The following is a 57671-nucleotide window of genomic DNA, read 5'->3' on the forward strand; positions in this document are numbered from 1 at the left end:
TATCTGGCAAAGCAATGCATCCGAAACAATTCCCGGGCGAATGACATTCTTCCAACTCCAGATACAAGGGACCCGTGTACCTGCTTCATAAGCACTATACTTTCCACCACGATAAACACCTCCCGGCTTATGATCTCCCAACAGCTCCACAGCTTGATCTTTGTATCCATCGTCTACCACCGGACCATTATCACTCGAAAGTATCACCAAAGTATTATTGTCCAATCCCAAACGTTCCAACGTATTCAGTATTTCACCTACCGACCAGTCAAATTCGAGTAAACAATCACCACGAGGTCCCATTCCACTCTTACCTGCAAATTGTGCACCCGGCACACGGGGAACATGTGCATCCTGTGTGGCAAAATACAAGAAGAAAGGTGCATCTTTATGCCCTTCAATAAAGGAAACTGCTTTACCAGTCAATGTTTCTGCTATCTTATCATCCTGCCAGAGAGCCGACTTTCCACCTTTCATATATCCAATACGGGAAATTCCATTCACAATACTCTGATTGTGTCCATGAGAAGGGTGCATTTTCAACAAATCCGGATCATCTTTTCCAGTAGGTTCACCGGGAAAATTCTTTTGATAACTCACTTGAACAGGATCATTCGGATCCAGATTAATCACCTGATCATTTTCCACAAACACACAAGGTACACGATCGCCGGTGGCTGCCATAATAAATGAATACTCAAAACCGATATCATTAGTTCCGGGTTTCAACGGTTTGTTCCAATCCTGTTCACCTCCTTTGTCTCCCAGACCCAGATGCCATTTACCCACTACTCCTGTATGATAGTCGGCATCCTTAAACATATCTGCCATAGTATAACGTTCCGGACGGATAATAGAAGCTGCATCACCATCCGCAATTCCTGTCCCTGCCCTTCTCCAAGCATATTCACCTGTCAGCATTGCATAACGGGAGGGTGTACTCGTAGCGGCGGCGCTATGTGCATTCGTAAAACGTATCCCCATAGCAGCAAGACGTTCTACATTTGGAGTATGAATTGTTTTCGCTCCGTTACAACTCAAATCTCCATAGCCAATATCATCCGCATAAATAAAAACCACATTCGGACGATTCATTTGATTCTCCTGTGCTGTTGCCTGAGAAACCAGACAAGAAGTCAATGCCAATGGCAATACCCCATACATTTCCTTTTTCATATCGTCATTTGATAATTGTCACTCCTATTTCATTCATCTCAACTTTAGCGGCAGTAGAAGTCGGCGTAGTAGATTCCAACCTGATAAAACGTGCGGGAATCTTCTTTCCGAAAGAAACAGTTTGCGGCAATGGATTATTCATTATATTACTAAATTCACCGTTAGCTGACACTTCCTGCCATTTCTTTCCGTCGATGCTCACATAAAACTTATAGCGGAAAGCCATTGACGGTTTTGCTTCTGCTTTCAGAGGAGCATATGTAAAAGCAGAAAGGGTAACCTCCTGACCTAAATCAATCGTCAATGGAGAAACTGACAACATTTTCCATTCCGAACGAGGCAGTGTATTCCAGTCTTCCCCCTGAACTCCTTCCTGAAGCGGTTCTGCATTATAAGCAGCAACCTGACTGATATTTGCCTTTAGCCGGCACTTGTCTATTCTGACCCGTAATTGGCCGGCTTTTATAGTTGGGAAACGCAACAAACGTTTATAGCCAACTGTTGTCCCCTTCCCTATTTCTTTCCAGCCATTATCCGTCAGCGCCTCCACCGTAAAAGCTTCCACCCGCTGACCTTTTGTTATATCTTCCCGAATCATTACTATATTAATCTCCGATCCCGGTTTCAAAGCATATATCTTTTCACTTCCCGAAGCCGCATCCCAATATTTTCGTCCTTTCTTCACCCTGTTATCGGAAAATACATTTTTACGGTAAGCTGCAAATTCCATTAAACGTTTCACATCTGCTTCATGAATCAACCCTCTGCGATCAGGAGGGATATTCAGTAAAAGCACTGAATTATAGCCAACCGATTGAAAATAAATATCTGTCAATTGTTTCAGTGATTTCACTTTACTGTCTTCCTCAGTATGATAAAACCATCCCGGACGAATAGAAACGTCTACTTCCGAAGGATACCAGAATAATTCAGTCGCTTTCTCAATCATATCACGGCTTCCCAAGTCTTTTGAAAGGCTAGATATACCCAAACGGTTATTACTTTCATCCGAACGTCCGTAAATTCCCGGAGCTAATACGGTGGCACTCCATTCAGTCTCACGCCCCAGACCTTTTTCATTACCTACCCAACGGACATCATCTCCCATAATGGCCATCACTGCTTTCGGCTGTAATCGCTGTATCGTCTTGTAGAATATATCCCAATCATAAACCTGTTTCTTTCCATTTGGCCCTTCTCCATTTGCACCGTCAAACCAGACTTCATGTACTTCCCCATAATTGGTCAGCAACTCCGTCAGTTGCTGGACGAAGAATTCATTATAACGAGGAGAATCTCCATAACACTCGGCATTCCTATCCCACGGAGACAGGTAGACTCCGAACTTCATGCCATATTTATCGCATGCCTCCCGAAGCTCTTTCACTACATCTCCCCGACCATTTTTCCAAGAAGATGAAGCTACGGAATGTTTTGTGGTAGCTGTAGGCCAAAGGCAAAATCCATCATGATGTTTTGCCGTCAGAATCACCATTTTAAATCCGGCGTCTTTAAGACTACGTACCCACTGCCCCGCATCTAATCCGGAAGGATTAAAAAGTGCCGGATTTTCCTTTCCGTCCCCCCATTCACGTCCGGTAAAGGTATTGATACCGAAGTGAAGAAATGCAGTCAGTTCCATTTGTTGCCAGGCATATTGTTGGGGAGTGGGGGCTAGCCTGGCAGCCAAATCTACTTTCTGCTCAAGGGTAGCATACGGGGGAAATTCGATATGCTTCACATAATAGTTTTCTTTCTTCTGTGCCTGACCGCTTAACACTATGGCAGAGGACAGGAAAAGGGAAATCAGCAGTTTATTCATCATCTCAAAATATATATTTGATACTTTTATTTATTCAAAATTTGTTTCACCGGACAAAGTGTAAATTCGAAACTCTGTTTTTTCAACGGCACCAGATACTGTGGCAAAACGCCCGGCCCGCAAGTGGCAGTACCCACTCCTGCTTGTTCGGCATCTAAGTGCACGGTAACCATTCCATCCCGCTCCAGTTCATTAATATGACGTGCCTTTTGTAATAATACATCTGAAAACGGTATTATACTCATTTGAAAAGGCAAATTTGATTCAAAAAATAGTCCTTCGCCTGATTGATCTGTCAATTTAGCCCAACGAACATCTGTCCGGTTGCCCGTTGATTGGGGAGTAACGTAATAATGGAACATCCGTTCGGGAGTCGTTTGATACAAGCCAATTATCCCTGATTGGTTACGGTCTATATAAGTCTCATTATCGCCACGCCCCAGATAAGAAAGATCATTGAACGTTTCGTTCATCCGGAAGGTAAGTCCCAAACGTGCCATAGACTTCACAATGGTGGTATCCGGTTGGAAAGTGGTACGGACTTTTACTGCTCCGTTCTTATCCAGCGCATAGATAAATTCTGCTTGTCCAAGTAGTTGTCCTTTAGCATTGAGTATTTCTACTTGTGCCGTAGTCGAATTCTTTCCTTCTTTTAATGAAACAACCTTCTGAGTCAGATGATCCAACCCGGCATTACGCCACAGACGGGCTCCGTTTTTATCCCGATTATCATTATCTGTAGCCGGACGGAATAGACTTAATGTAACTGGAGTAGCTAACAATTCTTTCCCCTCTAAAGTAAGAGAAGACAAGGCTCCTGTTGTTTTATCTATTGCAAATGCCGTTTCTCCGGATTTCTCCGGACAGTAAGTTGCAGTATTCCTATTACCGGGAAGTACAAACTGATCATAAGCTACTTCCCAAGCCTCATCAATCATTGGAGAAGCATTCTTCCTCGTCCAACTCACATTGAGATAGGCCTCACGAGCTATATCCGGAAGTTTCACATTGCCAAGCGTTACGTCTATCGTCGCATGAGGTTCACAATTAAGGGGATTCATGCCTTCTGCCACTCGCTCACCACGATCGGTTGTCACATTCCAATGGAATATATATTCATTCAGGTTAGAGAAATCATACCAATTCTTAATACGAAGTTTCAAATTCTTCGAATTCAACAAAGTTGCTTTTATATTCTGATATACCTTCTTCACTTCAAGTAAGTGCGGATGTGGTTCACGGTCGGCATTCACCAATCCGTTGCAACAAAAATTACCAAAACTAGGAATACCTTCCGGCCCGTAATCACCTCCGTATGTCCAATACCATTTACCATTCTCGTCTATCTCACGGAAAGACTGATCCACCCAATCCCACACATTACCGCCTTGCGCCATCGGTTCATTTTCGAATACATCCCAATACTCTTTTAATCCCCCACAGCTATTTCCCATAGCGTGCAGATATTCACAAAGAATAAAAGGACGATCAATGTCTTTCTTCGCTACATAGGCTTTAATTTCATCTACACTACGATACATACGGCAATAGATATCCGTATTATAATTTAATTCGGCACGCTCATATTGTACAGGACGAGTCTTATCTACAGACTTCAACCAATCATAAGTACGTTCAAAGTTGATACCGTTTCCCGCTTCATTTCCCAATGACCATATGACAATGGCAGGATGGTTTTTGGAACGCTCATACATCCGTTGTGTACGGTCCATATGAGCTGTCAGCCAAGTGCTATCCTTAGCCAGGGAAGCAGGTCCGTAACCCATTCCATGAGATTCAATATTCGCTTCGTCAATCATATACAATCCATAACGGTTGCAAAGCTGATACCAATACGGATGGGTAGGATAATGCGAATTACGAACCAGGTTTATATTATGCTGCTTCATCAACTTAATATCCTGCACCATCAGTTCCTTGCTTACCGTACGTCCCAACTGGGAATGTTCATGACGGTTCGTGCCTTTCACCAACACCGGAACGCCATTGACACAGAAACGCCCGTCATTGATCTCCGAAGTACGGAATCCGACTTCACATCCTGTCAGTTCGGTAACTTTTCCTTGAGCATCTTTCAGTTCCAGAACTAAAGTATAGAGATTGGGATACTCTGCACTCCAGACATTTACCTCCGGTATCCTCTTTTCATCAAAAACAATAAAATTGCTCAATCCACGGGATTTTATGTCGATAGCATCTTGCAAGATTGGTTTTCCAGAAACATCTTTCAATGTATAAGCCACAGAAGTGATGGCAGTAGCAGTACCTTCTACAGTTACTTCCAGCCCAAAGATACCATCCTTATATTTGTCTTTATCCAATGAAGCATCTACTTTATAATCGGCAATATACTGTTTGGGAGTGCTGTAAAGATATACATCCCGCTCTATTCCACTCAGCCGCCACATATCCTGACATTCCAGATAAGAACCGGAACTCCAGCGATAGACTTCTAAGGCTATTACATTCTCGCCTTCGTTCAACACGTCGGTAATGTCCCATTCGGCTGCCGTCTTAGATCCTTGATTATACCCTAGTAATTTACCATTCACCCACACATAATAGAAGGAAACCACTCCTTCACAACAAAGTACTACCCGACGTCCTTTCCAATCTGCAGGAGTTGTAAACGTACGACGATACGAACCGACTTCGTTCTCCACAGAAGGTACTAAAGGAGGAGTTTTTTTGAAGTTAAACATTTTATCGTCAAACTCATATGTCTCATTAACATAGATAGCCGTACCATATCCCTGACGTTCCCAATTACCGGGCACATTAATATCTGCCCATCCTCCGGTATAGTAGGAAGGTTGATAAAATTCTTTCGGACGATTATCCGGATTCTTTACCCAATGGAATTTCCATTTTCCATTCAGACTCATATAATACGGAGACTGTTCATATCCTCCGGGCTTTTCTATATCAGAAACATTGGTATAAGGCCATACATACGTATGAGGAGCGACTTTATTTAGTCCTACCGCATATTGACTTTGCCATTCAGGAAGTAACAGTTTCTGCGCTGTAGCCGGAATGATTGCTGCTCCTGCCAATAAGATTAGAAAAAATCGTTTCTTTAAATTCATTATTAAATTCTTTATTTAAAGTAGTTGAGTTGCCAAAGCAGACTACACTACCATTCAACTATAATTAATGATTGGATTATCACTTCATCAAAATATTTTTTTGATTCCTGACCAGGACGAACATGGCCTTTAGAACATACTCCTACTCCTAGAGTAGCTACCTTAACATAGCGGATTGTTACTCCTTTCATATCCATTGAAAGTTTCTACATAAACATTCCTTCACAAAATATATCTTCCGGAGTAAACCTTACAGCGCAAGTGAATAATCCTGCCCAGACCTACACTAATTCCGTTTGTTTCCTGTTTTCCACAGTAAGTATAGTCTTTTCCGAAAAAGGTAGTTCCAACTACCCGGCACTAATTATGCCGGGCGCGGAACTAAAGCTACTGAGTGTGTTAAGTTAGCTTCAGCACATCCTATCAGTAGGGGCGACAGGATGGCTATCAATAATAACAATAAATATTTTAATATGTAATTAGTTTAAAAAGCTCATTCCTTGTCACGTTCCGGTAAAAAACGAACAGGATCGTTATATTGCTCCTGAAGCTTCAGCAATTCATCTTTGAGTTCCTTCACTATCGGTTCATATTCAGCCTGTCCGTAGAGATTATGCATTTCTGTCGGATCAGTTTGCATATCGTAAAGTTCCCAAAAGTCGATATCGTTGTAGAAATGTATCAGTTTATAGCGTTCTGTACGTACACCGTAATGGCGTTTTACCATATGTTCAGCAGGATATTCATAGAAATGGTAATAGAGGGACTTTCGCCAGTTTTGCGGATGTTCACCTTTCAGTAAGGGTATCAATGATACGCCCTGTATATCTGCAGGAACTTCTACTCCAGCCAATTCGAGGAAGGTAGGTGCATAGTCAATATTTTGTACCATTTCAGTAATATCCCCTCTGCGTTCAAACCCCTTCGGCAGACGCATAATAAGAGGAGTTCGCATTGATTCTTCATACATGAAGCGTTTGTCAAACCAGCCATGTTCGCCCATATAAAAACCCTGATCGGAAGTATAGACTACCAATGTATTTTCAAGCAAACCTTTTTCTTTAAGATAATCAAGTACGCGCCCTACATTATCGTCCAATGACTTTACTGTTTTCATATAATCGCGCATATAACGTTGGAATTTCCAGTTGGCAAGTTCTTTTCCCTGTGGATTCTTTTGATAAAAATCGTCGATAATCGGTGTGTAAAACTTATCCCAAGCTGCCCGTTGCGCTTCATCCATACGCCCTATATATCTCTCATACAGAGATTTTAAACGACTTTTTTTATCAGGACGCAGCATCTTAAGATCATAAATCATATCCATATCTTTCACAATGCCCATTTCTTGAGCAGCAGCGGCAGGACGTCCTTCATAATCATCGAAGAAGTTATCCGGTAGCGGAAACGTTTTGTCTTCATAAAGAGCTAGATTACAGGTGTCTGCCAGCCAATTCCGATGAATCGCTTTATGATGAATGAGCAGACAGAACGGTTTATCCGGGTCCCGCTGATTTTCCATCCAGTCGATAGCATCCTCTGTAATAAGGTTCGTAATGTAACCATGCTTCCGAACAGTATCATTGTTCTGTGTGATGAAATCCGGATTATAATAATCCCCTTGTCCGGGAACAATTTTCCAATAATTAAATCCGGATGGTAAACTTTCCAGATGCCATTTCCCCACCAATGCAGTCTGATAACCAGCTTTTTGTAAAAGTTTTGGGAAAGTTAGCTGCGAACTATCAAATACACAGGTAGTATTATCATAAAATTTATTGGCGCAACTATGTTTACCCGTAATCATACATGCACGACTGGGACCACTCAATGAATTGGCTACAAAACTTTGTGTAAACCGTACTCCGTCCGCAGCAATGCGATCGAGATTGGGAGTTTCCATATATCGCGTATCATAACAACTCATCATTTGAGCCGTATGGTCATCTGTCATAATATAGACAATGTTCAAGGGTATCTGTTTCTCTATTTGTTTATTATTACATGAAACGAGAGAAGCAATAGTGGCAACTCCTGCCAAAGAATAGGATAAATTGAGGCTCTTTTTTTGCATAATATCACAGTGTTAGATAACGGTAGCAAAGATAGAGGTTTAAAGTTAATCCGATGTCTACAAATAGCTAATGAAGTTACAATATTCTCCATTTTTGACGGTTTCATCGAAGAATATCAGATATATAAAAGAGAAATTAAAAAAGAATGCCGAAAGATAAACTTAATTCTTCAGCATATGCCAGCGTCTCAGGTTTACCAATATCAATCAATTGTAAATTGTCCGTAAGATAACCAGTAAAATCTGCTTGTCGGCAGGTGGCAAGATAAAAATCCATAATGGAAAATTTTCCCTCCCAACAAGGAGCATCCATCAATCGAAAAATAGTAGGAGAAAGAACATGAATACCACTGAACGCATATTCCCGATAAAGAGTCTCGTCATAATAAAAACCCTCAGGTTTTACTTGCTCTGTATCTTTATTAATCCATCCACAAAGTTTTTTCTCTTCATCAAAAAGCAAGTAACGGGAAGTTTTACGCCGACTGGCGAGAAGAGTTGCAACAGAATCTTTTTGAATATGATAGTCATACAATTCTTTCAGATTGATATCAGAAAGTATATCTACATTATGAATCAGAAAAGGTTCGTCCGAATTCTCAAAAAAAGGACGGGCTTTCTTAATACCTCCACCTGTATCGAGCAGAAAGTCTCTTTCGTCGGAAATATGAATAATAAGTCCGAAGTTTTGATTAGCTTTCAAAAAATCTAGGATTTGATCGCCAAAATGATGAATATTAATCACGATTTCAGTAAAGCCAGATGCTTTCAACTTCAGGATTACATATTCTAACATTGGACGCCCGGCTATGGGAACTAAAGCTTTGGGCATCGTATCAGTCAAAGGTTTCAGCCGAGTACCCAACCCAGCTGCAAATATCATAGCTTTCATACAGTAGCCTCAAATGTCTTTTCTATATTCTGTTCACAATGCACCAATTCTACTTTTACTCCGAATTTCCGGTTCAGATGTTCTGCCATATGCTGAGCAGAGTACACAGAACGATGTTGTCCACCCGTACATCCAAAACAAACAGAAAGATTGCTGAATCCACGCTCCATGTATCGTTTTACAGAAGCATCTACCAAAGCATAGGCAGAGTCCAGAAAACGAAGGATCTCTCCATCCTCCTCGAGGAAATTGATGACAGGTTCATCTAGTCCCGTAAAAGGTTTGTAACGTTCATATTTACCCGGATTATTCACAGCACGACAGTCAAAAACATAACCGCCACCATTTCCGGTAGAATCGGCAGGAATTCCTTTTTTATACGCAAAACTCATCACTTTAACTATAAGTTGGCGCTTTTTCAAATCGTCAGTAAATTGTTTCAGTTCTGTAAGTTCTCTAAGCACCTTGCAAAGATATGGATACTCGGGATATTCTTCTTTCAGCAATTCTCGCAAATTCTCTATGGCATAAGGCACGCTCTGAATAAAATGAGGTTTCTTTTCAAAATATCCTCGAAAACCATACGCACCCAATACCTGCAAAGTACGAAAGAGTACAAAATGACGAAGCTGACTATAAAAATAAGGCTCATCAATCGGCTTATATTTACGCAAAGCATCAATATATTCCTCTAAAAGTTCCTTTCGGAGACTATCAGGATATTTAGCTTTTGCTTGCCAAAGGAAAGAAGCAACATCATAATAAAAAGGTCCTTTACGTCCTCCCTGAAAGTCAATAAACCAAGGTTCTCCGTCTTTAATCATCACATTACGACTTTGAAAATCACGATACATAAAGGTAGGAGAAGAACTACAAAACAGAACATCACTCATTTTCTGAAAATCATCTTCCAGCTTGTCTTCCTGAAATTCCATTCCGGTGGCTTTCAAGAAACAATATTTAAAGTAATTCAAGTCCCAAAGTATGGAACGTTGATTAAATTCTGGTTGAGGATAGCAACGAGTAAAATCAAAGCTGTTGGCTCCGGCAAATTGTACTGAAGGAAGTAAACGTATCGTTTTGCGCAACAATGTTTTTTCTTCCTCAGAGAAGACACTTGTAGCACGCCCTTTTTCAATAGTATTAAACAGAAGAGTATCACCTAAGTCTTCTTGCAAATAGCAACTTTTATCATCCGAAGTACAAAAGACTTCAGGAACAGGAATCCCTGCTTTCCGGAAATGATCCGCCATATAAAGAAAAGCTTCATTTTCTTCAATAGAAGTACCGTAGACACCAATTAATGTCTGCGCACCGGTAAGTCGGAAATAACGGCGGTTGGAACCTGAAGACGGCAATTCATTAATTGCTTCTGCCGCAACTCCCGTATATGTCCGATAGATTTTATGTAATTCTTCGGTTATCATAACTGTATATTTTCCAGCAAAGATAGAAATTAAGATTGTAGTTTTAACACATATTCATCCGAAAGTCGTATCTTTGTTCTAAATACCTCCAAAATATGAATATTATGAATTACCATTCACTTTCAGTGGTTAGTGGTGCATTATTACTATCCACATTATCTACCCATGCACAAGAAAACCATGCTAAGCCCAATATTATTTTTATTCTTTGTGACGACATGGGTTATGGAGATTTAGGATGTTACGGTCAGCCATCTATCCAGACTCCTCATTTGGATACTATGGCTAGTGAAGGAATGCGGTTTACACAAGCATATGCAGGTAGCCCGGTCAGTGCTCCTTCCAGAGCTTCGTTTATGACCGGACAGCATACAGGACATTGTGAGGTCAGGGGAAATAAAGAATATTGGAAGAACGTATCCACCGTGATGTATGGCAACAACAAAGAATACTCTGTAGTAGGCCAACATCCTTATGACCCCAATCACGTTATTCTACCTGAGATTATGAAAGATAACGGATATACCACCGGTATGTTCGGCAAATGGGCAGGAGGATATGAAGGCTCCTGTTCTACTCCCGACAAACGGGGGATTGATGAATATTTCGGATATATCTGTCAGTTTCAAGCGCATTTGTATTATCCTAATTTTCTCAACCGATATAGTAAAACATTAGGCGACACAGGCGTTGTACGCGTCGTGATGAATGAAAATATAAAATATCCGATGTATGGTCCCGAATATCATAAAAGACCCCAATATTCTGCTGATATAATTCATCAGAAAGCAATGGAATGGCTGGATCAACAAGAGAGCCAACAACCATTCTTCGGAGTATTCACCTATACTTTGCCTCATGCAGAACTGGTTCAGCCAGAGGACTCTATCTTGAACGGGTATAAAACAAAGTTCAGTCCGGATAAAAGTTTCGAAGGAAGTGAGGGATCAAGATACAATGCAATTACCCATGTACATGCTCAATTTGCAGGTATGATCACAAGATTAGATTATTACGTCGGAGAAGTATTGAAAAAATTAAAAGAGAAAGGTTTGGACCAAAATACATTAGTTATCTTTTCCAGTGATAACGGCCCCCATGAAGAAGGCGGAGCAGATCCGACTTTTTTTGGTAGAGACGGAAAACTAAGAGGATTAAAACGACAATGTTATGAAGGGGGAATCCGCATACCTTTTATCGCTCGTTGGCCCGGACATATTCCTGCCGGTACAGTAAATGATCACATTTGCGCTTTCTACGATTTAATGCCCACTTTCTGCGAATTAATCGGTGTAAAAAACTATGAAAAGAAATATGCCGATCCGCAAAAAGCCATTAACTATTTTGACGGAATATCCTTTGCTCCCACTTTATTAGGAAAGACGGGACAGAAAGAACATGGCTTTTTATATTGGGAGTTTAACGAAACAGATCAGATCGGTCTGAGAATGGGTAACTGGAAGTTAGTCGTAAAAAAGGGAGAGCCTTATTTATATAATCTCGCAACTGATATGCACGAGGACAATAATGTAGCAGCAGAACATCCGGACATTTTAAATCAAATGATTTTCATTATCCATACACAACATACACCTAATCCCCACTTCTACGTAACATTACCATAACCAACCACTGTTACATTTATTATATATATCAAAAGCTATACAATATTAACTTTTAGACGCAGATAACACAGATAAAGACGTTTTATTAAGAACTTAGAAAACTAATTTAATCTCAAAAATCCGTGTTATCTGGGTCATCCGCGTCTAAAAATCTTTTTATAATATCCTATATTACTTTCAACACAGGTCCATACGTATATCTAACCTTTAACTACCCGTTTACCTTCTTATAATCTTCCAGAAATTTCTTTAATCCTGCATCCGTCAGCGGATGATTTAATAATCCTACAATTGCATTCAATGGACATGTAGCCACATCTGCACCCGCTTCCATACACTCTATAATATGTTTGGTATTGCGAATTGAAGCAGCTAATACCTGCGTTTTATAATTATAAAAATGATACATACGCACAATCTCCGCAATCAGTCCTACTCCATTTTCACAAATATCATCCAAACGACCGACAAAAGGCGATACATAGGTAGCACCGGCCTTAGCAGCCAATAAAGCCTGTCCAATTGAAAAAACAAGTGTGCAGTTAGTCCGAATCCCCTTTTCGGTAAAATACTTGATAGCTTTGATTCCATCAGCAATACAAGGTACTTTTACTACAATATGTGGATTGAGAGCCGCAAGTTCTTCACCTTCACGAATCATTCCCTCATAATCCGTAGCTATTACCTCTGCACTCACATCACCATTGACAATGTCACATATCTCAATGTAATGTTCATGCTGATTGCGGACTCCTTTGATACCTTCCTTTGCCATCAGCGAAGGATTAGTTGTCACTCCATCGAGTACTCCAAGATCATACGCCTCCCGGATTTGCTCTAAATTAGCTGTGTCAATAAAAAATTTCATACTTCTAAGTTATTTATGGATTAACTATCTGACTTCAAAGATAATAAATAGTTTTTTATAAATCAAGCAATTGTAATTTCTGGATCAAGATATACATCCTGAATGGCGTTTAATAATTCCACTCCTTTATTCATCTGTTTCTGGAAAGCTTTACGTCCACTAATTAACCCCATGCCACCAGCACGCTTATTCACTACAGCTGTTATAACAGCATCGCGTAAATCAGAGGCTCCATGAGATTCTCCACCAGAGTTAATCAAGCCAACACGTCCCAAATATCCATTCGCAACCTGATAACGGCAAAGGTCAATAGGATGTTCTGAAGCTAATTCCGTATACATACGTTCATCTACCTTACCAAAATTAATAGCTTTAAATCCACCGTTATTAGTAGGAAGTTTCTGCTTTACAATATCAGCCTTAATAGTAACGCCCAAACGGTCGGCTTGTCCGGTAAGGTCAGCTGCTGAATGATAATCAATCCCGTCTTTTTTAAAGTCGTTATTACGCAAATAACACCACAAAACAGTTGCCATACCCAATTCATGAGCCTGTTCAAAAGCCTCAGCTATTTCCACCAACTGCCGCCGGCTTTGTTCTGAACCGAAATAAATGGTAGCTCCCACTGCCACAGCTCCCATATTCCAAGCCTCTTTAACCGTTCCGAAAAGAACTTGATCATAACTATTGGGGTAGGATAACAGCTCATTGTGATTCAATTTCACTACGAAAGGTATTTTGTGAGCATATTTACGAGCTACAGAACCTAAAACACCAAAGGTAGAAGCCACTGCATTACAACCTCCTTCAATAGCCAATTTTACAATATTCTCCGGATCAAAATAAATCGGATTCGGGGCAAAAGAAGCTCCGGCAGTATGTTCGATATCCTGATCAACAGGTAAAATGGACACATAACCGGTATTCGCTAACCGTCCATGTCCTAAAAGAGTTTGCAGGCTGTTCAATACTCGTGTATTCCTGTCGGAATCAATCCAGATTTTATCTACTGTATCCGGAGAAGGAATATGGATCAATGACTTATCAATAGTCTTGCAGGCATGGTCCAGATAATAACTGGCCTTATTACCTAGTAAATCAATAATTTTACTCATAATAAAATAATTTAGTTCAGACAAATGTCTTATATGTTATTTTTTCTTTCCCTGATTAGCTACAGCTTCCATCAGTTTTTTTATTTCTTCCGGATTTCCAAGGAAGTAGTCATTTGCAACATTCAAATTGTCATCAAATTCAAATACATATGGAACGGCTGTCGGCAAATTCAGTTTTACAATATCTTCATCAGAAATATGCTTCAGATGTTTGATAATTCCTCTCAAGCTATTACCATGAGCAACTACCAACAAAGTATGTACTTTTTTCAAGTTTGGAAATATATCCGATTCCCAGTAAGGCATAATACGATTTATCGTATCTTTCAAGGATTCCGTACGAGGCAATTCGACATCCGGCACTTCATGGTAACGATAATCAAAACGAGGATTTCTCAGATCACTCTCTGATAATGGATTAGGAGCAATATCATAACTACGTCGCCAGATCAAAACTTGTTCTTCACCATATTTCTCAGCCGTTTCAGCTTTATTCAATCCTTGAAGATCACCATAATGCTTTTCATTCAGCCGCCAACTCTTTTCTACCGGAATCCAATCCAGATCCATCTTGTCCAGTACACAGTTCAGCGTTTTAACGGCACGTTTCAAATAAGAGGTATAAGCTTTATCAAAATTGAAGCCATATTCTTTGAGAGTAATTCCCGCTTTATTGGCTTCTTCAATTCCTTTTTCCGTAAGGTCTACATCAGTCCAACCCGTAAAACGGTTTTCTTTGTTCCATGCACTTTCTCCATGACGAAGTAATACAATTTTTTTCATCTATTTTCCTTTCTTTTTTCTATTAGAACACTTTTATTGTCTCATTGATTTAGAACACTTCATGCTTTCACAAAGTTCATAATAGAAATAGAAGTAGTCAATACCTAAAAACTATGATAAACATAAGCACAATTCAACCAAAATGCTTAATTTTATCCACCCAATAAGATATTACATAAACTTAAACGAAACAAGATATTGGAAACAAATAAACAAAACGAATGTGAGTTCTTATATAAATTAATGAATAATGCTCACATTGGCTGGTGGATAGCAGATTTGAAATCAGAGACATACTTTTGTTCTGATTTCGTCACCCGGTTACTAGGGCTGGATGAAACTCGTACAATAAGTTTCCAAGACTTCAACAGCCGTATCCTGAAGGAGGATCATAATCATACCAACTCATTATCTTTCCATGAATTACAAAAAACAATCGAAGAAGTTTATTTGCTCGGAACGATTCAAGGTAATATATGGGTTCGAAGTAAAATTAGCTATCAAGAAACAGATGAAGAAGGCTACATAAAAATATACGGCATCTTAGAGACACAAGATGGACCTCGAATCGCTTCTGCTGATCAAGCATTACAAAATAGCGAACGCATCCTTCACAATATTTATAAAAATCTGCCTGTAAGCATTGAATTATATGACAAGAACGGAAACTTGATTGATTTAAATAAAAAAGAACTCGAAATGCTCCGTTTAGTCAGCAAAGAAAATATCTTAGGAATCAATATATTCAAGAACCCTGTACTTCCGGAAGAGATAAAACAAAAGCTCAAAGATCATGAAGATGCAGATTTCTCATACCGATACGACTTCTCCAAAATCAACGGATATTATAAATCGGAGACAGTAACCGGAGGTATTGACTTGATGACAAGAGTTACAACATTATATGATCATAGCCATCAACTTACAAACTATTTGTTAATCAATGTAGACCAGACCGAAAACACGATTGCTTATAATAAAATTCAAGAATTTAAAAGTTTCTTTGATCTAATAGGAAATTATGCCAAAGTAGGATATGCACTTTTCAATATACAAAGTCGAAAAGGATATGCTCTTGACAGTTGGTATAAAAACATGGGAGAGAAGAAAGGTACTCCTTTAGCAGAAATTATTGGTATTTACTCACATTTCCACCCTGAAGATCAAGCGCGTTTACTTAGTTATTTTCCGGAAATATTAAATGGAAATAAAAATCAGGTTTTTACTGATGTTCGAATATGCAGAGAAGATGGAAATTATAGCTGGACACGAATCAATGCAATAGTCAGAGACTATCGCCCACAGGATAATATTATTGAAATGATTTGTATCAACTTTGATATCACCGAGTTGAAAGAAACAGAACACAAACTCATAAAAGCTAAAGAAAAAGCAGAAGAAGCTGACCGGTTAAAGTCATCATTTCTTGCAAACATGAGTCATGAGATACGAACTCCTCTCAATGCCATCGTCGGATTTTCCAGTATGTTACTTGAGACAACTAACAAAGAAGAAAAATTAGAATACGCCAATATCATTGAAAAAAATAATCAGCTCCTATTACAGTTGATTTCAGATATTCTCGATTTATCGAAGATTGAAGCCGGTACTTTCGATATAATTATGGAAAAGATAGATGCACGACAACTTTGCCATGAATTAGTCCAAACAATGCAACTAAAAGCCAAGCCTAATGTAGAACTTCGGTTAGCTCCCAATTTGCCTGAACTTAGCTTCATCAGTGACAAAAATAGAGTACGTCAGGTTTTACTGAACTTTATAACCAATGCTCTAAAATTTACCATGGAGGGCAACATTACCATTAGCTACCAGACAGATGGAAAAACTGCAAAATTTTCCGTTCAAGATACAGGAATTGGTATTGCTCCCGAGAAACAACAAAGTGTATTCAACCGATTTGTAAAACTCAATAGCTTTATTTCGGGTACAGGTCTTGGACTTTCTATCTGCCAGAGTATCATTACACAATTGGGAGGAGAAATAGGTGTAAAATCAGAGTTGGGAAAAGGATCCTGTTTTTGGTTTACACATCCATTGAATTAACACAATATACTTTTTATGCAACAGCCTCAATATATTCACATTGAAGGTGCCCAAAGTATAGTTATCTTCATTCACGGCATTGTAGAAGGACCGAACCAATTTCTCCATTTAATGGGTATTGGAAGCTCCGCAGGATACTCCGTTGCCTCTTTATTACTACCCGGACATGGTGGTAGTAGCAAAGAATAAGATCTCTTCTTTATTTATTCATGCAGAAAAGAGTGTAGAGACTTTATATGCTTTTTTCTTTCGTTTCCTAAAAAACAGAAAATAATTCACGATGACTATAATTATATTTTCCCTTATTTTTCTATTCCACATTAGCACTAAGGTACGTGATATGACCAATCAATCCACCTTTCAACATGTCTACCTGTATCACAATTGGATTAGAATATTGCTCATTATAACAATTGATGATAGCTTTTCCATCCTCATTAGTCTCTACAGAGGGATCCCAATACAATGTCCGCCGATTATATTGTGACGGAGTGTCTGGTATCAGATCATCATAAGCGGATGCATAAAACTCCAATGGTCGGGTATAACCCTGTATAAACGTACGCCGAGTTCCTCTTGCGGCTCTCATACTTTTATTCATCAAATCCTTATAAGGAAGAGGAATAATGTAGATCGCAATATAAGTATCAAGATCACTAACATTAGTCGAGCCATCATCTTCCTTCGCAAAAAGAAATGGTGAGCCGGACGACTCGTTTGATAAAGATTTGGAATTACCAATAATATAATCATTAAAAGCTTTTCCTCCTTCACAAATCACAATCTTTTCAATACCGTCTATCTCTGTTTCCATCATTTTTCTTTCTATAGGAGAAAGAATATGATTATTCATTATATAACGAATACGTCGATTTTTATATTCACTGCCATCCGTAGTACGATTCCAAGTAAAGTCAGGATTGACCATATCCATAAACTCATTAATCGTAAATACATCCTTACCCTTATCACGCAACTCATCTACCATCTGGGCAACATAATAATAAGCATCTACACTTTTTTCAAATACATCCGTCGTCAAATTATCTTCTTTACGTTTTCGTGTTATTTCCACCTCATCAAGTAAATATTGATGTTCACCATCTTTACTAATAGAATCCAGATACAGAGAATCCGCACGATCTGCCATACTAGTCCATATATCTTTATTCATCCGTTGTGGATACCACTCCTGAGAAGCATATCTTCGCGGTATAGGTGAGAAGTTACGATCAATAAAAACAGATCTATCGGTCCTTATCTTAGCAGTGGGACTACTCGTTTGGAATATAGCTTCTCTGATACCTTCAAAATCAGCAATAGGGATACTAAAGCGCCCATGCTCACCTGTTTTCGTTTTTCCAATAACGAAGTCCTCATCTTCTTTCACAGTAATAATCATATCTAAATTCTCCTTTTCCTTCTTTAGTACAGAAGACTTAATTTGTCCATCCAGCCAAAGATCAGTTTCCACCTTTTGTAAAAGATGTGGAGGTTCATTCGCAATAATAGATGACATATCATACTTTCGCCAACCATGTATCATCATTACCAAATCCAACTCTCGAAGCTTTTGAGTAGTTATATCAGTAAAATAATATCCAGGTTGATGAATATATCCTTTCAGATCAGATGTCAGTAGCATATCAGTAAAAAGATTATTATCATACTCAGCATAATCCGAACGTACAGCATCACGAATAGCAACAGAGAAAGTTCCCCTTACGGGTTTACCCTGTTTATCTGTCACCTGCACTTCACATTGAATCGGCTTATAAGGTAAATATACACCTTGAGTTCCCGAAACAGACATTAAAAGTTTATCTTTAGGTTGAACAAAACAAAAACGTTCACACAACGTTTCTCCACTTTTATTCAATAAAGTAATCTGGTATACTCCACCAGGAAAATCCCGAGTTCTTATCAAAAAGCCTAATGGATCATTTTTGGGGCTCCGAAATGCCTTATATACATATGGACGTCCATCTTTACTTATAAACACAGCTATATCGTCTTCTGGCGTAATGGAATTACAACTTACTGAAACAAATAGACCACCGGCAGCATCATATACACTCATCACATATCCAGCAGACAAAGCAGTCGGCAGAGGAAAAGAATATTCTTTCCCCTTATAATTCACTTTAGTTAAAGCAACATCTTTACCAGCTGTAGGTGTGTATGAAAAGATTCCCATACCGTCCCGTTGTGTTTCCAGCTTCGCTAATTCGTTACCCAACTTATCCACAACCGTCCCAAATAGTTGAACTTCCTTATCCTCCTTACTCTCGACTTTAAAAGCCACACGAGAAGTAATCCCTTCTACCAAAGAACCTCCTTCGGGAAAAAACTGAATAGCAAGTTTACCTTTCGCTCCCTCCAGACGCTTATTCATTGATTTATTCAAATCATAATTTGTCACTATTTGCTTAGGATGTTCTCCTTGTTCTGATTGATAGATAGGTAAAACACGGGAAAAATAATTTGGTTGATCAAAAGCAAGCATCCATCTTGTATATGCTCTGATTTCATAAAAGCCAGACATAAAAGATTTATCCAAGATAAGCTGTCCACATCCTTCTCCATTGTTTAATTTCACAATGTGCTTTTGTGCAACATACCCAGATTGGTCAAGCAATTCCACATACAGAGGTTTGCTAATAGGACTTGGTGTTGTATGTTCGGCTAATGTCACATACGCTTTAAACCAAATAGTATCTCCCACATAATAACTAGTATTATCCAAATGCAGATATGCTTTTTCCCTCGGATAACTATTTGCAAAAGCGATTGCCCTATCGAAATAGGAATGAAAAATAGAATCAGCATCAGAGACAGGTGACATAGCCCAAGTACTTCCGAATCTTCCCAAAAACGCCAAAACAAACAATAATAAACAGCGTATATTCATAATTTTAGAACTTTATTATCCAATCCCAAACTTAACTAAAAAATGTTTGAACTATGGCAATTTAAAATCCACTATTACTGAAGTCCAAATATTCTGTATTGTGTCTCCTTTTTTTCCCGGAGTCCACTTTGGCATATTGTTTACTATACGAAGAGCTTCGGCATCGAGTCGGGAGGATACTCCCCGCTTCACTTCTACCATTTTTCGGCTACCATCCTTTAGAACTACAAATTTAATCTCCACACTTCCCTGTTCTTTCTTTTTTATCGAAGCTTTTGGATATTTCACATTTTCTTTCAAATAAGTATCTAATGCTTCTTTTCCTCCAGGAAATTCTGGTTTAACGATTGTATCATTCTCACCTCCTGTGGTTAAATTAGAAACTTTATTGAGAAATTGCCCCATCGTAATTACATTCGGATCACGATACTCATCTTTGGGAGGGCGAAAGGTCACAGGAATCGTATAACGGACACTAACTGGTTCACCCTTATTTTTTCCAGGAATCCATTTCGGCATAGTTTCAACAGCAATTATTGCCTCTTTATCCAAATATGGTTCAAGACCACGTGCAATTTTCACATCAGAAACCTTACCATCCTTTCTCACTATAAGTTGTACAATCACCCGTCCTTCTATTTTCTGAAGCTCTACTGGATACTGAATTTTATTAGCTAAATATTCCAACATAGCTTTTTGTCCTCCTGGAAAAATTGGCATTTCTTCTGCAACTTCATAAATAGAATCAATATTTACTTTGGGTAGAGAAATTGAATCAGACATCTGCGCCAACTCAATCTGTACATAATTTCTATCGGGACAGAAACTAATAACTCTTGATGATGCCTCAGCATCCCCTAATGTAATCATAAAAGCAGCTACCAGAATTATCCTGTTAGTTCTTTTAGTCTGTTTTTTTTGTAGGTTTCTCATTATTCTAAACAGAATTTAAGTTTTAATCTTTCAAATATCCGGAAAAACAAATACAAACATGAATAATATCTATTCAAAAAATAGTAAAATTGTGTATTTCGCATAAAAAATTACCTTTTTAATTCCAGTAAAGCTGCTAAATGTAATGCACGTTCAATAACCTGATCCATATTATAATACTTATATTCAGCAAGTCTCCCTCCGAAATACACATTTAGCTGTTGTCGGGATAACTCACTATATTTTTCGTAAAGAACATTATTCTTATCATTATTAATAGGATAATAAGGTTCATCACCTAATTGAAAAGTCAAAGGATACTCTTTAGTAATCACAGTATCCGGCTGACAACCGAATTCAAAATGTTTATGTTCAATTATGCGTGTAAAAGGAGTTTCCGAATCCGTATAATTGACTACTGCATTACCTTGGAAATTAGCTTGATTCTCTAATTCAGTTGTTTCAAATCGCAAACTGCGATATTCCAAAGCACCGTAGCAATAGTCAAAGTATCGGTCAATCTCTCCTGTATAAACTACCGCATCAGCTAAACTATTCAGATATCCTTTATCTGAAAAATAATCAGTACCCAATACAACCTCACTTCCTGATAACATCTCTTCTATGATGGGAGTATATCCTCCAATGGGAATCCCCTGATATTTATCATCAAAATAGTTATTATCAAAAGTAAAACGTACTGGTAAACGCCGAATGATAAAAGCTGGAAGATCAACAGCTTTTTTTCCCCATTGTTTTTCCGTATATCCCTTTATTAACTTTTCATAAATATCCTTTCCCACAAGGGATATAGCCTGTTCTTCTAAATTAGACGGAGCTTCTATACCTGCTTCTCTCCTCTGAGATTCTATTTTCTCTAAAGCCTCAGCAGGAGTTATCACTCCCCACATTCGACAAAATGTATTCATATTAAAGGGCAAATTATATAGTTCACCTTTATAATTTGCCAATGGAGAATTGGTATATCTATTAAATTCACTAAATGAATTCAAGTAATCCCATACAACTTTATTATTAGTATGAAAGATGTGAGCTCCGTATTTGTGAACAATAATATCTTTCATTTTTTCAGTATAGATATTGCCTCCGAGGTGATTACGTTTATCAATCACTATACATAATTTCCCTTTTGCAGTCAATTCGTGTGCAACAACCGAACCAAATAATCCGCTACCAACTATTAAATAATCATATTTCTTCATATTATCATAAGATTCTGCTTAATATTAATTTTTATTTCAACATATATTATTATTTACTCAACAACTGATTAAATAATTCTTCATATTGCCTAGCTATTATTTTTATATCATATTTCTTTTCTATACAAATTCTTGCATTATTAGACAGCTCATCAATTAATTCTCTGCTACTTAGTGACCATTCTATTCCTTCCGATAAGTCTCTTTCATCAACATAACGAGCAAGATATCCGGTTTTCTTATGTTCTATTATACTCTCTGGCCCTGTTCCCAAGAAGGAAATAACAGGAGTTGCACATGCCATAGCCTCTGTTACAGTTTGTCCAAAGGCTTCCTCTAATGAGGGCACAATCATAACATCTGCTGCAGAATATGCCAATTGTAAGATATATTGGTCACGTATATATCCTAAAAATTTAGTTGGAATATCTAAATCTAGTACTTGTGTATCAGCACCAAAAACAACAAAATAATACTCATCTTTATGCTTCTCCGACAAAATCCGAAGAGCTTTTAGCAAGAATTGAAACCCCTTTCGAGGATCGAAAGCATTGATAGCACCAAAAAGAATAATTTTTTTATTTAATGAAATTTTCAAAGCCTTTCTTGCAATCTGCTTATTTACTGGATAATACAATTCAAGATCTAAGCCATTAGGAATAACATGAACTTCTTTATCTTTTAATAAAACACTATTTTCCACAACATTTTTCATCCAAAGAGTAGGAACCACTACTGTCATATCTATTTTTTTCCAAGCTTCTTCTTTACGTTTCCAAATTTCATAAGATAAATCATTATCGTCAATAGATCCTAGTTTAGGACACTTCCCACATTCTGTAAGATACCTCTTACAATCCCCATAATAATAACAACCTCCAGTAAAAGCCCAGCAATCAGGTAATCGCCATATCACTTTCCCTTGAATTCTCCCAATGTCCTCAATAGTAACAAACCCACCATTAATTCCATGTAATACCACAATCTTCGGATTAAATTGTTCTATATTTTTAATCAGATCTATGCCGACTACAGCAGGAGAGAAACCATGCGTAGATATCGAATATTGAGGATAAACTTGAAGAGGTAACATATCACGATCATAACCGCAGATCTCATCCTTCTCTCTTGATGCAATATGAACTTCGTCAAATATATTCCTATTGGCAGTCATACCAGAATTCAATACTAACATTTTAGATCTAAGTCCAATTTTTCGTAGTCCCATATGAATTCTATAACCAGCATTAAAAGCTCCACCAACACACCCCACTGATGTACTTATGTATAATACATCAGTAAGTCTTTTAGGCATAATCCGGCCTTTATTTCTTTTTTCTTTTTTATAATAACAAATAGCATAAGCTTTTGAAGCTTTTTCTTGTATATAATCCTTTAAAAAAAGTTGATGTTCGCATATTTTAATTTCATATCTAGTACAAGGATTGCCTATACTAAAAGGTAGTATTGAAATTTCATCTTTAGCACTATATTTACAAAACATCTCATTTATAAAGGTATTTCCAGCTATTTCTATACAATGCTCTAAATTTTCTTTTAAATGCGATATTATAAACTTTAAAAATGGATGTTCTTTCTTTGAAATTACAATCGAATCAGAAAGTATCTGATTATTTATGTCATGAGGATCAGTAAATAAAGAAAAAGATACATCTTCTATCAAATGATCAAAAGGTTGAATACATTTAAAGTCTGAATCAACAAATACACCACCTTCACTATATAAGATAAAATTTCGAGCTACTCTCAATAAAAATTCATCATTTACATTATACTTAAATAAATCAGGGAAATTATTTTGAATTAATGTTTTGACATCTTGTAAACTCCAAAGTTTATATTGCCATAAAGGATGTTTCAGTATCCATGTGTCATATAAGGCAGATAAATAAACAGACAATTGAGAAGTATCATTTTCTTCTTGTATCTGATGTATTATTTGAGGTATTGTGTTTTTTATATCCATTTTGATTAAATTTAAAGTATTTAATTAACTTATTCAACCATATAATCTACATATTCTACTAAGTGTATTCAATCTCTCATTTCTTCTTTTCTTAATACAAAGAACAGTTTATATAATTCTGATATATCTTCTTTTAGAATCTTTTTCACAATATAATATATCATTTTTTTACCTATAATTTTATTACAATCTTTGATAGAATTCTTCTTCCCTCAATGATTGCAAATACTTCAAACATCGACTTTCCAAATCACCGAATAATGACTTGAAATCTAATAATGTTAAATCTCCTTCTAAATTCATCACATTCTTCGCTTTCTTAAAGTCTCTATATATAATATATATTTTCAGTACAGATTCTGCAGTAAATTTCTTGATTTTGTCCCATGTTTGATACTGGATATCGGTTTCATTCCACTTCAACAAGTTCCGATGTAGAAAAATAATACGACCATCAGGAGTATGTTGCGCCATTGTATGACCAATAAATAATCCATCTTCATCAATATATCCACATGATGCAACTTCATGTTTTATAAAATAAAAAGGGGTTTTCAAAGCTAACCACGCAAAACGAAATGTATCTTTGTCCCCAATCAAATAATTATAATAAATATGATTATTCATATTAAAATAAAGAGCCAAATTGAGTTCACGCCAACAAGTTTCTTTATTAATTAAAATCTGTCCACTTTCTTGTTCTTTATTACTGTTTGCAGGCACTCCCATTATTTCCCATATCTGATTGTTTTTATCTGTAGTCCAGAAATCCGGCCAAAACATTGCTCCGTACTCTTTATATTCTGGCAAATCAAATAGAAACTCAGGGTTCATTGTACAAATATTATCTGCATCCAAAAACAACACTTCTTTAAAATGACTAAATAATATTGCCATTGGTTTCATTACATAACCACTCATATCAGGAGAAATATCATAAAAATCTTCCACATTATGACATGTTACATTTAACTTCATCAATACTTCATCAAGTTCCGGAGTAATCTCATTTCCTCTATACCAAATTTCAATTGGAAGATTACAATCCAATTCATTCCGAAGAACATTTATCAATATCCAACAGCAGGTAAAATAGTTTTTACCACCAGCGCAAATAACAATCCCTCTCCCTTCAAAGTTATCTGGATAAGGTAATATATTATTAACAAAATCTTGCCAATGCTGAGTTATTACCTTTATATTTGATTTGGGTAAAACAAAATCCGTTGTTCTTATCCCATCTCGTTGAAAAACAAGTCTCATTTTATCTTTTTATTTTATTATATTCAACAATCTCCTTAAAAAATGAAATTAACTCAGGGACATAATAATCAAAACTAAATTCATAGCGTTGTTTCATCATGTTCTCCCGCAATACACTCATATAATGCCGATCTTTTAATTGATAGCAAAGATCATTCATATCTTTAAAAAATACCCCTACATTTTTTTGTCGGACAATATTTTGCATAGCTACAAGATGTTCTGAATTATTTTTCTGTATCATAGGTAACCCCGCCATAGCCAAAGTAGTCAGCCTGGCAGGAATATTCAAATCATTCCAGTTTGCATTCAACACATTTCCATTATTATGACTATCGAAACAATGGAGCCACCCTGCGTCATATTTCGAGAATTCCTTCACCCAATTCTCCGGTATACAATGAGGATGCAAATGAATATGCCTCGGTGCTCTATTCTTCAAATGATAAAGATACCCCATTTTATGATCATGATAATTTTCTGTATATACGTGAATATGGATATTCTGTTGTGATAGAACCTGCACATGTTCAGGAGTAATGCCTACTATTCTACCTGGTACTACAGTATGTATTTCATGATCTGATTCAGATATTAATCTTGAAAAATCATTCTTGAAATAATCTTTTTTAGGTAAATCACCATCTAAAATATAAGTTAATCCCATTTTGGGAATAAATTGCTCAAACCAAGATTTTACTTCCTCATTAATAAAAATATTGCCATCAGCATGAGAATATAAATAAACTAACTCTTTCCATTTCCCTTCACGAATAGCATGAAAAGCACTTTCTTTAAAATGCCAAACAAAAGGTATTTCCGGAAAATTCTTCCGTACTTCATAAGCCAGGGAAATTGCGCCGAAATTTAACAAACCATAAATTATGTCAGGCTTAATTTCCTTTATCTTATTTTTATAATCCTCATAAGGGATATCAATAACATTCCCAAAAGGGAGATGCCCGACAGTTGTGCTGCAATAAGTTGGTTTTTCTATCCAAAGTCCATACAACTGATGTCCAGCTTCTTCCAAAGCATATATTCTATCTGGATTGAATGCCAATTCCCCCACAACCAATATTTTTAATGAATCTTTAGAAGGTATTATTTTTCGTCTGAAATTCTTGTAAATTTCCTCTTCATCGGTAAATTTATAGTCTGATACTTGAATTTTAATAGGATCATTTACCTTATAAAAACTCCGATAATGATTAACACCTCCACCATATTTTTCACTAATAATCTTATGCCTTTGATTAGGATGATCTGTCCATAAAGCACTTATGCTACCCGTAGGTACAAAAGCTCCTTTATCCATCAACTTTTGCCAAAACATTCGATACAAATTATCAGTGACCCATTCTTGCCTCTCCAACCATTTATCATTAGTCTTCCGGTGTGCTGTTTGCACTAACTGAAGAGAATATCCTTCCCGTAAACCCAATGTTTCGTATTTTAATGGATGTGATGCTGCCGTATCATCAAGATCATATTTCATCCCACTATAAACCAATACGACATCAGACGATTGTTCAAATATTTCCTTTAAATCTATCAGATGATTCACATAAAAAAAATCATCAGAAGGGAGATATGCAATATAGTTGTATTTAGCAACAGCTAACCCTTGATTAATAGTATATCCCATACCTTTATTTTCCTTATTTCTTAAATAAACGATATTAGAATATTTCTCAAGATAATCCTCAATATTTTCTTTCGTATCATCTGTACAACCATCATCGACAATAATCAGTTCCCACTGACCATAACTCTGCCTCAGCAAACTCAAAATAGCCCGCCTTATATATTCTGACTGGTTATAAGTTGGCATAATTACTGAAAAGCCATCTATTTCATGTTTTTCCATATTCATCTCATTCTGATTTATATGCATTCATCAAATACAACCCTAACGGAACCATCAGTTCTATCACATTTTGTTGCCTATTAGTTGCAAGTTCCAATAGTTTAGGTATAACATGCACAATCAATTCATCTTTTTTCTGTGAAAAAAGAATTTGTTGCCACAATATCTTTTTATAAGCTTCCATATTCCAATTTCCACAACTCACCTTAGTCATTTTAATCAGTACTTCTTTTTTAAAAGGTATCGAATCATCCATTTGCTCCAATAAGTTTATAAGAATCGCAGAATCACCGAATAAATCATCATCTATATTGTAGCTCATTAAATAGCTTAAAATCCTCCATATTAGCCTAGAAACCTCTTCTGTATGCATATTTTGTTTTTTCAATTCAATCAGAAAATAAAGCATTGAATTTATTAGATCTAATGGTTTTTTCTTCTCATCATATATACTTAAACAATAATAATTACAAGTATTCAAAAGAGAGGATATCTTGTGATTATAATCGTCTAGCATATCTTTTTCTCTCGGTTTAGAAATAAGATAAAGGGCCGATGATAAAGTTGAAAAGCCTGTATCAAAATTTATAGATTCACTGCAGAAAATGTGGTATTCCAAATCCGTAAGTGTGTCTTTATCTACTTCCACAAAAGCATTGCGAATTAAGTAATTAATCCCCCAGCCAACTCCCGAAAGCCCTTGGTCTATACTGTTATTTTTTATTTTTCCAATATTATCCAAAACCTCACCTAACAAGTTATCTGCTATATCACTATACGTTTTAATGCCAGTATTTTTATAAAGTTCATAATAGAACAACACCGCACCCATTTTTCCTCCAATCAGTTCTATTTTTTTTATTTCTTGTAAATTAAGAGTTATAACATTAGCAATGTTCAATAATAGTTTATTCATGTTATTTATAGAGTAAATTTAACTTATCCAAGCTCCAAAGTAATAATGTATGGCATAAGCCTCTTTTATACTTTCCTCAAGTCGTTTATCCCAATGACCTTTTCTTGCCACATTAGCCATAGGAACATCAAATGGACTCACATAAGATGACGGTATTAAAAATATATCTTCTTGTTCTTCCTTTGTTTGATTCTTATATAAATCAATTAACATCCATTGTCCTGTTGTCTCAAATATATAATCTTTATTAGTTCCGATAGAAAAGGATAACCTTAAAATTTCCTCAGAGAAAATCTTTTCAATAATTTTCTTCATAAAACTATGCCCGGGAACAGAAGCCATAAGTGAGTTATTAAAAATAAAATCACGTTTAGCCATTCGGCAATGAGATGAAGGCTCCTGAGAAAAACAACAGTGTTTATCTTGCAATAATCCATCCATAGGTTTCAATGACTCGTAATCAAAATCTACATACATACCACCCATTTTATAGAGTATCAAGTACCTTATTACATCCCATCGTTGAACATTGTAAGGAAAATTATTATATGCCTCCCAATATTGAGGATAGTATTCCAATATAAATGAATTCATTTTAGTAGCATCCCAAAAGATATATTCCCAATTAGGATAATCATATCTCCAGGTTTCTGCCATTCTAGCAAAATGCTCAGGCAACGGTTCATCGATCCCCGACCAGATTTGATGTATTTTTCTAGGTATTGTTCCTTTCATCTATTGTATGATTTATTATTCAATTCTATTTTAACAACTAAATTTAATGCAAACATTATTATCTGATTCATATTATAAAAATTACATTCTACAAACCTTCCTCAAAATCAACTTTATTTCCTAATTGAGCCTATTCGTAATATTTCTCATATAAAGCATTATTCATTTACTATTTCCTGAGTAATTAACAAGATTCACAATCTATTTGGAATAGTTATTGTCAAAAAATGAAACATACGGATAAACGACAAACATTAAAAATCAGAAAATCAAACGCTTTCTTCCTCTATTGTTTTTCCGTATGACCTTTTAATAACAATCCATAAATATCCTTTCCAATAATACTAAATATAAGAAAAAATCAATTTTTAAATATTTAATATACTATTGCTAGTTACTCAATTTGCATTTCCAATATATTCAATTGCTTTTCTAATCCAGACATCTTCTCCAGCCTTTATATCTTCTATTGTCTGCTGCACTGGAATATCTATTTTCACTCCCGTACGTTGATTCATGCCCCATTCTGGGTAAAATGCTCCAGAAGCAGTATATTTTGCTTTAACTGCACGTGGCAAGTATAAATATCCAACATGCCCATTTGCACCAGCTGTTTGAGTTCCAATAATAGCACTTTGGGGAGCACCGCGAAAAACAATTGAACATATTTCACCAAAACTTTGTGTGTTCTCATTTACCAAAATTGCAATTTTACCTTTAAAAGAATCAAAATTTTGGTATTGTTCACTATTCATTACTACATCAAGAAAATAATTACCCGGATTTTTTTTAGAATTCATAGAAAACCACATAAAAGCGCCTTTTTCCGCATAAAGATATTTCCCTATTAAACTTAGTACATTTGTTCGTGGATATTCACGTAAATCCAGTATCAATCCTTTAGCTGTTTTCATTCTATTTTTCATTAATTCATCAAAATCTTCAGCGATAACTTTCGCCGCATTGACATAAATAATGTTTTTTGACTGTAAATCATATTGTTCAAATCCCTTTCTCCCTTTAAAAGGCATATTAGGAGCAGATGTTTTTATCATCCTTTGATACACCGTATTATTATATCCGATAGTAAGATTTATTAGTGAATCGGGTGTTAAAAGAAGCAAATTTCTCACATTTCTCAACAATCCTCTTTCATTTGAAGAAGGAATAGTCGAACGATATTCTTCAACAATTTCTGAGACTTCCTTATCATTTACAGCAAGGATAACTGAGCCTCTTTCTACTTCCTTTTGCATCGTAAATTCTACCACAAACTCTCCATCTTTTGCCTGAGTCAGTCCCAAAGCCGGTTTCCTCATAGGTTGGGAACTACCTGAAAATTGAATCAATCCATGAGAATCATTAATTTCTGCAAGTACCTTTTTTATTGAATGATTTAGTTCCAATTCAGAAGATGTTTCAATAAATTCAGGAAGATATTTTGCCAAAAGAGAACTCCATTTATTAGTCGTATAATCAATATATGGATAAGCATATTCTAAAGCATTCCACAACCTGAAAAGAGTAAGAATACGATACCCTTGATCTTCCCAATTCATATCAGGATACGGTTTATCTCTCACAAATTCTATTTCTTCCTTATCCTTAAGAATTGGAAGATAGTAATTAAAAACGCTATTACGTTTAGCATTTTTTATCCGTATCAACTTTTCACTCAATACATTATCAAAAAGTTTTAAATCTTCCAGCCATTCTAAATGAGCAAAACGATGATATTTGGAGGAATCCTGAATCGAGTAATCTTCTGTTTCTTGAATCTCTCCATACTTGTCTATCCACTTGTTAAGAAGAAAATTCCTTTCATTACTATCTTTAGCACTTGCAATAAATGGTAGTACGCGAAATAATTCAAAATCCCAATTATATTTTCCAATTACAACCTGTGGGTGATAATATTTAAGAAATCCCCACACTTTACCTAGTATTTCCAGATTTTTCAATGTATATGGATTAGTTATATCTATTGCAATACCTGAACCTTTTATAAATTCAGTATCTTTATCTGCTTCAACAGTCGGATTTGTCATTATATCAAATGATTGTCCATCGACTAACACTTGACAATCAGTTACCCAAAGAGTTATCACAGACATACAGGAAATACGAAAATGAAAATTATCTGTACGCTCAAGTGGCATTTCAACATAAAATTCCTTCCAATCTTGTTCTCCATCACATTTTATACTGGTATTTTGAGACATAAATTTTTTAAGATAAGTATCCAATACAATTGTAAAGTCAACTTTTGCATCTTGTGCTTGTTGATACTTATATTTTCCTTTAAATACAATTTTTTTTCCAACAATATCCCGATTTGATAGATCAAATTGTGCAGTCACTATATTTCCTTGCTGTGTTGAAGGAATCATCAAAGATGCTTTTTCACCAGGCAATGTATGATAATCTATTTCAATTTCTTCGCAATCACTATGCCAACCCATCTTGGGAAAACGTCCTACAAAGTTAGAAAAGATATGTGCCCCATCTAAAGACAAGAATCCTTTCTTGAGCTGCGTATTTTGAGCATCAACATCTACAACAAATATCAAAAATAATAAACAATAAAACAACTTCATAATATATTATTTTGGTTCTCAACAATTTTAAACAGTATTATACACATAAACTAAAAGTATAATTAATCTATCCTTCAATATAGAAGATAATCCATTAAACTAAACACAAATTTGTACTTTTTTTAAAAAAAATAAAGGTCAATATTTTTTATGTATCAAAATAGTATTTTTAATCTTACTTCATAATTCAGATACCACTTCAAAATATCCTTAAAGTATCTTCTAATATTAATACAAGATTCCATATGTATTAATTCATACTATCTATCAATTATATCATCATATCTTACAATATTCCAATCTTTTACATAAATTATAAATATCCTCGCAAAAAGCAAATCTAGGCATAAAATGAGACATATAACAAATCTATTATATTAAAAGTTTTATTATTTATAAAAAAAACTTTCATCATTACCTCCAAAATCAAAACAAAAAATATTTCAATTATTCAGGTTCTGACTTTGGAGGACAAACATCAAGACAATTTACCTTTCAAATATTATCTATACTGGTTGTAAATTGTGGTACTACCACTGTTAGCAGAATAGCCAGTATACGAATCTCCGCGTCCACCCGATGTTACAACTTTCACTTCTACTTGACCATGATATTTCGTCAAATCAACACTAGCACCACCTATATAAGTAGAACCTTGTTCAGTCAAATATGTTCCATTTGGATCTCTGTACAAAGATACTTGTTCTCTTTTCTGCCCATTTACATAAACTTCTACAAAACCGGAATAAGTATATGTTGAAGAATATCCAGGAATTCCTTTAATAGTACAACCTACATCTAACACGCCATTTGAATTTCTGACCGACATATTTGATTGATAGGTCGCTCCAGCTCCCATTCCTTCAACAAAATCATAATTAGGATGAGTTGTAGTAATTTGATCATATTGAGGACGTCCAGTTTCGCCATAATTACCGTATATGACTACATCTGGTGCAACATATCCCCAACCATATACCCAACCACCTGGCCAATTACCTTCCCAGTTATTTAACTCATCTTGCGTATATCCACTATACCAATGGTAGTTTCCATCAGGATCATATCCTCCGAATCCATGATTTAACCAATCATCAAATCCACCACCAGAATAACCGTCCGAATAACCACCTACATAATACCGCATCTCTTCTTCTGTCAATACAGGGTAATGCTGCTGCAATCCCTGAAAATCTTGTCGAGTAATTTTCCTCATAACTAAAATAATTTTTTAAATATTAAACACTATTTCGAATTAGAGACAAGCCGACTGACAACCAGCAAAGCTACTCTTATTCAATTTAAACTCTATTTTATTAAACCTCTTTTTTCATTAGCCAAAGCCCTATTGCAGATAATTTACTATTAACAATCATATCATCATAAAAAGCTTCTTGAATCTTCTCATTTATATAGGTTTCTAGATTAACTAAAGATATATTTTCGAAAACAGATAAATCATACAAAATGTCCCACCACAAATTATCATACCAAAAATTCATAGAATCCATATCAGAGAAACTTACAAGACTTTCTACACTCTTTAAAAGCTGCATTCCTTCTCTTTCAAATAGTAAAGGGAGTCTCATTAAATTCTGTTTAAATAATATGATGTCAATATCCTGATACTTATGTTCACTTAAAGTTTGTTCGGAAATATTCAAAAGATCCCTCAATATTTTCTCAATACCTATTTTATTAATCTCCAACTTATTATATAGTCCACAAAAAACATATAACATAGAATTCAACAAAGATAGTTTAAGACTATCTTTATTTTGAATACTAGTCCTTATTATCAATCGTGTATTTTCAATCACTCCAGTAATCCAAACATTTTCTACTTCATCCAACCGAAAAGATATTCGAGAAAGTAAATATATTCCTGAAGAACATAAAGAAACAGGAGCATGAAGTTCTTTCATTAATGAAGTTCTCACATCACTAAGTAAAGCCTCATCTATATAATGAAAAACATCATCATCAGGACTACTCTCTAAAAAACCTTCTCGAAGTAAAACAGTCAAAGCATACCCCACCCCAGCAACTCCATCTAAAGCGCTAGGAGACAACTCTGGCCTCAGCTGACTAAGAATATCATCCAATAACTCAGAGGCTATATTCTCATAAATTTTACAGCCTGAATATTGAGAATATTTATATAAAAATAAACAAACACCTATTTTCCCGTTAAACAGACCAATAGCTTCAGTATTAGCCAAATTAGCAACTATTGTATTTGCTATTCGTTGAATAATTTTATTCATAATTTAGTACATTCTATTTTTTATAATATCTTTAAATAATTGAATCAATTGAGGAACATAATAATCAAAAGTAAATTTCTCTCTTTGCTCGATCATATTACTAGTTAATTTCTCAATTTTTGTCTTATTTTTTAAGATTGAACACAATTCAATATAATTCTTGAAAAAGATCCCTATACCCATCTTCCGAGTTAGCTCTTGTGTAGCAACAATATGGTTTGTGTTATCATACATAATCACGGGTAAACCAGCTGCAGCATATGTACTAATTCTAGCTGGAATATTCAAATCATCCCAAGATACATTCAACAAATTACCATTATTTCGACTTTGTACACAATGTAACCATCCTGCATCATATTGTGACAATTCTTTAACCCAATTCTCCGCTGCAACATGTGAATGGAAATGGAAATGCTTAGGAGCTTTCTGGTAGCGTAACAAATTATCCTTCGCAATACTATTATGACAATTTTCAGCATACCAATGGATATGTATATTATTATGAGCTAAAATTGCTAAATCGTCACCTGATATCCCAATCATTCGCCCAGCTACAACCGTATGTATAGCTCCATCCTGCTCTGACAGTTTAGAAGAAAAGTCATCTTTAAAATATTCTTTTTTGGGTAAATCGCCATCCATTAAAAACGAAAGCCCTGAAGTAGGTGGTAAAAACTGTTCAAACCAGATCCTTACTGATTCATTTAAATATATTTTACCTGACGCATGAGTATACAAATATACCAATTTATCCCAAGTGCCTTGGTGAAGACAAATGGAAGGCCCCTCTTTAAAATGCCAAACAAAAGGAATATGAGGACAAGCTTTAATAACATCATAAGCCAAAGGAACAGCACCAAAATTCAACATACCATAAATAATATCCGGCTTTACCTTTTTTATTCCTTCTTCCCAATTTTCCAAAGGTATATCTTCTACATGTCCAAAAGGTAAAGGACCTACCGTTGAAAAGCTAAAAACTGGATTTGGCACCCATAACCCATAAAGTTTATGTCCAGCTTGTTCAAAAGCATATATACGTTCTGGATTATAAGCTAATTCTCCTAATAAAAGAATTTTCAATGGAGCCTCACACAAAGACTGCTTCTTTTGAAAATTAGCATATAATTTTTCTTCATTAATAAACTTGTATTTAGAAATCTTCATCTTAATGGGACCATGTACTTGATAATACCTTCTATATTTATTTAGTCCGCCACCATATCTTTCACCAACTAAACGATGACGTTGTGTTGGATGTGAAGTCCAGTTACAAGAAATTTCATTTGTCATACCAAATGCACCTTGATCTGTCAATTTATACCAAAACATCGAAAAAAGATCCTCAGTTACCCATTCATTTCTTTCCATCCAACGCTTATCTGTTTTTCTATGGGCAGTCTGGACTAATTGCAAACAATTTCCTTTTCTTAAGCCCCTACTTTCAGTATTATTCGTATAATATAATGTATCTGAAGAATCATACTTCATACCTGTATAAACAAGAATCATATCATCATATTCATTGAACTTTTGGAAAATAGTTTCCAGATGATTCTCAAAATAAAAATCATCAGAAGGTAAATAAGCAATTAAATCAAACTTAGCTGCATCCAGACCTTGGTTCAATGCAAACCCCAATCCTTGATTTCTTTCATTTTTAATATATACAATTCGGGGATCATTAAAAAAATCGGTTAAGAACATTTCCGTCTCATCCGTACAACCATCATTTATAATAATAAGTTCCCAATTTTGATGAGTCTGTTTATATAAGCTAGAAATAGCTCTTCTAATAAAAGATGCCTGATTATATGTAGGCATAATAATCGAAAAATGTGTATTCATAATATTTATTATTTATTACTTTTGTGCTCCAAATATCCGTATTTAATGATAAATTTAACGATAATATATGGTCAAAATAAGATAAAATCTATTCATTTTACATTTAATACATATAAAACAGCTTATATATAGCATTTTATATTAATAATGAACAGTATTTATCATTTATTGAACAGTTAATAACATCGTTTAATCTTAAAAATCTTTTTCTTTGTGAAGATCAAATAATTTATTTATTTACTAAATATATCTATGGAAACACTAGAAAAAAAAGAAACACAAAAATTAGAAAAAAAAGATTCACAACGAAGCGAAGAAGTACAAGTTATTATAGATAGGATGCCTACAAGAAATGCCACCTATGCTATTATACTAACAATGCTGCTCATTGTTATAATAATTACATTAGGATTCATTATTAAATATCCAGACACAGTCGATGGGCAAATCTCTATTACCTCTCGTTTGGCACCAGTCAGATTAATCGCTAATATATCTGGAAAATTACATTTATTGATTGATAACAAAGCTTCAATTAAAGAAGGACAAATCATAGCTTATATAGATAACCAAGCGAACTATAAAGATGTTCTGCTTGTAGATTCCTTATTAAATAGGTATAAAGATCAAGATTTGGAAAATTTTCCAATAATAACCGGACTATTATTAGGAGAAATAAGTTCTACTTTCAACTCGTTTGTTATTGCCCACACTCAATATTATCGAATGTTACATTCCGATATCTATAAAACAATGTGTAATAGTCTCCACCAACAAAATAATATTAATGTAGATATCATTGAGAATTTAAATAAAGAAATCATTTTAAAAGAAAACAAACTAACTATTGAAAAAGAATTATTGAGTAGAGACAGTACACTTGCTTGTGCTAAAGCTCTTAGTGAACAAGAATATAATCGCCAACAAAGTATATTTTACGATTTACAAAGCATACACAAAGAACTGCACAACAGCAAGTTATCATATCTAGCACAAATAAAAAGAAACGACCAACAGATACAACAATACATATTGGAAGAGCAGGAAAGTTTGGACAAACTAAAAGAAGAGCTTTCAGTTTGCAAATCGCAACTAATCAATATAATCCATTCATGGAAAAAAACATATCTCCAAATAAGCCCTATAGACGGACAAATAGAATACTTAGGATTTTGGAGAGAAAATTACTTTACACAGAGCGGACAAGAATTATTTTCCATACTTCCTAGCCAAAATGAAGTTATTGGTGAAGTTATAGTTCCATCTTATGGTATAGGTAAAGTAAAAGTAGGTCAGATTGCTAATGTAAAAGTGAATAATTATCCATATTTAGAATACGGACTTATTAAAGGTGAGGTCAGCTCTATTTCACGCTTATCCAACAAAATTAAACAATCATCTTCAGGAACAACCGGTGAAGGAAATGTATACCGCGTACTCATAACTTTCCCAAGTGGTTTACAAACTAACTTCGGCAAAACTCTCAACCTAGACTTTGAGTCACAGGGAACTGCCGAAATCATAACAAGACCCAAACGATTGATAGAAAGATTATTTGACAACTTAAAGGCCAATGCCGAACAATAAACTCACTAATAACCTAATTCATAGTTAGAAAAAGATAATACTATTATGATTTTACACAGATTTCCGGTAGATTACCAGCTAGACACACAAGACTGCGGTCCGGCTTGCCTCAAAATTGTAGCTAAGTATTTTGGACGTTTTTACTCATTGCAATATCTTAGAGATCGATGCGGCATAACAAATCAAGGAGTATCGTTACTCGACTTAAGTACAGGTGCCGAAAGCATTGGATTACGTACATTAGCTATAAAATGCACCTTGACAGATGTAGTAAACCAAGTTCCATTCCCAGCTATCATTTTTTGGAAAGAGTCTCACTTCATTGTAGTCTACCATTCCAATAAGAAATATATCTGGGTATCCGATCCGGCTAAGGGACGAATCAAATACACTCATGAAGAATTTAAAGCTGGCTGGTATCCGAAAGGTGAATCTATTGGTGTACTTTTAGCAATAGAACCTACTATCGATTTTCAGCGTAGTTCTGTCGAAAAAGAGTTGGAAAAAAACAGCTTTATCAGCATTTTACGTTACTTTATCCCCTATAAAAACAGCTTTGCAACCATATTTTTTATAATGCTTGTAGTGACCCTTCTTCAGGGCATGCTTCCTTTTATATCAAAAGCTGTGATTGATGTCGGTATTAAAACATCTGATATTAATTTTATAAATATGGTATTGATAGGAAATATTAGCATCCTATTAAGTATCACAATATTTAACGTAATACGCGATTGGGTATTACTACATATCACTTCACGAGTTAATATTTCTCTTATATCCGATTATTTGATCAAGCTCATGAAGCTGCCAGTAACATTTTTTGAAAATAAACTTTTGGGAGATATCTTGCAACGTGCACGAGATCATGAGCGCATTCGGAGCTTTATCATGAATAATTCGTTGTCATTGATATTCTCTACGCTAACTTTTATAGTTTTTGGAATTATTCTACTAGTATACAATCCTATCATATTTTACATTTTCCTTTCTGGCTCGATATTGTATGCAGGATGGGTACTTCTATTTCTCCGCATCCGAAAGAGACTTGATTGGGAATACTTTGAATTAATTTCTCAAGATCAAAGCTATTGGGTTGAGACTGTATCTGCTATTCAGGATATTAAAATTTACAATTACGAGAAACACAGAAGATGGAGATGGGAAGAAATACAAGCCAGACTATATAAAGTTAATAAAAGAGTGCTAAACGTTACAAACATGCAGAACCTTGGGGCACAGTTTATTGAAAATATAAAGAATATGGGTATTGTGTTTTTCTGTGCCAATGCTGTCATCAAAGGAGAAATTACTTTTGGAGTCATGATATCCACACAGTTCATTATAGGAATGTTAAACGGACCATTAGTTCAGTTTATTGGCTTCATTGTTTCTGCCCAATACGCAAAAATCAGTTTCTTACGTATGAATGAGATTAGACAGTTAAAAGATGAGGATGAAGAATTATCTATCGGAGCCACCTCTATTTTACCGGAAAGTCGCGATATTACATTGTCGAATATTATTTTTCAATATAGCCAAAATTCGCCTTTGGTACTTACCAATATATACTTGACCATTCCACAAAATAAAGTAACCGCCATCGTAGGTGGAAGTGGTAGTGGAAAATCCACCTTATTAAAATTATTAGTAAGACTTTATAAACCAACTTTCGGCGATATAAAAATGGGGAATATGAATGTATCAAGTATCAATCTGCGAACATGGCGCAATATGTGTGGAGTAGTAATGCAAGACGGTAAGTTATTCAGTGACACAATTCTTGCCAATATAGTATTGGATGACGAACATATCAATTATGAACATCTGCATGAAGCATGCAAAATGGCACAAATAGAAGATGAAATAAACGGCATGCCAAAAGGATTTGATACTTTTATTGGGGAAAAAGGACGAGGATTAAGTGGAGGACAAAAACAGCGATTATTAATAGCACGTGCTCTGTATCGTGATCCCGATTTCCTGTTTTTAGACGAAGCAACAAATTCACTGGACGTCATCAACGAGAAAAAAATTGTGGAAGCACTAAATTCTGCATTCAAAAATAGAACTGTAATTGTCATTGCACATAGATTAAGTACCATTCGCCATGCGGACCAAATAGTCGTATTACATCAGGGAAGAATAGTAGAAATTGGCAATCATGAAAATCTGATGGAAAGAAAAGGCGAATATTATAATCTGGTTTCTTCACAATCAGATTAACGCCTTCTACCAACATACTAAACGACAATTCTAACTAATATATAAAATATTCCTATGAACTATAAATGGATAATCGCATGTTTTATACTCGTCCCTACATTTTTATACGGACAGCCATACCAAATTTCTTTAGAACAGGTACTGAACGAATGGTGTCTATCTTCGCCATCAGCCAAGAAAATAAAGTTATCATATGAGAATACCATATTAGAATTTGAGAACTATAAAAAAGATTTTCTACCCTCTATTGCCTTCTCATTAAGCCCTGTGAACTTTAACCATTCACAAAAGTTAATGCAGAATGCCGAAAGTGGGAATTATTCTTATGTAGAAGACTATACCAATAGTAGCAGTACTGAGATTGCTATCCGACAAAAGATAGGTATTGTAGGTGGTGAACTCAGAGTTAGTTCACGTTTAAACTATCTACGCGAATTTTCCAATAATAGAGATCGCTTTGGTACGAATCCGCTATACATCAATTATTCACAGCCTTTCGCGGGAGGGCTCTATAACTATAAGAAACAACGGGATATACAATATGCACAATTCAATAACTCGCTAAAACAGTATTGTTCAGAAATAGCAAATATTCAAACACAAGCGGTAAACCTATTTATGAGTTTGTTTTCAAGTAAATTGGCTACTGAATTATCTTATAAAAATATTCAAATTTCAGATACACTTCTTGCTGCCAGTAAAGCATTACTCGACAACGGTTATTTCACGGAATACGAATATCATCAAATGGAGTTGCAGCAACTTAACAATCAGTATGCCTATGAAAGTTCTACCAAAAATTATCAAAAGGCGCTGAGAGAACTTATCACTTTTCTCAATATGTCAGAATGGACAGATAAAGATGTAAAAATACAAACACCACAATTCGACTTACCGTTAAAGATAGATGAAAAGTTAGCTATTTTCTATGCTCGTCACAACAGCCCCTTTGTTTTATCACAAGAAGAAAAAAGGCTAAAGGCTGAACAAACATTGTTTACTGCCAAACTAAATAACCGTTTCAATGGTAATATCAATTTAAGCTATGGTTTGAACCAATATTCCGATCATTTTTTAGATGCCTACCGAAAACCGGATTATACACAAGGAATTATGATAGGAGTACAAATTCCCATTTTCCAATGGGGAATTAATCGTAATAAATTACGTATAGCCAAAAACAACTATCAAAATAGTATGATAGAAATTGATCAGGCAGAAGCTAATTTCGACAATGACATCAAAGATATAATAGAAGACTATAATCACAATATAAATTTATGGTTCGTTGCCACAAAAAGCTATGAACTGTCTCAGGAGCAATACGCATTGTTAGCACAGAAATTTCAATCAGGCAAAGTATCTGTTTATGAATTGACTTCTGCCCAACAGGAGCAATATAATGCAATGCAAAGATACTACAATGCCATCATGAATGCTTGGAACAGCTTCTGTATGTTACGGAAAACTACTCTCTATGATTTTGCGAAACAAACGGAATTGGAAGATTTATTCTTTTAATCTTCCAATTCCGTCGCTAATAGACTCAATGATTTATATGATCGTCATTTCGACAACCTAGCAATTCGTAAATTATATCCTTCCTACTATTATTATTTATTGTATTTACTATTCCAATCCTGAATTCCTTTGTTACATCTTGAAAAATATTAGGATATTTTTTCTCAAATTCATCTAAAGAATACTTTTTGTTATCTCTTAAGTAGAGCACAACAAAATAATTCATCAGATCAATCTCCACAGGTTTTTCTTTTATGCGTGCTTCAAATAAGGATGCAGCTTGTTTATAAGCTTTTGATGCCAATTCTGATTTATCATTCGCTTCCAACAACATTCCCTTCCCTAAAAAAAGAACAGGGTCTTTCTCATGCGTACCTAACTTTTCTAGTTGCAGGATTGTTTCCAATGCCTTTTCCATATCTCCCTGTGCTATTAAATATTGGACTATATTGTCATATGCCAATTCATAGGATGGATCAATAGCTATCGCCTCATCCAATAGACTGATTACCTTATTTAAAGAATCCGAATCGGAACTATATCGCATCGCTAATTCTACAGCCTGATTATTTTTTTGAACAGCTAATGAAGGCTTCTTAACATTTGCACAGCTAGTGATTAAACACAAAAGCAAACAGATAATTATTTTCATCATTTTATTATTTTATTGTTGCAGTTAATAATATAGTAAACTATTGAAATATAAAATTAGCAAATAAAAATCGTATAACAAAATATAAACGAAAGAAAGTTATTAGTTAATGCATTATTTTATCAACTTTACTGTAATAACCTATCTCTGAACAAAAAACAGGATCAGAACAAATACTTTAATAACACAGACTATCCATAAGCACTTAAAAAAACAATATGAAATCACTTTTCGTCATCGTCATATTTTCGCATATCGCATTGTTATCCATTCAGTTGCATTGCGTCATCTATTTCGTGACACTCCAAACCATCCCGGAACAGGAAAATAGAACGGTGAACGGAGATAACCCGGATGTGTCAGCCTTCCTTCTTCTACCCGCTTTTGTAACCGACGGAGAGCAGTAGCCTTTCGTAGTCCACACAACGCACAGAGCTGACGTGTAGTGATATAATCGTGATCTTTAAAGAATTCCGCCAATTTTCCATCAATCTCAATATCACTCAATTCTTGTGAACGACGTGTTTCACGGACTTTCTCAAAGGTAGTTGCTTTCAACTCACGAAGCAGTTCTTTCTCTGGAGTAAAAACAACTCCTGCACAGCGTATATGCTCCGCACGCATTTCTTTAGGTGACCGAACCTCCGGAGATTCCGCTTTAATACGAAATGAACCGACACCTTCAATATGAATACTGTTCCCATTGGACAACTCTTCTTTGAAAATATTGGCAAACTCTATAAAAGACCCGATGACATCACCTTTTCTCAGACTACTTCTGGATTCTATAATTTTCGCAATATCTTCAAGCGTCATCGTATCACGCACCACTAAACGGGCATGATATCTTTTTTTATTGGAGTCTTTAGGTTGGGGAGTCAGAAAGAAATCATAAAGTGCACTCATGAACTAATTGTATTGTGCGCAACTGTTAGCTAATTTACGCGGTAGTTTTATTTATTTTATACCAATCAATTGACTGGCTCACATTATGTGCAACAGCTAACTCATATATTATACAACAGTTGCTGCATATAATGTGAAACAGCTATCGCAGAATTTGTGCTACAATTAATATGACGGATCAAAATTACTAATTTATTTAGTTAAAAACAATACTTTATCGGATAGTTTTAGGTAACTCATTTTTATTAAAATCATTTATCTATATAGTTGCAAATCCGTTTTTTCGAATTATATATTTGCGTCTCACATTCCCGAAGTATTAATTATAAAATAGAACAAAAATGAAAACAATGATTCAAAAAATGTTAGAGACACTGCAACAATTACTTATTCGTATAGAAAAACGGACTAACAAAGAGATAAAAGTATCTGTAAAACCCAAAAAAAGTGTAAATATTGAAAAACAAAAAAGTCCTGACCGATCCTCTAAGAGAAATTGGAACCAAATGATGACCATTCATCTTCGGGAATATCTATTGGAACATTTCACATTTCGTTACAATACTCTGACAGGAGCTACTGAATTCAGATTGAAAAATACAACAGACTGTTTTCGTCCAATTAGTGAAAGGGAAATGAATGGAATGATTGTAGATGCCCGGTTGAAGGGTATTCCATGTTGGAGAAATGATATCCCGACTTTAGTATTATCCAGCAAGGTAGAAGCATATAACCCTTTTCATCTTTATATGAAAGAGCTTCCACCATGGGATGGAATAGATCGTGTAACTCCTTTATTATTAAGAGTATCAAACAATGAATTATGGTTAAAAGGCGGATGTTATTGGTTACGGGCGATGGCATCACAATGGACCGGGATAGAGCGGAATCATGCTAACACACTGACACCTATTTTAATCAGTAGTAAACAAGGACTGAATAAAAGTACTTTTTGCAGGTCATTATTGCCTGAATCACTCCGATATTACTATTTGGATAATTTAAATCTGGCAGCCAGTACTTCCCCCGAAAAGAAACTTGTTAAAAATGGATTGATTAATCTGGATGAATTCGATAAAATCAAAGAGAATCAACAAGCAAACTTAAAGAATTTACTCCAAATGGTCAATATCCCCATTTTCCGTGGCAAACGATTAGGCTGGGTAAACGAAAACAGGCTTGCTTCATTCATCGCCACAACAAACTCTTATCAGATTCTGACTGATCCTACAGGAAGCCGTCGTTTCCTTTGTGTGGAAGTGCTGAATTCTATTTCGGAAGAGCCTTTGGAACACAAACAGATATACGCCCAACTAAAAGCGGAACTGGAAGCGGGAAGACCTGATTTTCTGAACCATAAAGAAGAACAATTACTACAACAACACAATAAAGCCTATTATCGCCAGTCACCATTGGAAGATGTGTTTTACAATTGTTACCGACGACCTATGGAAACAGAAAAAGGTATCTGGCTTACCGCAGCTGAGATTTACAATACATTACATCGATTCAATTCTTCCGCCCTGAAAGACACATCCGTGAAACAGCTAACTTCACATCTTCCCGCAATGGGATTTTTTGCAAAACACTCAATGTACGGAAACCGATATTATGTGATAAATCTTCAGTCATAAAAGATGCTTCATCTTATTTCACTGTATAACAAGCAATTACAAGAAAGTATAATGTGAACAAAAACTGATTTCATATTGAAAAAAGAGACGAATTACATGGATTTTATTTGTTTGAAACAAATAAAATCCATGTAATTCGTGACCAATAATTATTAAATTTTAGTTCTGTTACTTTTATAAGTATATATTATTTATCCACTTAGAGATATATTCAAATGTTTCTAATGAATATTTAGGCTTTACCCCATCTTGTTTACGGCTCATTCGCTGCTTAATAAACAATGGTATTTTATGTTTAACTTTAATATAGTCGTGGTCCACACTATCAATTGCCACAATCTCATAATTCTTTTTTCCATTTTTTTTGAAAATATTCTCTATTCCTTGCAGATTATTTGTGCAATCCATATTACCATCCATTTTTCCATGCATAACTAACACCGGGCAAACTAGTAAAGAATAATACCGGCTCGGATCATACTTAATCATTGCCATTATCCGAGGTCTGGTATACCATCGAATCATCATCTGACAATACTCATCAACAGATTGATTTCCAAACTTTTTAGTCTTATCTTTAACAGAAGCATAGTATTCTTTTCCTTTTTGTTGAAAAGACATTTTTATTGAATCAAGTGAATTATACTCATTCACAATATTAACATAAGCTTTCAAAACAGACAATTCATTTTCTGTATCCTCAGCCACCTTACCAATTTTAAATGGCATTGAAGTTTGTTCATAGGCCACATCCATACCTTTCTCTCCAAGTGCAGACAAACAAACGACAAAGCTTATATCTTTATTTCTAGCCGCCTCTATTGATACTACAGCACCTCCTTCACTATGTCCAAGCAACCCAATACATTGATGAGCAAAACGTTTATCTTTCCGAAGAGTCAGCAAAGCTTGATGTACATCATCAGCCTGATCAAACATAGTAACAGTTTCATCTTTAGAAGAAAGTGACTTATCTGTATATGCCCTGTTATCAAAACGAAGAGTAGCAATTCCACTTCTACCAAACACGTCTGACAAGGTAGAAAAGAAACCATAGTAATCACATGAAATAGGTAAAGATGGAGTAACAAGTACAACGATCTTTGTAGATGAAGTAAGTTCTTTTGGAATCGTAAGTATTCCTTTCAAAGTTTGTTTTCCTTGTGCATCTGAAAACTGAAATGCTTCAGAGGTATAATCTATAAAATCTGTAGAAACAAGACACATAGGTTGAGCACATGAATACTGCATATATCCCCATAGACTAATAAATAGAAAAAATATTCTCATAATCTATTCTACCTTTAATTTGTATTACCTTTCGTTCAGTATATACTCTATCGCCTTTTTAATCCACATATCTTCTCCATATTTCACATCATCCACCGTCTGTTTTACAGGAATATCTATCTTCACTCCTACACGTTGATTCATTCCCCAATTGGGATAGAAAGCACCAGCCATTGTATAATTGATTTTTATACCATAAGGAAGAAAGAGATAACCTATATGTCCGTTAGCTCCGGCTGTTTGAGTCCCAATGACTGCACTGCGTGGAGCCGCCCGATAAGCAATGGAAGATAATTCTCCGAAACTCTGTGTTCCTTCATTTACCAAAATAGCAATCTTGCCTTTAAAGTAATCGGGATTCTCTTTCGGACCAACATTTCCTTTTATATCCAGAAAATAATTACCCGGATATTTTTTTGAGTTCATGGAAAACCACATATATGGAACCGGTTTAGGATAAAGATATTTTTCAAGAATATCCTTTGTATACAGTTGTGGATATTGCCTCATATCTAATATAAGCCCTTTTGAATTTATGCGACGGGACATCAGTGCATTCAGTCTATCTGCACTTATTTGTGCAACATTAATATAGATAATATCCTTCGAATCCAAATCATACTCTTCCGGCTTTTTACGTTCTACCACTTCCGGCATGGTATAAACCTGAGTAGGAACTTTTATTTTAGAAGTCTTACTCCCTACTTTTATTGTAACCGTTTCTTCCTCTGCTTTGGTCAAGAACATTCTACGAGCCACATCTCTTTTAAAGGTGCTTTCATTCGAAGAAGCTATGATCGGACGGAACCCTTCCATAAGTTCCTGAACAGATTTATCGTTTACAGCTTTGATAACAGCTCCTCTGTCTATTTCCTTCAAATGGGTAGATTCTACAGCATAGTTACCATCCTCAGTAATTGTTATTCCCAAAGGAAGCCCACGCATTCCAGAATCTTTTACCGAAAGTTCATACGTTCCGTGCGAATCATTGATTTCCGCCAATAACTTTTGTATAGAAAGATACAATTCATTTCCCGACATGGGATTATAAAATTCCGGAAGATATTTTTCTAAAAGTGTAGACCAGGCATGATCAGTAAGATTGACATATGGAAAGCCATATTCGACAGCATTCCACAACCGATAAAGTGTGAGAAGTCGAAAGCCCTGATCTTTCCAACTTATCCCCGGATAAACTTTCTCTCTGCGAAACTCCACTTCTTCTTTCCATGACAAAGGAGGAAGATAGTAATTAAGTACGCCATTACGTTTGGCATTTTTTATCTTTACCAGTTTATCAGATAGTTCTTTATCGAAAAGCGTGGGATCTTCCAACCACTGCAAATAAGCAAACCGATGATATTGAGTAGAATCTTTTACCGTATAATCTTCGGTTTCTATAATTTCTCCATACTTGTCTATCCATTTACTCAAAGCACGGTTTCGCTCCTCTTTATTGCGAGCACGCCCAATCTCGGGTAATACTCTGAATAATTCAAAGTCCCAGTTATATTTTCCGATCACTACCTGAGGATGATAATATTTGAGAAATCCCCACACCTTTCCCAATACGACTAGATTCTCCTTTACTTGCTCTATAGGTTCAGTAAGAGCTACACGAGAATCACTCATAAATTCCGTATCTTTGTCCACTTCAACAGAAGAATCGACCAAAATATCCAGTGACTGTCCGTCTATCAATACCTGGCAGTCACTCATCCAAAGTTTCATATCACCTGAAGTCATCAAACGGAAGAAGAAAAACGATGTACGTGTAAGTGGCATCTCCACCGAAAAGCTTTTCCAGTCCTGATCTCCGTTACACTCTACTTCGGTACTCTCATTTTCGAAGGTATTCAAAAAAGTGTCAAGACCAATTGCAAACCGGACTTTAGCATTACGTGCCTGGGCGCATTTATACTTACCGCTAAAAACTATAGTCTTTCCCACGATATCTCGGTTTGAGAAATGAAACTGCACCTTGGCACCTTTTCCCTGTACCGACCGAATAAACAAGGAAGGTTGATTACCATATAAAGTTTGTGAATCGACCTGAGTTTCCGGATCATCACTTGCCCATGCCATTTTAAATCTTTGCAGACCACGGTCGGAAAGTTCATGAATCCGCACTCCGTCAAAAGAAAGAAACCCTTTTTTACCCTGTTGAGCCTGTCCGTGTGCAGCAAGAGTAATAACCAAAAACGATAATAGATAAAGTAATCTGTTTTTCATAATCGATGTATTAAATATTTTCGTATTCTAAAAATCCGATAATCCTTCCAATCAATTCAGAGTATTTTTATTCTGTCCGGATAATCAACTCTTTTCCTTCTTTGAGTAGATCGTGTGAAATGAACCATCCATCTATCTTTTTCCCATCATAGGTGATATCAGTTATCTTTTTCCCTTTTCCTTGCTTACGGATTGAAAAAGGAGTGCCGTCACCTAAAGTAAATGTAACCTCATCAAATAAAGGAACGGTTACCATATATTCAGGATCGGCGGGTGAATAAGTGTATAAGCCGATAGCGTTGAATACATACCAAGATGACATTTCTCCTGCATCATCCATACCGGAATAAGCCAGTTTATCAGCTCCCATGTCGTAGAAGCGATCCATAATACTGTCAAGCACGCATTGTGCTTTTTCCTGCTTTCCAATGAAGTAATAAGTATATGGTACACTGTGATCGGGTTGATTGCCATGACAATAATTCCCGATAAATCCCGTCATGTTATGAGCTTCATATCCTCGCCAAGGTTCGGAGAAAAGAGAGTCGAGTTTCATTTCCACGGCTTGTTTACTTGGATAGAGAGCAAGCATTCCTTCCGGATCGTGAGGAGCGAAGAACAAAGACTGCCAAGCATTTGCCTCTCGATACATATACGCATAATAAGGATAATAAGGATCAAAATCTTTAATCCATTCTCCGTTGGCAATGCGTCCTCTCCAAAATCCGGTACTAGGATCGAACAGATTTTTATAGTTTTTGGAACGCGCCATCAGAAGTTTATAGTTCCCTTCATCACCCAACTCTTTTGCCAATAACGCAGTAGCATAGTCGTCATAGGCATATTCTACGGTTTTTGTAACAGCGGCTTTATACTCATCCCAAGTAGGAACATTCGTTGTGTCTTTTTCTGCAATCCAGCCTTGACGAATGTATTCATCTAGATAAGGTCTGCCTCCACGACCGGAAACAGTGGCATTCTTCAACAGAAGTTTATAAGCTCGTTCTGGATCAAACCCCCGAAGTCCGCGAAGATAACTACCTGCAACAAATGCAGAGGCGTGATCGCCATGGAAAAAGGTAGGCATATATCCATTTTTTTTCTCTCCCCGGTCAGTGATAGATTTTATAATGTCTATTGTTACATCAGGCGAGAGCATTTCTAGCAGCACCAGTTTGTTGCGATAGTCATCCCAAAAAGAAGGATCCGTGTAATTATTAAATCCTCCATTCACTACTTCCCCTTTGGAATCAGTATATTCTCCATTCACATCACTCCGTAGCACCGGCCATAGAAATGAGCGATACAGACAAGAATAAAAAATTCCTTTCTCGCGTTCACTACCACCCTTTACAATTATTTTAGACAATTGTTTTTGCCAAACACGATCAGCTTCTTTACAAACCTGAGTAAACGATTTGTCGATCATTTCTTTTTCCAGATTCATCTTCGCATTTTTTATGCTTACAAAAGAAAAGCCAATTTTAATCTCCAAAGATTCCAAACCTTTATTGTTCAGAAAATTAATCAGAGACACTTCATGTTTATCATCCTTAACCTGTTCAATATTTTTTATATTGTAATTTGAAACAGCATAGAAGTATATTCTTCCCTCTCCATTCTGAGAACCTGTAAAAATGTTGTCACCCTCCTTCTGAATCGCCCAGTCACTTACCCGATTGTTCGACCTTATCATATCCGCCAACAGTCTCTTATCATCACCTTTTCGGAAAGTATATTTGTGGTAAGCACAACGCAGTGTAGAAGTAAGTTCGGCATTGACATTATATCTTTCAAGAAACACCTGATAATAACCGGGATGGGCCGATTCGTTCCGGTGACTGTATCCGGAGCAATAATCACTCGGAGAGATTTCACCGGTTACAGGCAGCAAAGGGACATGTAACAGGTTCCAATGTCCTTTGTTGGTATGAGAGAATCCGTAGATTACTGTATCTTCGTATTGATATCCGGCTCCACTGCGGAATTGAGTGATGGGACTTAACTGCACCATTGCATTAGGCAACGAGGCTCCGGGAAAGACCTCGGCTCCCCACGTACGTTGCTTCATTTTACGAACATATCCCAAATCTTCCGGTTCCCAAAGAGTAGCGGTTCCTAAAAAGGGATTTACATACTTTGTTAATTGTTTAGTCGGCTTACAACTCACGATCAAAACTGATAGTATAAAAAAAAGAATGTGCTTTTTCATGTAAAAAAAATAGTGATATAATGTGTTTTATTTTTCAAACAAACAATATGTATTGTTTTAAGTATCCATCTGTTAATGAAAATTCAAATATAAAACTTTTTATTTATATCTTATAGTTTTAGTCTGAAAAAATAAAATATTTTTCAGACTAAAAAATGATTAAGAAGTTCAACGAATGAATATATTTGTGTAACTTTGTTTTTCACAAGCAGAGCATACTACTTTATAAAAGCAGTGTGTTGAGTTACACAAACAAACGTAGTTTTCCGTTAGATTTTAGCTATATAAGATTTGCCGGACTTATTTTATTGATGTATGCGCAATTTAAAGTTAATTTCGTTTCTTTTCTTATCTCTGTTTGCACTGAAAGCTTCATCGCAACTCAGCAAGGAGAAAATATCTTTCAAAAACAGGGTGATTATTGCCAAAGGAGATATGCAATTTGCTCCTTTCGAGTTTCTAAACGAAAAAGGAGAACCTGACGGTTTTTGTGTCGAATTGTTTCGTGCCATGATGGACCGGTTGGATATAAAGTATAAATTAGCACTGGAAGACTGGGGAAAAGTACAAAATGAGTTGAACAGTAAGCAGATTGATTTAGCTATAGGTATGATTTATTCCAAAGAGAAAGCAGGTAATGTAAAATTTGGAATACCTCATTGTATGATTTCTTACAACATCGTATGTCGTAAAGACAATGACTATGCAAATCTGGACCAGCTAAAAGGGAAAACGATTATTGTACAGTATAAAGACAGGGCACATGAGTATCTACGTCAACAGGTCTTACGGATAAAATCATTACCGTTGAAAATATAGCAGAAGCGATTAAGTTATTGGCATCGGGTAAATATGATGCAGTACTTTCGTTCGATATTTCTTCTTTTTATTTTGTAAGGAAAGGTAAATATGACAAACTTTTGGTACATCTTACCGATATTGATCCCGAAAGATATTCCGTAGTGGTGAATACCAATAATGAGGATTTGCTTTATATGCTGAATGCTACGATCTATCAGATGAAAATAGATGGTGAATATGATAAGATTTATTATAAGTGGTTCGGAGTGTATGAATCGCCGAAAATAAGCAAAGTTGTTTGGTACATTCTGGTATTGTTTGGAGGGTGTCTTATCCTCTTTGGTATATTTATCAGAGTTTTGAGAATACAAGTAAATCATGCTACCAATTCACAGCCTGGGATTGTCTATTTGAAAAATATTATAGACCGACTCCATGGAACCATTGGTGTGGAGTCGGAAGTAGGCGTTGGTTCTAAATTCTGGATTCAGCTTCTTATAGCTAAAAAAGAGGGTGAATAAGAAACAAAAATCCTTATTAATTTCTTTTTAAGAAAATACGATTCGTGATAGTATTCGGTAATTCAGATTCATAATGAGTTACCATAATCATCGTTTTATCTCTACGACGACAAAAAGCTTCAATAATCTTTTTCACACGACGCCGATTATATGTATCCAGTCCATGAAGTGGTTCATCTAAAATCAGCAATTCAGGGTCTTTTACAAAAGCACGCGCCAATAAAGCCAAACGCTGTTCTCCACTGGAGAGTTGCAGGAAAGGTATGTCTTTCAACTTTGCAATACCGAATACATCCATCCACCATTCGCAGATAGCCATCTGCTCAGGTTGGGGACGCTTATACAAGCCAATACTATCATGCAGACCACTGGCTACAATCTCAATGGCCGGAAGGTTTTTAAGATAGGCACGGTGCATTTCAGGACTCACATAACCAATATGTTTCTTTATTTCCCAAATACTTTCTCCTGTACCTCTTTTCCGTCCAAACAGACTGACATCACAAGCATATGATTGAGGATTATCAGCACAAACCAAACTTAGCAAAGTGGATTTCCCTGCTCCATTTTCACCACTCAATGCCCATTTCTCACCACGACAAACTGTCCAATCCAATTCTTTCAGAATCGTACGGTCACCATAACGAATACTGACTTTATTAAGTTTCACCACCTCATCAGAGTCATAGTTATTCCCATCATAAGGCAAATCAATGATACGTTGCTGCAACTCATCAAAAGAAACGGGCATATCCTTGGCACGAAAAGCTTCAAGATAGGTTTCTCTCTCCATTTTTGGATATATGGTCATTTTATCTATTGGAATTATATGGGTGATAAATGAAGGAATGTCGTCCAACATGGATAGTACCAGAATAATCTGAACGGAAGACATCTTTGTCAAACGGTCGAGCAAAGAGAAAAGAAGTTCGCGGGTAGGTGCATCCAAACCAATAAATGGATTATCCATAATCAGTACACGAGGAGCTGTTAGAAGAGTTTTTGTCAATTGAAATTTTCTGAGTTCACCACTTGAGAGAAGGATTATTTTCTTTTCAAGCATAGGTTCAATACGGAAAAGTTCAAAAAGTTCCTGTTTCAACTGCTCATCTTTGATTTCTCCCAGCATTTCATTTACCGCAGGAGTTTCATCCTGGTCATGGGCATTCCAACGTTGTTGATAGTAATAATTGGCATCGGCAGCCCCATAGGTATCACGAAAAGCAATGTATTTTACATTATCATAAACAGTCTGAGTAGCAGAAGGAGAAAAATCGTATTTCAAAGTTCCCTCACGCAATGGATATTTACCCGTTAATGTATCAACAAAAAGACTTTTGCCTCCACCATTAGGTCCCACAATAGCTATATGTTCGTCTGCTGCAATATCAACCGTGACAGGTTGTGCCAAACGCACTAGCGGATTACGTGCTACCCCACCCACTATGCTAAATGTATTTTGCTTCATAATACCTTTATCCTGTTTTAATAATCGGGCACAAAGGTAACTATTTTACAACAGAATGAGAGATTTTACGAACAATTTGATTAATTACAAGCTTTATTTATACATTATCAACGCAGATTGAGCTGGAATGATGACTTCCGATCCGGTTTGGATCCCTAATCCGCGAACATCAATCACACCATCCTTACACACTATTGTGTATTTTCCTGCAGGTACCATTAACCGCGCAGGTGTGGAACGAGAGTTAAATGCAACGATAATATCTCCCCAACTATCGCCGTTAGCATGATCCTTCAGGCAGAAAGCGACCAAGTTACTTCCTTCTACCGGAAGAAACTCAAGGTGTTTCCGAACTATTTCCGCATCTCCCATACGGAAAGCCGGATGAGACTTACGAAGATCAATCAAACGCTTATAATACATAAAAATATCTCCGTTCGTAGTTTTACGTCCCCAATCAATAGCATTTACAGCATCGGGGCTTTTATAGCTATTGTCCACTCCCTGTTTATCACGCATGATTTCTTCTCCGGCATAAATAAAAGGAATACCTTGAGAAGTGAAAACAACTGTTTGAGCTAACTTATCAAGACGGATCAGTTGTTCAAGAGTAATCCCCGGCAAACTGGCCTTTAGACGGTCTACCAGGCATAATCCGTCATGACAAGATACATAACTGATCATCTGGGTCGGTTGTTTCGCCCATGCTTTATGACTGTAATTCACCGAATCATAATATATTTGCGGATGTTCTATCGCCCCAACAATACCAAATTTCAAACTCATTTCTCCACCCGGAACACCGGCAAGAAATGCACCTTTATCTTTTGCGCTCACAGGTCCGCACAATCCGTCACGCAATTCATCAGAGAAAGCTGCAATACCCGGCATACGAGACATATTGGCTTTCATTGCTAACGAATCCACTGGATACTGAGGAGATTCGGCAGCCCATCCTTCACCATACAAGGCAATAGTAGGATCGACTGTATTCACAGCTTCACGAATCGCGTTCATGGTTTCAATATCATGAATACCCATCAGATCGAAACGGAAACCATCTATATGATATTCTTTTGCCCAATAAAGTATGGATTCTATCATAAATTTACGCATCATCGGACGTTCGCTGACCGTCTCGTTGCCACAACCGGAACCATTCGCCAATGTCCCGTCTTCTTTATGCCTATAGAAATAGCCGGGAACAGTACGCTCAAAGTTACTGTCCTCTGTATTAAAAGTATGATTGTACACCACATCCATAATCACACGGATACCAGCTTTATGCAATGTTTGTACCATTTGCTTAAATTCCTTTATGCGGGTAACGGGCTTATAAGGATCAGTTGAATAAGAACCATCCGGCACATTATAATTTTGTGGGTCATATCCCCAATTATATACATTTTCATCCAACCTTGTCTCATCTACTGAAGCATAATCGAACGAAGGGAGCAAATGTACATGAGTCACTCCCAACTCAATCAAATGATCGATACCAGTGAGCAGTTTATCGGAATTCATCGTACCATGTTCGGTTAGTGCAAGATATTTCCCTTTGTTCTTCACACCGGAAGTAGAATCTACAGAAAAATCACGATGATGCATTTCATAAATGACAATATCGGCGGGAGACTTCAAAGGAGGCCGCAGATCACTCTCCCAGCCTTCGGGATTTGTTGAATCCGAATCGATAACAGCAGCACGTTTACCATTGACACCGACAGCACGGGCATTGATTCCGGGTGTATCACCCTGCCATTTATCATTGATTTTCACGTTAAAGGTGTAAAACTTCCCGAGTAGGTCTTTATCTACTATCGCCGACCAGGTACCATCTTCACCTGGCAACATTTTAACTGTTTCGCAAGCATGTCCACCTTCACCTGCATCATAAAGCATCAGACGTACCTCATCTGCCGTAGGTGACCAAAGCATAAATTTAGTTACCGTCGGAGCATATTCCATTTCGATCAGACTTCCCACACGAACCGGATACAATTCAAAAGAAGTATATTCCTTTTTCACAGAAGAACAACTCATTACTGTTGCCACAGCAGTTACTCCAAATATTGCCAAATAATTCGTCCCTATCTTCATCTTTCCCCATGATTACGACTTTACAACCTATAATTTATTTCACTCGATCCGGATTCTTCGACATAAAATCTTTCCAACCACTATATCCTTTTTCCAACACCGGACGTCCCATTTGCAGAAAGTGACAATAGGCTGCTGCCAATCCATCCGTTGCATCCATAAAAGTAGGCATATCATCTTTTGAGAAATGCAACATCCGTTGTAACATATCTGCTACCTGCTCCTTTGATGCTTGTCCGTTTCCAGTGATAGCCATCTTAATTTTCAAAGGAGCATATTCGGTGATTGGTATATCCCGACTTAATGCCACTGCCATCGCAACCCCCTGCGCACGTCCTAATTTCAGCATCGACTGCACATTCTTGCCAAAAAATGGAGCCTCGATAGCCAGTTCATCAGGCAGATAGCTCTCTATAATACTCAATACCCGCTCATGAATATGACGAAGTTTTAAATAGTGATTCGCAAATTTACGCAAATCAATAATCCCCATCGCAATCATTTCTGGTTTAGTTCCATTCACTCGGAGAACCCCGTAACCCATAATTGTCGTACCAGGATCAATTCCCAGAATAATTTTTTCTTTTACCGGTTGAATCACTCTATAACCTCCATCAATGTTGGAAATCCAATTACTTTATCTTCGAATATTTTTGTTAGTTCTTCATTTAAACGCACTCCCTGTTCCAAATGCCAACGATGCAATAATTCGCTACTTTCTACTTCCCACTGCAAAGAAAAAGCACTTCCATCATCGCGATGGCTCAATATACGGCAGAGCCGGGGTGATTTCAATGTTCCATATTGTTCTATTTTGGGAATATAGCTTTCCTTTATCCAAATCAGAAAATTATCGTGTACAGCGTCGTCCACCTGAAAAGTTGTATTATAAATCAGCATATTTCTTGTTTAAAGTATTATTTCCGCAAACATAGCAATTATTTCAGAATATTGCATTATATTTGCGCGAACAAAAATGGTCCGTTTACAAACGTTACCATTAAATAAAATATTGGGGCGTTAGCTCATCTGGCTAGAGCGTAACACTGGCAGTGTTGAGGTGACGAGTTCGAGTCTCGTACGCTCCACTACCTTTCTAAGGCTGAAACATCGATTAATAAAGGGTTTCAGAACCTCGACAAAAAAGTAAGAATTTCAAAAAAAAGCGTATTTTGTCTCAAATTTGAGCTTTTATGCTTGTCGGATGCTTGTCCAAAGAAATTTTTACATTATGATTTCACTATCTTTAGCCGTTGTTCCGGCGAAGGTCTTAGTAGACGGAACACACAAAATCAGAGTGGCAATTAACCACAAACACGAAACACGTTACATCGCAACGCGTTTCATAGTACAGAACATAAAACAGTTTAAAAATGGGCGCGTAGTAGGTAGAGACGACGCAGTTATTATCAATAAAAAACTTAGAACATTATTAGACGAATATCAGAATGCGTTAGATCGTATCAATACTGACGCATATACATGCGGGCAACTTCGTGAATATCTTTCGCGATATAAATCGTCTGGAACAACTATTTCTCAACGTTGGCAAGAATATATAGATGAACTAAGGGAAGAAGGACGCGACGGAACAGCCGGACTCCATGAACTTTCAAAACGATATTTTAGCGAAAAATTTTCAGATGTAATGTTATTCGAAACGCTTTCTCCAAATACTATAATAGATTTTGAAAAGTTTCTACGATCTAAAAAAAGACTAGGAGACACAACTATTAGTATGCACATGAAGCGTTTTAAAGCTATTATTAATGCTGCCAAAAAGGAAAATATTGTCAAATATGAGATTGATCCTTTTGCCTTTTATAATATGCCAGAATCAGCAATAAGAGAATTGGATATAACAATCGAAGAGTTCAATAAAATACGCAACTGCAATCCTAAAGAAAAGCCTTTAAAAATGGCGCGTGATATATTTATTCTCTCATATTATTTAGGAGGGATTAATTTAATAGACTTAATGAATACCAATTTTAAAAATATGGAAATATTGGAGTATATTAGAGCTAAAACTAAACACACCAAAAGAGGAGAAAAGCGCATAAGTATAACTATTCCAGATGAAGCGAAGTCAATTATAAGAAATTGGATTGATAAAAAGGGGCGATTAAATTTTGATTATAATTATTCTTATGCAAATTTTCGCAATTATGTTACTAAACAAATTCAAAGACTTGCAAATATTTTAGGGATAAATAAACGCGTAGTGTATTATTCAGCCCGGAAATCGTTTGTCCAACATGGATACGAATTAAATATATCTTTAGAGTTGTTAGAATATTGTACCGGGCAATCTGTGAAGAAAAATCGACCGATATTTAACTACGTTAAGTTTATGAGAAAACATGCAGATGAAACAATTAGAAAAATTATAGACCATGTAAACGACGTTGATAAATGGGAAAAGCTAGAATACATTTTAACAAACGCAATCAATGCTTTTTACAAAATGAATGTATAAGAGAAAAAATCATTTTTATTTGATACTAGCCCCGCAATTGAATTTTTTGCGGGGCTTTCTTATTCCTATTTACGTCTACATCCTATTCGCCATACTATTATTAAAATAAGAGCAATTACTAGCCCAAACGCCCACCCGCCCAACTCCATCTTAATATTTTGCCATTTGGTTAAAGCCTTTTCAACCGGATAAGGAACATTAATACTATCAACCCGATTTATATACATCGTATCAGTCAGATTCTTATATTTATATAGATAACGATCTTTATAAATATAAATCGTGTCCCCGGAACGATCTACATAGACGCTATCACGTCGATAGATACTGTCGTACTGTATCTTATTGATATAGATACTATCTTTCTTCACCGTCTCAATCGGAATGTATTGAATACTCCGACAGCTTGTGAAGCATATTCCTGACATCAGGAGAACGATAAAATAAATTAGAATCTTCATAATTTCAAAACTTGTTTCCGGTTACGACCTTCTCTAAAAGATACATGTACCCACGAAAAGTTCCTTTCGTCG

General features: G+C 36.0%; 43 protein-coding genes and 1 tRNA gene (2 of these 44 cut by a window edge). 11 read left to right on the plus strand and 33 right to left on the minus strand.

The genetic code is table 11. The features are described 5' to 3' along the window. From PHO71_RS10060 to PHO71_RS10090, 7 genes are all read right to left on the minus strand, one after another. Nucleotides 1-1176, minus strand: partial view of a sulfatase-like hydrolase/transferase gene (locus PHO71_RS10060; protein WP_300202557.1) — the 5' portion only. The gene continues 372 nt to the left of window position 1, outside the view; 1176 of the gene's 1548 nt are visible here — the first part of the coding sequence; it begins with the start codon at nucleotides 1174-1176; the stop codon falls past the left edge of the window. Nucleotides 1177-1180: 4 nt separating this feature from the next. Further along, on the minus strand, nucleotides 1181-2998 hold the full coding sequence (locus tag PHO71_RS10065; protein WP_300202723.1) for an alpha-L-fucosidase: 1818 nt from the start codon (nucleotides 2996-2998) through the stop codon (nucleotides 1181-1183). Between the two features lie 26 nt (nucleotides 2999-3024). Continuing rightward, nucleotides 3025-6108: a glycoside hydrolase family 2 TIM barrel-domain containing protein gene (locus tag PHO71_RS10070; RefSeq protein WP_300202559.1), complete on the minus strand. Its 3084-nt coding sequence runs from the start codon at nucleotides 6106-6108 to the stop codon at nucleotides 3025-3027. Between the two features lie 47 nt (nucleotides 6109-6155). After that, nucleotides 6156-6299, minus strand: coding sequence for a hypothetical protein (locus PHO71_RS10075; protein ID WP_300202561.1), 144 nt, complete (start codon nucleotides 6297-6299; stop codon nucleotides 6156-6158). Nucleotides 6300-6601: 302 nt separating this feature from the next. Continuing rightward, nucleotides 6602-8182: a sulfatase gene (locus PHO71_RS10080; RefSeq protein WP_300202564.1), complete on the minus strand. Its 1581-nt coding sequence runs from the start codon at nucleotides 8180-8182 to the stop codon at nucleotides 6602-6604. Nucleotides 8183-8318: 136 nt separating this feature from the next. Then, the gene (locus PHO71_RS10085) at nucleotides 8319-9074 is read right to left on the minus strand and encodes a nucleotidyltransferase family protein (protein WP_300202567.1); all 756 of its coding nucleotides are present in this window, start codon (nucleotides 9072-9074) and stop codon (nucleotides 8319-8321) included. Further along, nucleotides 9071-10501 carry an RNase adapter RapZ gene (locus PHO71_RS10090; RefSeq protein ID WP_300202570.1) on the minus strand — a complete coding sequence of 477 codons (1431 nt, stop codon included), beginning with the start codon at nucleotides 10499-10501 and terminating at the stop codon, nucleotides 9071-9073. Before PHO71_RS10090 ends, PHO71_RS10085 begins: the two co-directional genes overlap by 4 nt. A gap of 104 nt (nucleotides 10502-10605) precedes the next feature. Here PHO71_RS10090 and PHO71_RS10095 point away from each other — a divergent pair, with 104 nt between their 5' ends. Next, the gene (locus PHO71_RS10095; RefSeq protein WP_300202573.1) at nucleotides 10606-12126 is read left to right on the plus strand and encodes an arylsulfatase; all 1521 of its coding nucleotides are present in this window, start codon (nucleotides 10606-10608) and stop codon (nucleotides 12124-12126) included. Between the two features lie 211 nt (nucleotides 12127-12337). Here PHO71_RS10095 and fsa read toward each other — a convergent pair whose 3' ends face one another. From fsa to gpmA, 3 genes are all read right to left on the minus strand, one after another. Then, on the minus strand, nucleotides 12338-12994 hold the full coding sequence (gene fsa / locus PHO71_RS10100) for a fructose-6-phosphate aldolase (RefSeq protein ID WP_300202575.1): 657 nt from the start codon (nucleotides 12992-12994) through the stop codon (nucleotides 12338-12340). Between the two features lie 62 nt (nucleotides 12995-13056). Continuing rightward, on the minus strand, nucleotides 13057-14109 hold the full coding sequence (locus PHO71_RS10105; RefSeq protein WP_300202578.1) for a class I fructose-bisphosphate aldolase: 1053 nt from the start codon (nucleotides 14107-14109) through the stop codon (nucleotides 13057-13059). Nucleotides 14110-14145: 36 nt separating this feature from the next. Then, on the minus strand, nucleotides 14146-14892 hold the full coding sequence (gene gpmA / locus PHO71_RS10110) for a 2,3-diphosphoglycerate-dependent phosphoglycerate mutase (protein ID WP_300202580.1): 747 nt from the start codon (nucleotides 14890-14892) through the stop codon (nucleotides 14146-14148). A gap of 243 nt (nucleotides 14893-15135) precedes the next feature. On the opposite strand from gpmA, the gene PHO71_RS10115 reads away from it, so the two are divergent. Then, nucleotides 15136-16956 (plus strand): PAS domain-containing hybrid sensor histidine kinase/response regulator, encoded by a 1821-nt coding sequence (locus PHO71_RS10115; protein WP_300202726.1) that lies wholly within the window; start codon nucleotides 15136-15138, stop codon nucleotides 16954-16956. Nucleotides 16957-16971: 15 nt separating this feature from the next. Then, nucleotides 16972-17145, plus strand: coding sequence for a hypothetical protein (locus PHO71_RS10120; RefSeq protein ID WP_300202583.1), 174 nt, complete (start codon nucleotides 16972-16974; stop codon nucleotides 17143-17145). Between the two features lie 121 nt (nucleotides 17146-17266). Here the strand turns inward: PHO71_RS10120 and PHO71_RS10125 are convergent, their stop codons facing one another. From PHO71_RS10125 to PHO71_RS10180, 12 genes are all read right to left on the minus strand, one after another. Next, nucleotides 17267-19867: a hypothetical protein gene (locus tag PHO71_RS10125; RefSeq protein ID WP_300202584.1), complete on the minus strand. Its 2601-nt coding sequence runs from the start codon at nucleotides 19865-19867 to the stop codon at nucleotides 17267-17269. A 51-nt stretch (nucleotides 19868-19918) separates the two neighbouring features. Further along, on the minus strand, nucleotides 19919-20800 hold the full coding sequence (locus PHO71_RS10130; RefSeq protein WP_300202586.1) for an energy transducer TonB: 882 nt from the start codon (nucleotides 20798-20800) through the stop codon (nucleotides 19919-19921). 110 nt (nucleotides 20801-20910) lie between these two features. Further along, nucleotides 20911-22023, minus strand: a complete 1113-nt coding sequence (gene glf, locus PHO71_RS10135; protein ID WP_300202589.1) for a UDP-galactopyranose mutase — start codon at nucleotides 22021-22023, stop codon at nucleotides 20911-20913. A 49-nt stretch (nucleotides 22024-22072) separates the two neighbouring features. Continuing rightward, nucleotides 22073-24010: a glycosyltransferase gene (locus PHO71_RS10140; protein ID WP_300202592.1), complete on the minus strand. Its 1938-nt coding sequence runs from the start codon at nucleotides 24008-24010 to the stop codon at nucleotides 22073-22075. Nucleotides 24011-24193: 183 nt separating this feature from the next. Then, nucleotides 24194-25273: a hypothetical protein gene (locus PHO71_RS10145; protein ID WP_300202594.1), complete on the minus strand. Its 1080-nt coding sequence runs from the start codon at nucleotides 25271-25273 to the stop codon at nucleotides 24194-24196. Between the two features lies 1 nt (nucleotide 25274). Beyond that, on the minus strand, nucleotides 25275-27143 hold the full coding sequence (locus tag PHO71_RS10150; RefSeq protein ID WP_300202596.1) for a glycosyltransferase family 2 protein: 1869 nt from the start codon (nucleotides 27141-27143) through the stop codon (nucleotides 25275-25277). Between the two features lie 7 nt (nucleotides 27144-27150). Then, on the minus strand, nucleotides 27151-28059 hold the full coding sequence (locus PHO71_RS10155) for a hypothetical protein (RefSeq protein ID WP_300202598.1): 909 nt from the start codon (nucleotides 28057-28059) through the stop codon (nucleotides 27151-27153). Between the two features lie 18 nt (nucleotides 28060-28077). Beyond that, a complete protein-coding gene (locus PHO71_RS10160) occupies nucleotides 28078-28794 on the minus strand; it encodes a glycosyltransferase family 32 protein (RefSeq protein WP_300202601.1) in 717 nt (238 codons plus the stop codon). A gap of 398 nt (nucleotides 28795-29192) precedes the next feature. Continuing rightward, nucleotides 29193-31391, minus strand: a complete 2199-nt coding sequence (locus PHO71_RS10165) for a S41 family peptidase (protein ID WP_300202603.1) — start codon at nucleotides 31389-31391, stop codon at nucleotides 29193-29195. Nucleotides 31392-31893: 502 nt separating this feature from the next. Continuing rightward, nucleotides 31894-32607: a hypothetical protein gene (locus PHO71_RS10170; RefSeq protein ID WP_300202605.1), complete on the minus strand. Its 714-nt coding sequence runs from the start codon at nucleotides 32605-32607 to the stop codon at nucleotides 31894-31896. 100 nt (nucleotides 32608-32707) lie between these two features. After that, the gene (locus tag PHO71_RS10175) at nucleotides 32708-33658 is read right to left on the minus strand and encodes a hypothetical protein (protein WP_300202608.1); all 951 of its coding nucleotides are present in this window, start codon (nucleotides 33656-33658) and stop codon (nucleotides 32708-32710) included. Nucleotides 33659-33661: 3 nt separating this feature from the next. Beyond that, a complete protein-coding gene (locus PHO71_RS10180) occupies nucleotides 33662-35509 on the minus strand; it encodes a glycosyltransferase (RefSeq protein ID WP_300202611.1) in 1848 nt (615 codons plus the stop codon). A gap of 252 nt (nucleotides 35510-35761) precedes the next feature. Here PHO71_RS10180 and PHO71_RS10185 point away from each other — a divergent pair, with 252 nt between their 5' ends. The 3 genes from PHO71_RS10185 to PHO71_RS10195 are packed head-to-tail and all read left to right on the plus strand — an operon-like array spanning nucleotide 35762 to nucleotide 40843. Further along, nucleotides 35762-37096, plus strand: a complete 1335-nt coding sequence (locus PHO71_RS10185; protein WP_300202613.1) for an HlyD family efflux transporter periplasmic adaptor subunit — start codon at nucleotides 35762-35764, stop codon at nucleotides 37094-37096. Nucleotides 37097-37141: 45 nt separating this feature from the next. Further along, complete coding sequence (locus PHO71_RS10190; RefSeq protein WP_300202616.1) at nucleotides 37142-39322, plus strand: peptidase domain-containing ABC transporter; 2181 nt, start codon at nucleotides 37142-37144, stop codon at nucleotides 39320-39322. A 54-nt stretch (nucleotides 39323-39376) separates the two neighbouring features. Further along, nucleotides 39377-40843: a TolC family protein gene (locus PHO71_RS10195; protein ID WP_300202619.1), complete on the plus strand. Its 1467-nt coding sequence runs from the start codon at nucleotides 39377-39379 to the stop codon at nucleotides 40841-40843. Nucleotides 40844-40868: 25 nt separating this feature from the next. On the opposite strand, the gene PHO71_RS10200 is transcribed toward PHO71_RS10195, so the two are convergent. Together PHO71_RS10200 and PHO71_RS10205 are read right to left on the minus strand one after the other, a co-directional pair. Beyond that, complete coding sequence (locus PHO71_RS10200; RefSeq protein WP_300202621.1) at nucleotides 40869-41498, minus strand: hypothetical protein; 630 nt, start codon at nucleotides 41496-41498, stop codon at nucleotides 40869-40871. Nucleotides 41499-41780: 282 nt separating this feature from the next. Then, a complete protein-coding gene (locus PHO71_RS10205; protein WP_300202623.1) occupies nucleotides 41781-42401 on the minus strand; it encodes an HU family DNA-binding protein in 621 nt (206 codons plus the stop codon). 341 nt (nucleotides 42402-42742) lie between these two features. On the opposite strand from PHO71_RS10205, the gene PHO71_RS10210 reads away from it, so the two are divergent. Then, nucleotides 42743-44035, plus strand: coding sequence for a VapE domain-containing protein (locus PHO71_RS10210; protein ID WP_300202625.1), 1293 nt, complete (start codon nucleotides 42743-42745; stop codon nucleotides 44033-44035). A gap of 174 nt (nucleotides 44036-44209) precedes the next feature. Here PHO71_RS10210 and PHO71_RS10215 read toward each other — a convergent pair whose 3' ends face one another. The 3 genes from PHO71_RS10215 to PHO71_RS10225 all read right to left on the minus strand — a co-directional run bounded on the left by PHO71_RS10215 (nucleotide 44210) and on the right by PHO71_RS10225 (nucleotide 49769). Next, on the minus strand, nucleotides 44210-45325 hold the full coding sequence (locus PHO71_RS10215; RefSeq protein WP_300202627.1) for an alpha/beta hydrolase: 1116 nt from the start codon (nucleotides 45323-45325) through the stop codon (nucleotides 44210-44212). A 24-nt stretch (nucleotides 45326-45349) separates the two neighbouring features. Continuing rightward, nucleotides 45350-47557: a S41 family peptidase gene (locus PHO71_RS10220; RefSeq protein WP_300202630.1), complete on the minus strand. Its 2208-nt coding sequence runs from the start codon at nucleotides 47555-47557 to the stop codon at nucleotides 45350-45352. A gap of 67 nt (nucleotides 47558-47624) precedes the next feature. Beyond that, entirely contained in the window at nucleotides 47625-49769 is a 2145-nt protein-coding gene (locus PHO71_RS10225) for a GH92 family glycosyl hydrolase (protein WP_300202633.1), read from the minus strand. Nucleotides 49770-50084: 315 nt separating this feature from the next. Here PHO71_RS10225 and PHO71_RS10230 point away from each other — a divergent pair, with 315 nt between their 5' ends. Both PHO71_RS10230 and PHO71_RS10235 read left to right on the plus strand, forming a co-directional pair. Then, on the plus strand, nucleotides 50085-50588 hold the full coding sequence (locus PHO71_RS10230; RefSeq protein WP_300202636.1) for a transporter substrate-binding domain-containing protein: 504 nt from the start codon (nucleotides 50085-50087) through the stop codon (nucleotides 50586-50588). A gap of 17 nt (nucleotides 50589-50605) precedes the next feature. Further along, the gene (locus PHO71_RS10235; protein WP_300202639.1) at nucleotides 50606-51091 is read left to right on the plus strand and encodes a transporter substrate-binding domain-containing protein; all 486 of its coding nucleotides are present in this window, start codon (nucleotides 50606-50608) and stop codon (nucleotides 51089-51091) included. A gap of 16 nt (nucleotides 51092-51107) precedes the next feature. On the opposite strand, the gene PHO71_RS10240 is transcribed toward PHO71_RS10235, so the two are convergent. The 4 genes from PHO71_RS10240 to PHO71_RS10255 all read right to left on the minus strand — a co-directional run bounded on the left by PHO71_RS10240 (nucleotide 51108) and on the right by PHO71_RS10255 (nucleotide 55559). Continuing rightward, nucleotides 51108-52559: an ATP-binding cassette domain-containing protein gene (locus PHO71_RS10240; RefSeq protein ID WP_300202642.1), complete on the minus strand. Its 1452-nt coding sequence runs from the start codon at nucleotides 52557-52559 to the stop codon at nucleotides 51108-51110. A gap of 93 nt (nucleotides 52560-52652) precedes the next feature. Continuing rightward, the gene (gene pulA, locus PHO71_RS10245; RefSeq protein WP_300202645.1) at nucleotides 52653-54659 is read right to left on the minus strand and encodes a type I pullulanase; all 2007 of its coding nucleotides are present in this window, start codon (nucleotides 54657-54659) and stop codon (nucleotides 52653-52655) included. Nucleotides 54660-54693: 34 nt separating this feature from the next. Beyond that, entirely contained in the window at nucleotides 54694-55260 is a 567-nt protein-coding gene (gene ruvC / locus PHO71_RS10250; protein ID WP_300202648.1) for a crossover junction endodeoxyribonuclease RuvC, read from the minus strand. Next, nucleotides 55257-55559 carry a DUF4286 family protein gene (locus PHO71_RS10255; protein WP_300202651.1) on the minus strand — a complete coding sequence of 101 codons (303 nt, stop codon included), beginning with the start codon at nucleotides 55557-55559 and terminating at the stop codon, nucleotides 55257-55259. Before PHO71_RS10255 ends, ruvC begins: the two co-directional genes overlap by 4 nt. Before the next feature lie 114 nt (nucleotides 55560-55673). On the opposite strand from PHO71_RS10255, the gene PHO71_RS10260 reads away from it, so the two are divergent. Both PHO71_RS10260 and PHO71_RS10265 read left to right on the plus strand, forming a co-directional pair. After that, nucleotides 55674-55747, plus strand: a tRNA-Ala gene (locus tag PHO71_RS10260). 143 nt (nucleotides 55748-55890) lie between these two features. Next, on the plus strand, nucleotides 55891-57138 hold the full coding sequence (locus PHO71_RS10265) for a site-specific integrase (protein ID WP_300202654.1): 1248 nt from the start codon (nucleotides 55891-55893) through the stop codon (nucleotides 57136-57138). A 65-nt stretch (nucleotides 57139-57203) separates the two neighbouring features. Here PHO71_RS10265 and PHO71_RS10270 read toward each other — a convergent pair whose 3' ends face one another. Continuing rightward, nucleotides 57204-57599 (minus strand): hypothetical protein, encoded by a 396-nt coding sequence (locus PHO71_RS10270; protein ID WP_300202657.1) that lies wholly within the window; start codon nucleotides 57597-57599, stop codon nucleotides 57204-57206. Beyond that, nucleotides 57596-57671: the final stretch of a D-Ala-D-Ala carboxypeptidase family metallohydrolase gene (locus PHO71_RS10275; protein ID WP_300202660.1), read on the minus strand. 320 nt of this gene lie beyond the right edge of the window; only the last 76 of its 396 coding nucleotides appear in the window; its start codon lies beyond the right edge, outside the window; it ends in the stop codon at nucleotides 57596-57598. Before PHO71_RS10275 ends, PHO71_RS10270 begins: the two co-directional genes overlap by 4 nt.

It is taken from the genome of Bacteroides sp., from assembly GCF_028690125.1.
In the GTDB taxonomy this organism is placed as follows: domain Bacteria; phylum Bacteroidota; class Bacteroidia; order Bacteroidales; family Bacteroidaceae; genus Bacteroides.

Coding starts and splice junctions, on each gene's coding strand:
- fsa (WP_300202575.1), bottom strand. CDS start 12,994: ATGAAATTTTTTATTGACACAGCTAATTTAGAGCAAATCCGGGAGGCG.
- PHO71_RS10195 (WP_300202619.1), top strand. CDS start 39,377: ATGAACTATAAATGGATAATCGCATGTTTTATACTCGTCCCTACATTT.
- PHO71_RS10070 (WP_300202559.1), bottom strand. CDS start 6,108: ATGAATTTAAAGAAACGATTTTTTCTAATCTTATTGGCAGGAGCAGCA.
- PHO71_RS10080 (WP_300202564.1), bottom strand. CDS start 8,182: ATGCAAAAAAAGAGCCTCAATTTATCCTATTCTTTGGCAGGAGTTGCC.
- pulA (WP_300202645.1), bottom strand. CDS start 54,659: ATGAAGATAGGGACGAATTATTTGGCAATATTTGGAGTAACTGCTGTG.
- PHO71_RS10120 (WP_300202583.1), top strand. CDS start 16,972: ATGCAACAGCCTCAATATATTCACATTGAAGGTGCCCAAAGTATAGTT.
- PHO71_RS10265 (WP_300202654.1), top strand. CDS start 55,891: ATGATTTCACTATCTTTAGCCGTTGTTCCGGCGAAGGTCTTAGTAGAC.
- PHO71_RS10215 (WP_300202627.1), bottom strand. CDS start 45,325: ATGAGAATATTTTTTCTATTTATTAGTCTATGGGGATATATGCAGTAT.
- PHO71_RS10115 (WP_300202726.1), top strand. CDS start 15,136: ATGAATAATGCTCACATTGGCTGGTGGATAGCAGATTTGAAATCAGAG.
- PHO71_RS10180 (WP_300202611.1), bottom strand. CDS start 35,509: ATGAATACACATTTTTCGATTATTATGCCTACATATAATCAGGCATCT.
- PHO71_RS10165 (WP_300202603.1), bottom strand. CDS start 31,391: ATGAAGTTGTTTTATTGTTTATTATTTTTGATATTTGTTGTAGATGTT.
- PHO71_RS10065 (WP_300202723.1), bottom strand. CDS start 2,998: ATGAATAAACTGCTGATTTCCCTTTTCCTGTCCTCTGCCATAGTGTTA.
- PHO71_RS10225 (WP_300202633.1), bottom strand. CDS start 49,769: ATGAAAAAGCACATTCTTTTTTTTATACTATCAGTTTTGATCGTGAGT.
- PHO71_RS10200 (WP_300202621.1), bottom strand. CDS start 41,498: ATGATGAAAATAATTATCTGTTTGCTTTTGTGTTTAATCACTAGCTGT.
- PHO71_RS10105 (WP_300202578.1), bottom strand. CDS start 14,109: ATGAGTAAAATTATTGATTTACTAGGTAATAAGGCCAGTTATTATCTG.
- PHO71_RS10160 (WP_300202601.1), bottom strand. CDS start 28,794: ATGAAAGGAACAATACCTAGAAAAATACATCAAATCTGGTCGGGGATC.
- PHO71_RS10220 (WP_300202630.1), bottom strand. CDS start 47,557: ATGAAAAACAGATTACTTTATCTATTATCGTTTTTGGTTATTACTCTT.
- PHO71_RS10130 (WP_300202586.1), bottom strand. CDS start 20,800: ATGAGAAACCTACAAAAAAAACAGACTAAAAGAACTAACAGGATAATT.
- PHO71_RS10155 (WP_300202598.1), bottom strand. CDS start 28,059: ATGAATAAACTATTATTGAACATTGCTAATGTTATAACTCTTAATTTA.
- PHO71_RS10170 (WP_300202605.1), bottom strand. CDS start 32,607: ATGAGGAAAATTACTCGACAAGATTTTCAGGGATTGCAGCAGCATTAC.
- PHO71_RS10090 (WP_300202570.1), bottom strand. CDS start 10,501: ATGATAACCGAAGAATTACATAAAATCTATCGGACATATACGGGAGTT.
- PHO71_RS10190 (WP_300202616.1), top strand. CDS start 37,142: ATGATTTTACACAGATTTCCGGTAGATTACCAGCTAGACACACAAGAC.
- PHO71_RS10210 (WP_300202625.1), top strand. CDS start 42,743: ATGAAAACAATGATTCAAAAAATGTTAGAGACACTGCAACAATTACTT.
- PHO71_RS10150 (WP_300202596.1), bottom strand. CDS start 27,143: ATGGAAAAACATGAAATAGATGGCTTTTCAGTAATTATGCCAACTTAT.
- PHO71_RS10125 (WP_300202584.1), bottom strand. CDS start 19,867: ATGAATATACGCTGTTTATTATTGTTTGTTTTGGCGTTTTTGGGAAGA.
- glf (WP_300202589.1), bottom strand. CDS start 22,023: ATGAAGAAATATGATTATTTAATAGTTGGTAGCGGATTATTTGGTTCG.
- PHO71_RS10205 (WP_300202623.1), bottom strand. CDS start 42,401: ATGAGTGCACTTTATGATTTCTTTCTGACTCCCCAACCTAAAGACTCC.
- PHO71_RS10175 (WP_300202608.1), bottom strand. CDS start 33,658: ATGAATAAAATTATTCAACGAATAGCAAATACAATAGTTGCTAATTTG.
- PHO71_RS10270 (WP_300202657.1), bottom strand. CDS start 57,599: ATGAAGATTCTAATTTATTTTATCGTTCTCCTGATGTCAGGAATATGC.
- PHO71_RS10095 (WP_300202573.1), top strand. CDS start 10,606: ATGAATTACCATTCACTTTCAGTGGTTAGTGGTGCATTATTACTATCC.
- gpmA (WP_300202580.1), bottom strand. CDS start 14,892: ATGAAAAAAATTGTATTACTTCGTCATGGAGAAAGTGCATGGAACAAA.
- PHO71_RS10145 (WP_300202594.1), bottom strand. CDS start 25,273: ATGAGACTTGTTTTTCAACGAGATGGGATAAGAACAACGGATTTTGTT.
- PHO71_RS10230 (WP_300202636.1), top strand. CDS start 50,085: ATGCGCAATTTAAAGTTAATTTCGTTTCTTTTCTTATCTCTGTTTGCA.
- PHO71_RS10185 (WP_300202613.1), top strand. CDS start 35,762: ATGGAAACACTAGAAAAAAAAGAAACACAAAAATTAGAAAAAAAAGAT.
- PHO71_RS10140 (WP_300202592.1), bottom strand. CDS start 24,010: ATGGATATAAAAAACACAATACCTCAAATAATACATCAGATACAAGAA.
- PHO71_RS10085 (WP_300202567.1), bottom strand. CDS start 9,074: ATGAAAGCTATGATATTTGCAGCTGGGTTGGGTACTCGGCTGAAACCT.
- PHO71_RS10240 (WP_300202642.1), bottom strand. CDS start 52,559: ATGAAGCAAAATACATTTAGCATAGTGGGTGGGGTAGCACGTAATCCG.
- PHO71_RS10075 (WP_300202561.1), bottom strand. CDS start 6,299: ATGAAAGGAGTAACAATCCGCTATGTTAAGGTAGCTACTCTAGGAGTA.
- PHO71_RS10255 (WP_300202651.1), bottom strand. CDS start 55,559: ATGCTGATTTATAATACAACTTTTCAGGTGGACGACGCTGTACACGAT.